This is a genomic window from Methylobacterium sp. ME121, assembly GCF_000974725.1.
Taxonomy (GTDB): Bacteria; Pseudomonadota; Alphaproteobacteria; order Rhizobiales; family Beijerinckiaceae; genus Methylobacterium; species Methylobacterium radiotolerans.
Genome location: NZ_BBUX01000003.1, coordinates 1 through 54780, shown reverse-complemented (window position 1 = coordinate 54780; position 54780 = coordinate 1). Strand labels below are relative to the sequence as shown.

The following is a 54780-nucleotide window of genomic DNA, read 5'->3' as shown; positions in this document are numbered from 1 at the left end:
AAGCACAAGAAGGTTCTGAAGGCCGCCAAGGGCTACTACGGCCGGCGCAAGAATACGATCCGCATCGCCAAGCAGGCGGTCGAGAAGGGCATGCAGTATGCCTACCGCGACCGCAAGAACAAGAAGCGCACGTTCCGCGCCCTCTGGATCCAGCGCCTCAACGCGGCAGTCCGCGAGCACGGCCTGACCTACTCGCGCTTCATCGACGGCCTGGCCAAGTCCGGCATCGTCGTCGACCGCAAGGCGCTGTCGGAGCTGGCGATCCACGAGCCGGCGAGCTTCGCCGCCGTCGTCGAGAAGGCGAAGGCCGCGCTGCCGCAGAACACCGCCAAGGCCGCCTGATCCAGGCCTGAGGCGAGACGGACGGAAGGCGCGGTTCCCCTGAGGAGCCGCGCCTTCGTCGTTTACGAGGTCCCGCGCGCCGCGCTTGCGCCCGGGCGCACAACGCGCGAGAGCACGGCCCGATGGCCGACTCCGCCAACCCTGCTCGAAGACAGCGATGACCGATCTCGACACCCTCGAACGCGATCTCCTGGCCCAGGTGGGCGCGGCGTCCGACGAGGCGGCCCTCGACGCGGTCCGCGTCGCCGCGCTCGGCAAGAAGGGCAGCGTCTCGGACCTGCTGAAGACCCTCGGGTCGATGACGCCGGAGGAGCGGAAGGAGCGCGGGCCCCTGATCAACGGCCTGCGCGACCGTGTCCAGGGCGCCGTCACCGCGCGCAAGACCGAGCTGGCCGAGGCCGCCCTGGAGGCCCGCCTCGCCTCCGAGCGGGTCGACGTCACCCTGCCGGTCCGCGAGGCCCCCGAGGTGCGCGGCCGGATCCACCCGATCTCCCAGGTGATAGACGAGATCACCGCGATCTTCGCCGACATGGGCTTCGCGGTCGCCGAGGGTCCGGACATCGAGACGGACGAGCTGAACTTCACGGCGCTCAACTTTCCGCCCGGCCACCCGGCCCGCGAGATGCACGACACCTTCTTCCTGGCGCCGGACCGCGACGGGAAGCGCAAGGTGCTGCGCACCCACACCTCGCCCGTGCAGGTGCGGACCATGCGGGCGCAGACGCCGCCGATCCGCGTGATCATCCCGGGCCGGACCTACCGGCACGATTCCGACCAGACCCACACGCCGATGTTCCATCAGGTCGAGGGGCTGGTGATCGACACGAGCGCCAACATCGCCAACCTGAAATGGGTGCTGGAGGAGTTCTGCAAGGCGTTCTTCGAGGTGGACGGCGTGAAGATGCGCTTCCGCCCGTCCTTCTTCCCCTTCACCGAGCCCTCCGCGGAGGTCGACATCCAGTGCTCGCGCAAGGGCGGCGAGATCCGCTTCGGCGAGGGCGACGACTGGCTGGAGATCCTCGGCTGCGGGATGGTCCACCCGAACGTGCTGCGCAATTGCGGGCTCGACCCGGACGCCGTGCAGGGCTTCGCCTTCGGCGTCGGGATCGACCGAATCGCCATGCTCAAATACGGCATGCCGGACCTGCGGCCGTTCTTCGAGGCCGACGTCCGCTGGCTCGACCATTACGGCTTCCGCCCGCTCGACGTGCCGAGCCTCGTGGGCGGCCTCACGGCCTGAGCCGCCCCGGCCGAGCCGCGGCCCTCCGGCCCCGGTGACGGCCCCGCGATCCTGTTCCTCCGACGGTCGAGCCGATACCGGGCTCTCGAAGGTCCATCATGAAATTCACCCTCGCCTGGCTCAAGGACCACCTCGACACCGAGGCTTCCCTCGACACCGTCGCCGAGACGCTCACGCGGATCGGCCTGGAGGTGGAGGGCATCGAGGACAAGGCCGCCGCGCTCAAGCCCTACGTCATCGCCCGGATCCTGACGGCCGAGCAGCACCCGAACGCCGACCGGCTCCGGGTCTGCACCGTCGATACCGGCGCGGGCGCGCCTGTGCAGGTGGTCTGCGGCGCCCCGAACGCCCGGGCCGACCTCGTCTCGGTCTTCGCGCCGCCGGGCACCTACGTCCCGGGCAAGAACATCACCCTGTCGGTGGGCACGATCCGCGGCGTCGAGAGCCGCGGGATGCTGTGCTCGGGCGCCGAGCTCGGCCTCGGCGACGACCACGACGGCATCATGGAGCTCCCGACCGACGCGCCGGTCGGACAGGCCTACGCGCTCTATGCCGGGCTCGACGATCCGGTCATCGAGATCAACCTGACGCCGAACCGGCCGGACTGCGCCTCGGTCCACGGCATCGCCCGCGACCTCGCCGCCGCCGGCATCGGCACGCTCAAGCGCGAGACCCTGCCGGGCGTGCGCGGCGAGGGCCCCTGCCCGGTCGAGGTCGCGCTGGCCCTCGATCCGGCCGACCGCCACCTCGCCCCGCTGTTCGCCCTGCGGCTGGTGCGCGGCGTCAGGAACGGCCCGTCGCCGGCCTGGATGCAGGCGCGCCTGCGCGCTATCGGCCTGCGGCCGATCAACAGCCTCGTCGACATCACCAACTACGTCACGTTCGACCGCGGCCGGCCGCTCCACGTCTTCGACGCCGCCAAGGTCGCCGGCGCGCTGACCGTCCGGCGGGCGCGGGAGGGCGAGAGCCTGCGCGCCCTGGACGGCCGGACCCACGCCCTCACCGACGACACAGTGGTGATCGCCGACGCGAACGGCGTCGAATCCATCGCCGGCATCATGGGCGGCGAGGCGTCGGGCTGCGACGCCGGCACCACGGACGTGCTGATCGAGTCGGCCCTGTGGGACCCGACCAACATCGCCCAGTCGGGCCGCCGCCTCGGCATCATCACCGACGCGCGCTACCGGTTCGAGCGGGGCGTCGACCCGGCCTTCACGCTCCCCGGCCTCGACCTCGCGACGCGGCTCGTGGTCGATCTCTGCGGCGGCACGCCGACCGAGGCGCGGGTCGCCGGGGCGCCGCCCGAATCCGAGCACGTCATCGACTTCCCCTGGACCGAGGTCCGCCGCCTCGCCGGCATCGACGTCCCGCGCGCCGAGATGCAGCAGATCCTCGAGACGCTGGGCTTCCACGTCTCCGGCACCGGGGACAGGGTGACGGTGCGGCCGCCGTCCTGGCGGCCCGACGTCGAGGGCAAGGCCGACCTCGTCGAGGAGGTCGTCCGCATCGCCGGGCTCGATCGGATCGAGGCCGAGCCCCTGCCGCCGCTCGCCGGGATCGGCCGTCCGCTGCTCACCGTGATGCAGAAGCGGACCCGCCTGGCCAAGCGCGCCCTGGCGAGCCGCGGCCTCATGGAGGCGGTGACGTGGTCGTTCGTCCCGCACGACGACGCCGTCCTGTTCGGCGGCGGTGGCGCCGACCTGATCCTGGCCAACCCGATCGCCTCGGAGCTGTCCGACATGCGGCCGAGCCTGGTGCCGGGCCTCCTGCGCGCGGCCCAGCGCAACGCCGACCGCGGCTACCCGGACGCCGCCCTGTTCGAGGTCGGCCAGTGCTTCGCCTCGGACGAGCCGGAGGGCCAGACCATCCGCGCGGCGGCGGTCCGCCGCGGCGGGGCGACCCTGGCCGGCGCCGGGCGGCACTGGGACGGCAAGGCCGCGACCGTCGACGCCTTCGACGCCAAGGCGGACGCCCTCGCCCTGCTCGGCAGCCTCGGCGTGCCGACGGGCGGCCTCCAGATCACCGCGGGCGGCCCGTCCTGGCTGCATCCCGGCCGCTCGGGCACGCTGCGCTTCGGCCCGAAGACCGAGATCGGCTGGTTCGGGGAGGTGCATCCGCGGACGCTGCAGGCCCTCGACCTGAAGGGAACGCTCGTGGCGTTCGAGATCGTCCTCGACGCCCTGCCCCTGCCCAAGCTCAAGCCGACCAAGGCCAAGGCCGCCCTGGCGCTGTCGGAATTCCAGCCGCTGTCGCGGGACTTCGCCTTCGTGGTCGGCCGCGACGTCCCGGCGGGCGACATCGTCAAGGCCGCCCAGAACGCCGGGCGCAAGCTCGTGACCGGCGTCGACGTGTTCGACCTCTACGAGGGGCCGGGCGTGCCGGACGGCGCCAAGTCGGTGGCAATCGCGGTGCGCCTCCAGCCCGTCGAGCGGACCCTGACCGACGCGGAGATCGAGGCGGTGAGCGCCAAGATCGTCGCCGAGGTCTCCCGCAAGACGGGCGCGACCCTCCGGGCCTGAGGCGCCGCCATGGACCGGATCGCGATGCTCATCGACGACCTCGCGGCGGCCGAGTACCGGCCGAAGGCGGCGCTGCGGGAGGCCCTCAACCACCCGGCCGCCGTCGCGGAGGCGACCCTGCCGCTGCTGGAGGCGGCCGCCGACGGGCGCGAGCTGACGCCGGAGGAGACGAACCTCCTGTTCTGGGGCCTGCATGTCATGGCCCATGCCCGGGACACGCGCGCCCTGGCGCCGCTCCTCAGGCTGCTCCGGCACGACGAGGAGACCCTCGACGCCGTGCTGGGCGATGCCGTCACGGCGACCCTCGCCCGTGTCGTGGCGAGCCTGTTCGACGGCGATCCGCAGCCGCTGTTCCGGCTGATCCTGGACAGCACGGTCGACGATTACGCGCGCATGGCGCTGATGTGCGCCTGCACCTTCCTGACCCTGGAGGGGCGGATCGACCGGACGGCGATGCACGACCTGCTGGTCCGGTTCGACGACGCGCAGGCCGCCGTGGAGGACGGTCCCGCCTGGGTCGGCTGGGAAGAGACGATCGCGCATCTCGGCTTCCGGGACCTCGCGCCGCGCGCGGCCGCGGCCCGCGCCGACGGACGGCTCACCGACGAGGTCAGCGACGCCGCGTGGTTCAAGGAGGCCCTGCGCAAGGCGGAGACCAAGCCGGACGACCGCGACCGGCTCGGCCCCTACCAGTACGGCTACCTCGACGATCCGGTCGAAGCGCTCGACTGGGCCGAGGAGGGTGCGGGCGAGCCGCAGCGCAACCCGTTCAAGGATGTCGGCCGCAACGACCCCTGCCCGTGCGGCTCGGGGAAGAAGTTCAAGAAGTGCTGCCTCGGCAAGGCGGAGGCGGAGGGACCGTGGATGCCGCCGGAGCCGCTAGGCGGCTGAGGCGCCGCTGCCGCTGAGCGGGTTCTCGGGATCCCAGCCGTAGGTCAGGGTCTCGAACCGCATCGCGCGGGCGTCGACCATGAGGAGGCGCCCGACCAGCGGCTCGCCGAAGCCCGCCACGGCGCGGATCACCTCCATGGCCATCAGCGAGCCCATGACGCCGGCGAGCGCGCCGAGCACGCCGGCCTCCGCGCAGGCCGGCACGCTGCCGGGCGGAGGCGGGTTCGGGAAGAGGCAGCGGTAGGTCGGGTTCGGAGTTCCGTCGGCCCCGGTCTCGTGCGCGCGGATCGTGGTCAGCGTGCCGTCGAAGCGGCCCAGCGCCGCCGTCACCAGCGGGCGCCGCGCCCGGAAGCAGGCGTCCGACACCGCGTAGCGCGTGGCGAAGTTGTCGGATCCGTCGGCCACGAGGTCGTAGCCGGCGATGAGGTCGACGGCGTTGCCCGCGTCGATCCGGAACGGGTGCCGGACGACCGTCACGTGCGGGTTGAGGCGCGCCACCGCGTCGGCCGCGCTCTCGACCTTCGGCCGGCCGAGATCCGGCGTCCCGTGGATCACCTGCCGCTGCAGATTCGACAGGGAGACCGTGTCGTCGTCGACGAGGCCGATCGTGCCGATCCCCGCGGCGGCGAGGTACTGGATCAGCGGCGCGCCGAGCCCGCCCGCCCCGACGACGAGGATCCGGGCGGCCTTGATCCGGGCCTGACCGGGACCGCCGACCTCGGCCAGGACGAGGTGGCGGGCGTAGCGTTCGATCTCGTCGGGGGCGAGGGCCATAACCTGCCCATAATCCGCGTCGGCGCCGATCGGAAGCGCTGAAAAGACAACGCCGCCCCTGTGAGGAGGCGGCGCAAGTCTCGCGTCCCTGGATCCGGGCCGCTCAGCGCGGCGCGAGGATCATGATCATCTGCCGGCCTTCGAGCATCGGCTCGCTCTCGACCTTGGCGATCTCGGCGGTCTCGCTCTTCACGCGCTCCAGGAGGCGCAGACCGATATCCTGGTGAGCCATCTCACGACCGCGGAAGCGCAGGGTCACCTTGACCTTGTCGCCCTCCTCGAAGAAGCGGTGAACCGACTTCATCTTGGTGTCGTAGTCGTGCTTGTCGATGCCGGGACGGAGCTTGATCTCCTTCACCTCGACGGTCTTCTGCCGCTTGCGGGCCTCGTTCTGCTTCTTCTGCTCGTTGAAGCGGAAGCGCCCGTAATCGAGCAGCTTGCAGACGGGCGGCACGGAATTCGGCGCGATCTCCACGAGATCGAGACCGACTTCCTCGGCCAGGTTCAGGGCGTCGAAGAAGGGGACGACGCCGCGGTTCTGCCCGGTATCGTCGATCAGCTGCACTTCCCGCACACCGCGAATGTCGCGGTTCGCGCGCGGCCCGTCCTTCTGCGGGGCCGGCATGGCTCTCATCGGTCTACGAATGGCTTAGGTCTCCTGCTGCAACGGCGAAACGGCGGATCCCCAGGAGGATCTCCTGACCGCCTGCCGTCCCGGTTTCATCCGGACATACAACGTTGGTGGAACAGCGCCCAGAGTCAACCGCCCAGCCGCGCGGCGGCGCAAATATTCGGCCGCCGCGTCGCGATTCGAGGCCGGGACCGGTGCCGCCGTCAGGCTGACCGACCGAGCAGCCCGGCATAGACCGCCAGCGTGTCGCCCACCATCCGCTCGAGGGAGAAGTGCGCCTCGACATGCGCGCGGCTCCGCCGCCCGAGGGCGTCGCGGGCGCTCGCGCCGAGGGAGAGCGCCTCGGTGAGGGCGGCGGCGAGCGCGGCCGCGTCGCCGGGCGGCACGCGCCATCCGGTGCGCTGGCCCGCGGGGGTCTCGGGCGGTGCCAGCACCGTTTCCGGCACGGCGCCGAGGTCCGAGACGACCACCGGGGCGCCGAGCGCCTGCGCCTCCACGGCCGAGCGCCCGAAGGCCTCGGGCTCCACGGACGGCACCGCCACCACCGAGGCCGCGCGGAAGGCCGCCGGCATGTCGGTGCAGTGCCCGACCCGGCGGACGATGCCCCCGAGGCCGCGCGCGGCGATCAGCGCGTCGAGCTCGCGCTCGTAGGCGGCGCGGCCCTGCGGATCCCCCGCCAGCACCACGGCCAGGTCGGGAACGCCGCGGTCGCGCATCTGCGCGGCGGCCTCGATCAGCACGCGATGGCCCTTCCAGGCCGTGAGGCGGGCGGCCAGCAGGATCACGCGCTCGTGGGGCGCGACGCCCCAGCTCCGGCGCAGCGCCTCCACCCGGGCGGCGCCGACCGCCACCGGGTTGAACACCGCGAGGTCCGTGCCCCGGTGGATGACCCGCACGCGGTCGCCGGCCTGCTCGGCATGCAGCCGGTGGATCAGGTCCGCGGTGTAGTGCGAGTTCGCGATGACCACGTCGCCGCGGGCCATCACCGAGTTGTAGAGCACCTTCACGCCGGTCCGGCCGGAATAGCTGCCGTGATAGGTGGTCACGAATGGCAGCCCGAGCCGGCGCGCCGCCCCGAGCGCGACCCAGGCGGGCGCGCGGGAGCGAGCGTGGATGATCTGCACCTCCTCACGGCGGCAGAGCGCCATCAGCCGCAGGACGTTCACCGCCATCGAGGCCGGATTCTTCGATGCGGCCGGGAATCGCAGCCAGTGCCCACCCTTGGCCTGCAACTCGCCGACGAGACGTCCGCCCTCCGTCGCCACCAGGGCGCGAGCGCCCACGGCGGCGAGGCCGCCCGCGACATCGACCGCGGTGCGCTCCGCGCCCCCCGCGTCGAGTTCGGGGATGATCTGCAGGATGCGTGCCCCCGCCAGCGCTCCGACTTCCGCCGGGAAGCCCGACAGGGCGTGGGTTCCGTCGCCCGTTCGCGGGCCCTCGGCGAGGACGCGAAGGCCCCCGACCGGTATCTGCCAAATGCTCGCTGCCATTGATCCAGCATCGCCGCCGGGCTTTACGGTCCGGTAAACGAGAGTTGAAGCCGAACCGTTCAGGACCGGACTTCTTCCACGTTCAGACAGGGATATCGGAGAGATCGATGACGGATACCGCCCCCGAGTTCCTCACCGTCGGCACGGGCGACGCGGCCCGCCGCATCGCCGTGCGGGTGCGCGCGGGCGGCGGGCCGCCCGTGGTCTGGCTCGGCGGGTTTCGCTCCGACATGACCGCCACTAAGGCGACGGCCCTGGATGCCTGGGCGGCGCGGACGGGCCGGACGCTCATCCGGTTCGACTACGCCGCGCACGGCGCCTCGGGTGGGACCTTCACGGACTGCACCATCTCGTCCTGGCTCGAGGACGCGCAGGCCGTCCTCGCGGCCTACGTGACGGAGGCACCGGTCCTCGTCGGCTCGTCGATGGGCGGCTGGATCGCCTGCCTGGCGGCCCGCGACCGTGTTGCCCGCGGGCAGGCGACGGCGGGGCTGGTGCTGATCGCGCCGGCCCTGGACTTCACGGAGGAGCTGATCTGGAACCGTCTCAGCGCGGCGGCCCGCGCGATGCTGATCCGGGACGGCGTCCTCAGGAAGCCCAGCGACTACGCGCCGGAGCCGGACCCGATCACGCGGGACCTCATCGACGACGGCCGCCGTCACTGCATGCTGGGCGGCCCGGTGGACCCAGCCTGCCCGGTGCATATCCTCCAGGGCATGCGGGACACCGACGTCCCCTACACCCACGCCTTGAAGACAGTCGACCGCCTGCCGGCCGAGGGGACGGTGCTGACGCTGATCGCCGACGGCGACCACCGCCTGTCGCGGCCGCGGGATATCGCGCGGCTCGTGGCGGCGGTGGCCGAGATCGCCTGACCGGGCCCCGGGTCGGGCCGGTCAGTGCAGGCTGACGGGCTGCAGGTCGTGTGCCGCGGCGTTGGCCAGGACGACATCCCGCGAATCGGCGAGCATGATCGGGGCGCCGCTCGCCGAGAGCAGGGCGAACAGGTCGAGGCCGGGCGTCAGCTCGGGAGCCTGCGGGAAGAAGCGGCGGACCTCGTCGGACCGGATCGGCCGGACGTAGGCGATGTGCCCCTCGCCCAGCGCCGCGAGATCGGCGGGCTGGAACTCCGCCGGGTCGAGATCGGCGGGGGTCAGGGGAGACGGGTTCAGAACGGTCATCAAGCCCTCCTGGGGTGGCAGAGCGTCCACCGCCGATCCTGAAGGCACCGGCGGCTCGACCCTGATGTGGGGATCCGCGCCGGCCAATCAATCGGTCGGCCTCAGCCGCGGGCCCCGATATCGATCTTGCGCACGATGCGGTCCGGCTCCGGCCGGACCAGGTCGATCGACAGGAGGCCGTTGGCGAGGTCGGCGCCGAGGACCTCCATGCCGTCCGCGAGCAGGAAGGCCCGCTGGAACTGGCGCGCCGCGATGCCGCGGTGGAGGAAGTGCCGCTCGCGCTCGTCCACCTGCCGGCCGCGCACAACGAGCTGGCTCTCCTCCAGCATCACGTCCAGCTGATCGCGGGTGAAGCCGGCCACCGCCAGGGTGATCCGGAGGCGCTCGGGCTCGCTCTCGGTGCGGGGCAGACGCTCGATGTTGTAGGGCGGGTAGCCGTCGTTGGCGGCCTTGGAGACCCGGTCGAGGGCCTGCTCGATCTCGTCGAAGCCGAGCAGGAACGGGTGCCCGAAGGGCGAGGATCGGGTCATCGCGGCCATCATCCAGAAAGCGAAGCCTCCGACCCCGGGATCTGCCGCAATCCCGGGATGCCTGAGCACCTCGTCGACAGGAGCCCGCTCGAGGCAGCGCTCCGCCGGACGCGACGACGCCGGCAACACGGAGATATGGCCAAGGCCTTCCGGGCCATCAAGGGAGGAGGCCGGTTTCGCCGGACGCTCGTGCGGCGCGCATATCCGGGATGTTTCGGCAAAAATTTGCGGGATCGATAGGCAAAGGTCCGAACAGCCACGCTTTCTCCTAACAGTTTGGAACTGCTCTGATTTTCTCTTCGGGCCTTGATCCGGACAGCGGGCCTGGATACTGCCGCGACAGGCGACGATCCGGCTTCCGAGATTGATCGCCGCGATCTTTTTACGCGACGCGAGGCACCGGAGCCGTGAGCACGCCCATGACCCCGTCGGACCATGCGGCGATGCGGCGCGTCGCCGACGTGTGCGGCGACGAGGCCGATATCCTGGCCCTGTCGGTGGCCCGTTTCGTGGCGGCCGGCTACATGACCAGCGACGTCGCCTGCTGGAATGCGGCCTTCGACGGTGCCGAGCAGCTGCTCGGCCCGACGGAGGGCTGCCGCTTCGTCGCCTGCGTGGTCGCGATCATCCGGGCGCTGCGCGCGGAGCGCGACGGCGACTGGTCATTCATGCCGGCGAGCTGCTGCCGCGTGACCGGCCACGAATGCGCGCTGGTGAAGCTGATCAACCGGGGCCGCCAGCGACTCTGGGCGGATCTCGAGGCGGCCGCGGCCGAGATCACCGGCCAGGACGCGGCGCCGCGCCTCGTGGCGGCGGTCCGCGCCGCGGTCGGGCCGCTGGACGCGGCGGCCGAGCGCCTCGCCCCGGCCACCTGCCCCGCCGGAACGGTGCTGCACTGATCCCGCTCCCCGCCAACCCGGTCTGCGCGGCGAAAGCCGGCGGCCGGCGCAAACTCGAAGAGGATTTGGTCACGGTGCTTGCCCTGCGCGCTCCCCTGTACCGCCGTCGGATCGGGCGCATCGCCCTCGACACGGCGGCCTGCTTCGCGCTCTCGGCGCTCTTCGTCGTGTCGGCCCTGGCGCAGGACGCGTCCGAGAAGGCGCCGATCAAGCTGCAGCTCAACAAGGTCGAGACCGCGGGCGAGGCCTGCCGGATCACCATGGTGATCGACAACAAGGGGTCCGGCCTCAAGTCCTACAAGGTGGATCTCTTCGCGTTCGACCCCGAGGGCGTCGCGCAGAAGCGGGTGGCCGTCGAGCTCGGTCCGCTGCCGCCGAAGAAGACCACCGTGAAGATCTTCGATTTCCCCGGCATCGCCTGCAACAAGGTCGGTCGCGTCCTCCTGAACGACGTTCTGACCTGCGACGGCGGCGACGCCGGCCGCGAGGCCTGCCTCGAGCGGACCGAGACCGACAGCAAGGCCGGCCTCCCGTTCGACCGCTGATGCAGGTGGTGTGACGGTCGACGAGACCAAACCGCCCGGCGGCGAGGGCCGCCGGGCGGCCTGCGGCTTTCGCCGCACCCCGAGACGATGGCGGCGCAAGGCCGCGTGAGACCAGGACGCCAGGAGCCCGCGATGGACCCGACACAAGCCCCGATCGAGGCGGCCCACGACTTCTCGTTCCTCGGCCTGTTCCTGCAGGCCGACCCGATCGTGAAGGGCGTGATGATCCTGCTGGTGATCGCCTCGATCGCCTGCTGGACGGTGGTGTTCGAGAAGGTGATCCGGCTCGCCGCCGCGCGGCGCCAGGCCAAGGCCTTCGCGAACTTGGTCCGCTCCGGCGGCAGCCTCGACGGCGAGCATCGCGGCATCGCCGGCCACGTGGTGAAGGCGGCGATCGACGCGTGGCGCGATCAGGATTCCTCCGAGACCCGGGCCGAGCGCCGCGACCGCATCGAGCGGGCGATGAAGGGCGCCCTCACCATCGAGGTGAAGCGCCTGCGCACCGGCCTGTCGCTGCTGGCGACCTCGGGCTCCACGGCCCCGTTCGTCGGGCTGTTCGGCACCGTCTGGGGCATCATGAACTCGTTCTCGTCCATCGCCCGCAGCCAGGACACCTCGCTCGCCGTGGTGGCGCCGGGCATCGCGGAAGCCCTGTTCGCGACCGCGATCGGTCTCGTCGTCGCGATCCCGGCGGTGATGGCCTACAACAAGCTCGCGAGCGACGTGAGCGGCATCCAGAGCACCTTCTCGTCCTACATCTCGGTCCTGGGCAACCGCCTCGCGCGCGACCGCGCCGGCGCCCACCGCGCGGCCGCCGAGTAGAGCGACCGGCGCCCGCCCCCAGAGAGCCGAACGTAAAGGTACCGGAGACGCCCCATGGCGATGGGATCCATTCGCGCGAACGACGACGACGACCTCGACGACGTGCCGATGTCCGACATCAACGTCACCCCGATGGTCGACGTGATGCTCGTGCTGCTGATCATCTTCATGGTCGCCGCGCCGCTGATGACCACCGGCGTTCCGGTCCAGCTGCCGAAGACCGCGGCCCCCAAGGTCGCGCAGTCGAAGAAGCCCGCCGAGGTGACGGTCGACAAGGACGGCAACCCGTCCATCGCCAAGGAGGTGTTCACGATGGAGAGCATCGTGCCGCGCCTGCGCGAGATGGCGGCCGCCGACAAGGACCAGGTGATCCTCGTGCGCGGCGACCGCGACGTGCCCTACGGCAAGGTCATGGAGGTCATGGGCCTCGTCGGGCAGGCCGGCTTCACCAAGGTGTCGCTGATCGCGCAGTCGCCCGGCGGCGCCGCTCCGGCCTCGCCCGCCGCCGCCCCCGCAGGGACCGCGCGCTGACCCGATGAGCACCTACACGTCGACGGATATGCCGGCCGGTCTCGGCGAGCGCCGCCCGTCCGGGCTGCTCGCCGCCTTCCTGGTTGCCCTGGGCCTGCACGCCTGCGTGCTCGCCGCGGTGATGTTCCTGCGGCTCTCCCCGCCCGCACCGCCCGGCGAGCAGCAGATCACCGTCGACCTCGCGCCGCTCATGACCGACGCGGCCACCGAGGCGCCCGCGGAGCAGCAGATGAGCCAGGAGGCCCCTCCGGAGACGAAGCCGGTGGACGCGCCGCCGGACGAGGCCGTCCAGCCGCCGCCGCCGACCGAGATGACCGAGGTGAAGCCGGAGGACACCCAGGCGGTCGAGATGCCGCAGGAGGCTCAGCCCGTCGAGGCGCAGAGCCAGGTCATCACCTCCGCGTCCGAGGCCGCCGAGCCGCTGGCACCGCCGCCCACGGAGGTCGCGAAGTCCGTGGAGCCGCCGAAGCCGACGCCCGATCCGGCCAAGCTGAAGGCGGAACGGGAAGCCAAGCTGCGCAAGATCCGGGAGGAGAAGCTCCGCGAGCAGAAGCGCGAGGAGGCCCGGCAGGAGCGCCTGGAGGAGATCCGCGAGGCGAAGGCCAAGGCCGCGCGCGAGGCCAAGGCCCGCGAGGCCAAGGCCCGGGCGGGCGCCGAGCGGAGTTCGGCGTCGGCCTCGCGCGAGAACGCGGCCGGCCGGGCCGCCGCGGGCAACGATCCGAGCGCCATGCGGCAGTGGCAGGGCGCGATCAGCGCGACGATCCACAGCCGGATGAACGTGAACGCGGCCGTCGGCACCGGCGGCGGGACCGCGGTGGTGCGGTTCACCGTGATGCGCTCGGGTCAGGTGACGGGAGCGGGCGTGGCCCGCTCCAGCGGGATCGGCCAGATCGACAGCGCCGCCCTCGCGGCGGTGCGCGGCTCCATGCCGGCCGCACCCGCGGGCGTGACGCAGTCGAGCCTCTCGATCTCCATTCCGCTCAACTTCCGCGTGCGTTGATCGGGCGACGATCGGGCCCGATTCCACTCGGCTGAACATGGGCGCGGTCCGGATCGTCCAGCGGACGCGTACGAATAGTGTGCGCCGTCCGTCCCGGCCGGCGATCCGGATTCGCCATCGGCCGCGCGGGCATGCTAAAGCCTTCGTGAACCTGCCCTCCCCGCGCGCCTGACGGCGATGCGGGAGGGCGCCGATCCGGCCTTGCCCTCCGCCCCTCGAACAGGCCGGACCCGCTCAGACCCCGTCCCGCGCAGGCTGCGCCGGGTCGGATCCGTCGAGCCGGGGTGAAAGGGACAGGATGAGCGACGACACTGAGTACGACCTCGACGAGGTGAATGCCACCCGCGACGCGGAGGCGGAAGCCAAGACCCGCGCCGAGAACCGCGCCGAGCGCGCGGAACGGGCGGAGCGCATGGCTCGCGAGGGCGCCCAGGCGATGGCGGAGCACCACGCGGCCATCAAGGCGATGGACGAGCGGACCGTGCGGCTGCGCTCGCTCCGGCTCGCCAAGGAGGCCGCGGACGCGCAGGCCAAGGCGGCCGAGAAGGAAGCCAAGGCGGCCGCCAAGGGCAGCGCGAAGAAGGCCGCGCCGAAGAAGACGACCGCGAAGGGCTAGAGGTCGATGGCCGAAGACCGCAATCGCCGCCGCTTCAGCGACCCGCGCGCGGCAGCCGAGGCGGCGTTCCGGGCCGCCACCAGTCCGAAGCCCGCCGCCCCGCCGCCGCAGGCGGCGCCACGGCCGGCTGCGATCCCGGGCTCGCGGGAAGTGGTGAGCCTGCGCCTCGACAGCGCCGTGCTCGCCCATTTCCAGAAGGACGGGCCGGGCTGGCAGGACCGCATCAACGAGGCGCTCAAGGCCCTCGTCCCGGCGGCCGAGGCCTGAAAGCCGTCGGGCCAGGAAGCCCTCGATCCCGGAACAGGCGCTCAGACCGGCTTCGGCCGCTCGCGAAGGATCCGGTTCACCGCCCGGTCGAGGGCTGACAGGAATGCCGACCGATCGGCGCGCGAGAAGGGCTTCGGCCCGCCCGTGATGGTGCCGGCCTCGCGCAACGATTGCATCAAGTCGCGGGTGGCGAGGGCGAGGCCGATCCCGGCCTCGCTGAACGGCTTGCCGGTGAACGCCAGGACCGTGGCCCCGGCCTTCACGCAGCGCGCGGCCAGCGGGACGTCGGCGGTGAGCACGATGCTCCCGGGCCCGGCCCGCGCGGCGATCCAGTCGTCGGCGGCATCGAGTTCCGGGCCGACGACCACCCGCTCGATCCAGGGCTCGCGCGGAAGGTTCAGCACGCTGTTGGCGACGACGTGGACGGTCAGGCCGTAGCGTTCGGCGACCCGGTAGGTCTCGTCCTTGACCGGGCAGGCGTCGGCGTCGAGGTAGATCGGCGGGCGCGGCGCGACACTCATGGGCGGGGTACAAGCTTCGAGGTGAAGCCTGCCAGGATGAGGAGCACGCCCAGGGCGAACTGCCCGTGCTCGATATCGCCGCCCACCGACAGCACGATGGCGCGGCCGAAGACGACGAGTCCGATCAGCGGCAGCCCGAAGCGCAGCGCCATCTTCACGGCGATCAGGGCGTTCGCCCGCGCGGTGCTCGACCCGGACATCAGCGGGCGACCGCGGCGCGCCGGGGCGACAGGTCCGCCACCGGCGCGGTCTCGGCGGGCCCGCGCTCCAGCGTCGCGACGGACAGCGGCGCACCGCGGCCGCGGAGCGCGTGGGCGCCGAGGGACCGCGCCCGCACCCCGGCCGGCAGGCGCGGCAGGCGGTTGAGGAGATCCTGCGAGATCAGGATGCCGACGCCGAGGGGGCGGCACAGGGCCTCGATCCGCGACGTCACGTTCACGGCGTCGCCGAAATACGCGATCTTGTGGCGGTCGACCCCGACTTCGGCCGTGACCACCGAGCCGCCGTGCAGGGCCGCCCGCAGCCGCGGCACCGTGCCGAACCGGGCTTGCCAGGCCGCGGCGTCCGCCTCGATCCGATCGAGCACCTCGAACACGCAGGTCACGCAGCGCGCGTCCTTCAGGCCGCGGGCCATCGGCCACGTCACCATGGCGAGATCGCCGACGTAGTCGTCCACCGAGCCGCCGTTGCGCCGCACCGGCTCGGCGAGCGTCGCGAACACCGCGCTGAGATATTCCTGCGCGCGGAGGTCGCCGTGAGTCTCCGCGAAGGCCGTGGAGCCGACGACGTCGAGGAACAGGAAGACCCGCTCCTCCGCCACCGGCTTGTGGTAGCGGCCGATCATGAAGTTCACGAACACCTCGCCGCCGATCAGGTCGCGCATCCGGATGACGAAGACCAGCAGGCCCGACACCGCCAGGGCGTAGGCCAGGACCCGCGCCGTCATGCGGGTCGCGGTCGTGAGGTCGTCCGGTGTCAGGGCGAACGCCCAGACGACCAGGCCGCCCAGCGCGTTGCCCGCCATGATCATCAGCACGTAGGCGAGTTCCGCGGCCAGCACGTAGAGCCAGGCCGGCAGCCGGCGGATCCGCGCCTGCAGCCCGGCCAGGATCAGCCCGCGGTCGAAGGCCAGCACCGTGGCGCCCATGCAGAGGCCGTAGGTAAATCCGGCGAGCGGCGAGGCTCCGGCCGCGAAGATGATGTTGTAGAGCAACCCCGCGCCGGCCGCCGCCAGCAGGATCAGACCCCAGAATATCCGGTGGGCCGGCAGCATCGACGCATCTCCAGCAGGGCCAGCCGACGGACCGTGCGCGGGTCCGGGTGTCGCGTGGCCCTGCGCGGCGGCGCTGCGCGGGGCAGCGCAGGCTCGGCAAGCCCACGCCGCCGGACTCCGGGTATGGGCCCAAAGTTTAGCGCCGCGGGAGGCCGCATGCCATTGCTCAACGCCCCAAGATGGCGCGAGTAAGGCGTGCCGGGTTGTTGCGCGGCCGAGCCGTGATACGCCGGCGGCCCGGGACACGACCGGACCGCCGCCTGCAACCCCTGTGACAGCGAAAAGGGAGCGCTGCCATGTACGCCAGGAGCTTCGGCGCGACGCGCGTCTCTGTGCCGGTCATCGGCCAGGGCACGTGGCACATCGACAGTTCGGACCGGACGGACGCGGTCCGGGCGCTGCGGGCCGGGATCGACGCCGGCATGACCCATATCGACACCGCGGAGATGTACGGCGACGCGGAGGCGATCGTCGCCGCCGCCGTCGCGGATTGCCGCGAGGAGGTGTTCCTCGTCTCGAAGGTGGTGCCGGGCAACGCGACGCGCCGGGGCGTCGCCCGGGCCTGCGAGGCCTCGCTCCGCCGCCTGCGGACGGATCGGCTGGACTGCTACCTGCTGCACTGGCCGGGCCAGCACCCGCTGGCGGAGACGATCGCGGGCTTCGAGGACCTGCGCCGGGCGGGCAAGATCCTGTCCTGGGGCGTCAGCAACTTCGACGTCGAGGATCTCGACCGCGCCCTCGCCATCGCGGGGCCGGACCGGATCGCGTGCAATCAGGTCCTCTACCACCTGAACGAGCGGGCCATCGAGCACGCCGTGCTGCCCTGGTGCGAGAAGCACGGCGTCGCGATGGTGGGCTACTCGCCCTTCGGCAGCGGCGACTTCCCCGATCCGGCCAGCGCAGGCGGCCGCGTGCTGGCGGGCATCGCGCAGAACCACGGCACGACGCCCTACGCGGTGGCCCTCGCCTACCTGACCCGGCTGCCGGGCACGTTCACGATCCCCAAGACCGGTCGCCCGGACCGGGCCGTCGCGAATGCCGGCGCGGCGGACCTGCACCTCGGCGCGGCCGAGATCGCCCTGATCGACGCGCATTTCCCGCGCGGACCGCGCCCCCGGATGCTGCCGATGCTCTGAGAGCGGGCCGGCTCAGGCCCGCAGCGCCAGGGTCACGGGATCGGCCGGCGCGGCGGCCCGGACGCGGTTGCGGCCGGCCTTCTTGGCCGCGTAGAGGGCCGCGTCCGCCGCCGGGAACAGGCCCTCGGGCGGATCGCCGCCGCCGGGATCTGCGCTGGCGACGCCGATGCTCACCGTGGCGCTGCCCCCGACCTCCGGGGCGTGGGGGATGCGGAGGTTCACCACGGCGCGGCGGATGCGCTCCGCCGCGACGCTGGCGGCCGTCGCGTCGAGGCCCGGCAGCAGGGCGACGAACTCCTCGCCGCCGATCCGGAAGCTGAGCCCGGCGGTATCGAGGGTCCGCTGCAGGCAGTCCGCCACCGCCCTCAGCACCTCGTCGCCGCGCTGGTGGCCGAAGCGGTCGTTGAACTGCTTGAAGTGGTCGGCATCGACGATCATCAGCGCCAGGGGTGTCCGGAGCTGGACGGCACGCTTCCACTCCACGGCGAAGTGCTCGTCGTAGCTGCGCCGGTTCGGCAGGCCGGTCAGGCCGTCGGTCCGCGCGAGCACGGCGAGCGCGGCGTTCGCCTCGCGGGTGGAGGCCTCGGCGGCCACATGGCGCCCCACCTCCCGGTGCAGCAGGACCGTCAGGCCGAAGGACAGGCCGCAGAGGCACAGGATCAGGACGCCGACGATCGCGGCCTTGTAGATCCAGACGCCGCGGATGCTGTCGACATCCGTCGCCACGGTCACGATCAGCGGCAGGTCGCCGAGGTCGGCGAAGCTGTAGACCCGCTCGACGCCGTCCAGGAACGAGCGCCCCTGGAACTCGCCGCGCGGCGTGGCCCGGTACATCTTGTAGCCCGTGCTCGCGCTGATGCTCAGGCCGAGCGCCTGCGGGAGGGCCGGCGCCCGGATCAGGAGCGTTCCGTCCCGGTGGAAGACGTTCAGGGCGATGCCGTCGTCGAAGTGCAGACGCTCGAACAAGGCCTGGAAATGCGCGAGCTTGATCGATCCCGAGACGATCCCGGCGAACGAACCGTCCGGCGTCCGGATCCGGCGGGTCATGCGGATGATCGGCTCCCCAGTCAGCCGCGACACGGTCGGGCCGGACAGGATCAGGCCGCCATCGGGGTTCGACCGGTGGAACTCGAATTCCGGCAGCGCGCGCAGGTTGGGCCGGGCGTGAACGGACGGATCACTGGTCAGACGGACATCGCCGGCCGCGTCCGTGACGGCGATCGGACCGAGCCCGGACCCCGCCACCGCCGTGTCGAACAGCGCCAAGCGCCGGATCTCCGGCTCCAGGGCCCCGATGTCGGTGCGGCTCGCGAGGCGCGCGGAGTTCTGCAGGGAGAGATCGTAGACCCGCAGGCTGTGGCCGACGCCCTCCTCGATGACCGCCAGCAGGTTCGACGCGTTGCGGCGCGCGTTGTGCCAGGCGACGTCGCGCAGATCGAGGCAGAGATAGACGCCGAGCAGGGCCAGGCAGACCAGCAGGCACGTGCCGCCCACCGCGATCAGGCGCGAGGCGCGATCGTCGAGATGGGCTCGGATCGCTGTGGCGGTCGCGCGCAGGAGCATGGACTCGTTCGGGCTGCCGCCGGCCGCGCCATTGCGGTTCACGGACTTACTGTTGACCCGATCTTACGTCCGCGAAGATTGAAAAAGCGGTTATTAGCAGCATTAAGAAGCGCCAAATCGCTGCCTATACAAATAGAGGCCCGTACCCCTGTCAGTGCCGGCGCGGCGCGCGCGCCGCGGTTCGGAACTCCGCCGTCGTCGGGTCGATACAGGACGGCGCGCGTCGCGGGCGGCCACCCGCCCGCGACGCGCGCCCTTGCGCGATCCTGGCCAGGCGCGGCGCGTCAGTCCCCGATGCCGAACAGCTTCTCGATGAAGTTGCGGTCATCCTTCTGGGCGCGCCGTGCCGGCGCGGCCTGGCGCGGCGCCGGCGCCTCCGGCTCGCCGAGGATCTGACCGAGGAGCCCGCCCGGGCCGGCCGGGGCGGCGCTCGCCACCGAGGCGGTCGTCTCCGGCTGCCGGCGCCAGCGATTCAGGCCCGGGAGCGGGACCGGCGTCTGCCCCTTCAGCGCCTGGGTCATGTAGGTCTTCCAGATCTCCGCCGGCAGGTTGCCGCCGGTGACCTTCTTGGTGAGCTCGCCGTCGTCGTTGCCGAGCCAGACCCCGGTCACGAGGCTGCCCGAGAAGCCCAAGAACCACGCGTCGCGGTAATCCTGCGTGGTGCCGCTCTTCCCCGCGAGGTCCCAGCCGGGGATGTCGGCCTTCTTGCCGGTGCCGCTCACGAAGGTCTCGTGCATCATGGCGTTCATCATGCCGTCGGCGTTGGCGTCGATGACCCGGCCCAGACCGTTGTCGGAGCGCTTGTAGAGCACCTTCCCGTCCTGGCTCTTCACGGCGGTGACGACGTACGGGATCACGCCGATGCCGCCGTTGGCGAAGGCCCCGTAGGCGCCGACCATCTCCAGGAGCGTGACCTCGGACGTACCGAGGGCGATGGACCCGTTGGCCTGGAGCGGCGAGGTGATGCCGAGGCGCTGGGCGGTCTGGACCACGGTCTTCGGACCGACCTCCTGGCCGAGGCGCACCGCGACCGTGTTGAGCGACTGGGCGAGCGCCGTCCGCAGCGTGACGGGGCCCTCATAGCGGTGGGAGTAGTTCTCCGGCGCCCAGTTGCCGATCCGGATCGGCGCGTCCTCCCGGACCGTGTCGGGCGTGGCGCCGTGCTCCACGGCCGCGAGGTAGACGAACGGCTTGAACGAGGAGCCGGGCTGACGCTTGGCGGTCGTGGCCCGGTTGAACTGGCTCTGCGCGTAGTCGCGGCCGCCGATCAGGGCGCGGATGGCGCCGTCGGGCCGCATCGAGACCAGGGCGCCCTGGCTGACGTTGTAGCGCGTCCCCTTCGCGTTGAGCTCGTCGGTCAGCGCCTTCTCGGCCGCCGCCTGGAGGCTGGGATCGACGGTGGTCTGGACCGTGATGTCGGTGTCGAACTTGCCGACGTAATCGTCGAGCACGTCCATCACGAGGTCGGCGACGTAGTTGGCCGACCCGCCGCCGCGGGCGTTGGCGGGCTTCGCCGGCTGGGCGAGCGCAACCTTGACGTCCTGCGCCGACGCGAAGCCCAGCTCCTGCATGGCGGCGAGGACCTGGGCGGCGCGGGCCTGGGCGGCCGGCAGGTTGCGGTTCGGGGCGAGGCGCGAGGGCGCCTGCACGAGCCCGCCGAGCATCGCGGCCTGCGCGAGGCTCACCTCCTTGGCGGGCTTGCCGAAATAGCGCTGCGCCGCCGCCTCGACGCCGTAGGCGCCGGCGCCGAAATAGACGCGGTTCAGGTAGAGTTCGAGGATCTCGTCCTTGGTGTACTTGTGCTCGAGCCAGAGCGCGAGGATCGCCTCCTGGATCTTGCGCGAGGCCGAGCGCTCCGGGGTCAGGAACAGGTTCTTGGCGAGCTGCTGGGTCAGGGTCGAGCCGCCCTGCGCCACGCCGCGACGGGTCAGGTTCTGGCCGATGGCCCGGACGATGCCGACGGGATCCACGCCGAAATGCTGGTAGAAGCGCCGATCCTCGATCGCCACGAAGGCGCGCGGCAGGTAGGGCGGCAGCTCCTTGATCGACACCACACGGCCGCCGGTCTCGCCGCGATTGGCGAGCAGCGAGCCGTCGCTCGCCAGGATGGCGATGTTGGGCGGCCGCTTCGGCACCGCGAGCTGGTCGATCGGCGGCAGTTGCGACGCGTGGTAGGCGATGAGGCCGGCGAGCCCGATCACCCCCCAGAGGCCGAGGACGACGGTGCCGTAGACGATGCGGCCGAGCCAGGAACGCCGACGTCGTCCGCGACCCGAGGCCTTCGCCCGCCCCGTGGTCCGCGCCGGCGCCTTGTTCGGCTGCCGCGCTCCGCCGCCCGATCGCTTCGCCACGCCGTCTCCTGCTCCCGGCCGGTCTTCCCGAGTCAGGCGCAGGTCGAGTTCGCCGCGATCCCGCGCGCGCCCCTCGGGCACGTCGAAGTTCGGCTCAATCCTGCCCCGACCCTTGGCCATGCATCCCGTCTTCGAATGTTCCGCCACGACGCGCGTCTGTCCGGCGCACCGCAGGACGGTCTCCGCACGCCAAATGCGGCGGTTTCGCGCCCCGTCCGGAAACGACACGGAGGCCGGCGCCGCCGGCCGTCCTTGTCGAAACCGTTTGTGACCGCTTCGCGGTACGGTGCGGAAAAAGGCTGGCCATTCCGTTAAGGACCGCGCCGGACCGGCCGGATCGAAGCCGGACGCCGCGCCGCGGCGCGGGGCGCAGCTAGTGCGCGGCGCCCTGAAGCTCGCCCGTGCTCGCCAGGATCGTCTCCTGCAGCGCGGTCGCCGCCGCGTGCTGGCGCCCCGGGCCCAATACGACGAACTCGACCGCGCCGAGCGGAGGCAGGCCGACCGCCTCGGGGATCGCCGCGAGACCTGGCGGCATGACCTTGGCCGAGTGCGGCGCGATGCCCAGGCCGGCCTCGACGGCGGCCCGCAAGCCCATCAGGCTGCCGCTCGTGCATACCACCCGCCAGGACCGGCCCACCGTCTCGAGGGCGTCGAGCGCCAGCGTGCGGGTCATCGAGGGCGGCGGGTAGAGCACCAGGGGCAAGGGCTTGGCCGGATCCGGGACGAAGCCGGGCCGGCCCGCCCAGATCAGGTCCTCGGTCCAGGCCAAGGTTCCGCGCGGATCGCCGCGCCGGCGCTTGCAGAAGATCACGTCGAGCTCGCCCGCGTCGTAGCCCTGGTAGAGGGTGCGGCTCAGCCCGACCGTGATCTGGAGATCGACCGCGTCGTGCCGACCGGCGAAGCGGGCCAGCACCTGCGCCAGGGTCGACAGGGTGTAGTCCTCGGAGACGCCGAGACGGATGCGGCCGCGCAGGCCGCCCGGCGAGAAGAAGGCGCGCAGCCGGTCCTGCGCGTCCACCACCTCGCGGGCGAAGCCGATCATGGCCTGGCCGTCCGGCGTCGGAGCGACCCGGTGCGTGTCCCGCGTCAGGAGCGGCCGACCGAGAGCCTGCTCCAGCCGCGCGATGTGCCCGCTCACGGTGGATTGCCGGAGGCCGAGCGCCTGGGCCGCGGCCGTGAAGCTGCTGCTCTCGACGACCGCCAGGAACGAGCGCAGCAGCTCGATGTTCAGGTTGCCTATCATGGTTCACGATAACCGATATCGGTAACGCCGCGGGCCCGCGCGGCGTTAGGATTCGAGATGGACCCGCCCCCGGGCCGCGCCGCGGAGCCTCGTTCGATGTCCGCACCCGTGATCGTGACCACACTCTTCGTCGGCGGCCTCGTGGCGATTCCGACACTCGGACGGTGGGCCGTACAGGTCACGGAGGTGCTCGCCTCCCTGCTGGCGACCGCCACCGTGCTGGTCGTGATCCTCTACCTCTGCGACCGCTGGCCGGACTACTTCGCCAACCCGCGGATGCCGGTCGGCACGATGGCGGCACCCTTCGCCGACTGACACGATGACCCGTCCCGCGCGGTCGCAGAATCCGGGGAGCGGCCCCTCCGCGGGCGCCGCCCTGGCGTTCGTCGCAGGCTTCGTCGACGCGGCCGCCTTCATCGCCCTGACCGGCCTGTTCACCGCCCACGTCACCGGTAACTTCGTCCTGATCGGCGCCGAGCTCGTCGCGAGCTCGAGCGGCGTGGTGGCCAAGCTCCTGGCGCTGCCCGTCTTCGTCGGGGCGGTGGCGGGAGCCCGGGTTCTGGCCCTGGTGCTGGAGCGGCGGGGAGTCGATCCCCTGCCCTGGCTTCTCGCCGTCGAGGTGGCCCTGCTCGCGGGGTTCGGCCTGTGCGGCACCGTCTGGTCACCCCTCGGCGCGGCGGACGGCGCCGCCTCCATCACCGTCGGCATGCTCGCGGTCGCGGCCATGGGCCTGCAGAACGCCGTCGGACGCCTGTCACTCGGCCATCTCGCGCCCACGACGGTCATGACCGTCAGCGTCAGCCAGGCCGTCATCGACGCGACGGACCTCGCCCTGGGCAGCGGCGAACAGCGCGAGCAGACCCGGAAGCGGTTCCTGCGCGTGCTCCCGGCGATCGCGGCCTTCGCCGCGGGCGCGCTCTGCGGAGCCTACGGGATCGCGCATCTCGCCTTCGGCAGCATCGTCCTGCCACTCGGCGTTCTCGTAGTCCTGATCGTCGCGTCCGCGGCGCCCGCCGACGCGGGCGCCGTCCCGTGAGGAGCCGCCCCGCGCGGCGGTTAGGCGGCGACCGGCGTCACGGCTCGGCCGAGGGCTCGGCGGCCGGCTTGCCGAGCACCCGGCGGGCCTCGGCGAGCAACACGGGGTGGCGGGCAGCCTGCGGACCGGCATCCGGCGTCTCGCGGCCGAGCCGCGCGATGCGCGCCCGGAACAGGCGCCGGCGCAGGCCGAACCGTCGGACGCTCATCAGCAGCGCCTGAAGCACGAGGCGGACGGCCTCCGTCCGCTCGCGCTCCTCCACGATCGCCGCCGCGAGAGCGGCCTCGCGGCTGAGCGCGGCCTGGAGCTCGTCCCGGACGGCGGCGCGGGCCGCCTCGTCCCTGCGCGCCGCGTCGAGCTGGATCCGGCATTCCTGCAACGCGCTGAGCAGCAGAAGCTCCTGCGCGGACGCATCCCTCATCAAGGCCTCCCGGGGCGCCCTCTCCCGTCCGAGACGGGGCGTTCCGCCCGATCACCGACGCGCCGGCCGCGGACCGGCCCGCGCGCGTCCTCGTGCGACGCCATAGCGAGCGCGGCCGCTGGCCGGAAGCCGCCGACCGGATTATTCGGCACGCGGACCGCGAACCACGGGGGGAATCGGGGACGTGCAGATTCGGATCGCTCTGGCCTTCGGGGCCATCACCCTGGGAGGCGGCGCGCTCGCGCCCGCCCCGGCCCAAGCCTATCAGCTCGACACGGTGAACCTGGTCGGTTGTGCGCAGGAGGGCGGCGTCTGCCGGATGCCCTACCCCACCAATGTCTATTACGGCGTGCCCGGCCGGACGAACGGCCGGCCCTTCCCGCAGGGCGGCGTCGTGCCCTGCAACACCCAGACCTTCGGCGATCCGGCACCGGGCCAGGCGAAGAGCTGCTGGTACGCCCCGCGCATCAACGCGGGCGGCGGTGGCGGCTACGGCGGCGGCGGTAGTGGCTACGGCGGCGGCGGAGGCTACGGCGGCGGGGGCTACGGCGGCGGCTACCGCAACGACGGGTACGATGACCGACGCGACGCCTACCGCGACCGCCGCGACTACGACCGCCCGCCGGTGCGCCGCCCCTACGACGACGATTACGGTCCGGGCCCGCGCCGCTACCGGGGTGATCCGGACGAGTATTGATCTCGGTCGAGCAGGGCAGACGCGGGAACGTATTTGCCCTGTTAACCGCCATCCGGCATCGTCCGGCTCCGCGGAGCTCTCTCCGCGGAGCCGCGGGACCGGACGGAGGAGCTGATGACGGAGAATCGCCGCGGCGCTTTCCGGAAGAACGCTTTCACCTTCGGCGCGGTGCTGCTCGACGGCGGCGAGGTGAGCTGCCTGGTCTGGGACGCCACGGACGTGGGCGCGCAGATCGAGGTCGAGGACGATCAGGCCGTGCCGGACCGCTTCCCACTGCGGGTCAGCGCCGGCGCCGAACCGCGCCCGGCCACCGTGGCGTGGCGACGCAGCCGGCGGATCGGCATCGCCTTCGACGGCTGAGCCCCTCTCAGGTCGCCTGCAGGGCCGGGCGCGGGCGGCGCCCGGACGCCACCAGCCGGAACCGGCGCGGCCGCACGAACAGCAGGTCGAGCGCCGTCCCGCGGACCAGCCGCTCCAGCGCCAGCGGCAGAACGACCGCCATCGTCATGACCGCGAGGCTCGCGAGGCCGATATCGGCGATCGCGCCGGTGCGCACGAGGACCTCCCGGGTCGCGGCCATGGGCAGCGAGAAGGCGAGGTAGATCACGATCGAGCGCTGGCCGCAGGTCCGGACAGCCTCCGCGACCGGGCCGCCGGCGCGGCCGATCAGGGAGGCCGCCACCACGATCGCGAGGGCACCGGCGGCGCCGAGGGCGAGGCTCACCAGCGGCAGGCTGGCGAGGGTCGGATGGTCCGGCAGGCCCGACGGGGTCAGCGCGAGCCAGCCCTCGAGGAATGCCCAGGCGGCGAGTCCGCACAGGGCGAGCGGGACGCGGCGGCGCGCCGCGTCGGCGAGCGCGAAGATCCGGCCGGCGAACAGGTAACCCGCGATGAAGAAGACGTAACGGGCGCAGAATTCCTCGATCAGGGTCGACTCGCTGCGGATGTCGGCGATCTGCAGCAGGGCGGCGCCGGCGAGGAGCACGCCGCCGGGCACGCGACGCAGGGCCTTGGTGACCACCGAGAACACCGCCAGCAGGTAGATGAACCAGAGGCTGGAATAGGGCTCGATCAGCGCGTGGGCGAGGTGCGCCGCGAAGGCCGCGGGCCCGGCATCCCCGACGATCTTGCCGTATCTGGCACCCGACTGGATCACCAGCCAGAGCAGGTAGAAATAGGCGAAGTGGACGACCCGGCGGTCGGAGAACAGCCGCCAGTCGCGGTCGATCACCCGTCCGACGAACAGGCCGGAGAGCAGGAAGAAGTCCGGGATCCGGAACGGCTTCGCGAAGGCGACGACCGGGTGGAGGAAGCCCTCGCCGCCCATGGCCTCGCCGGTGCCGACGACCGAATGCATCATGACGACCAGGAGGATGCAGATCCCCTTGGCGATATCGACCCAGGCGAGCCGATCTCCCGTATCACCGACCCCGACCATCGACCCACCCCTCGCGATCGGGGCGATCCTGGACCGGTTCGGGTTGACGGCAAGGAACGGGGCGGCGGCCACCTGCGGATGTGACGAACGCGCGGTAAACGCCGGCCGGTCAGTTGCTGCGCCGCGCCGACCGCCGCGCACGGGTCATGCGCGTCGCCGCGTGGAAATCGTCGGGCTTGCCGCGGACCCAGACGAGGAAGCGCGCGATCTCCGGATCGGCGCGCAGCGCCTCGACGTCCGCGAGGCGCTTGGCGATCTCCGCCTCGCTGTAGCGGGCGTGGATCGCCGAGTGGCAGATCTGGTGCAGCCGGACCGTTCCGCGATGGGTCCCGCCCTTGAGCTTCGGCGTGAGGTGATGGAGGCTGGAGCGGGCGCGGCGCGGGATCGGGCGCTCGCAGAGGGGACAGACCGGGTCCGGCGGGCCCGGAACGCCCGGCGCGTCCGGATCCTCGGCGCTCCAGCGCTGCGAGCGCCGTCCGACCACGCGAGCCTCCCTCTCCTACCCCTGCTGGTCCGCCGGCTGCGGGCAGGCCGGACCGACGCGCGACCCGAACAGCGCCTCGGCCTCGCGATCCCGGATCCCGAGGATGGAGACGTGGTCCCCCGGGATCACGTCGATTTGGGCCCGGGGGCCGGCCGCCTCGGCGAGGTTCCGCGCCAGCTTGGCCGGCACGACCGTGTCGTCGCGGCCCTGCACGATCAACACGGGCGCCGTCCCACCGCGGATGCGCAGGTCCGAGCGGTACGTGTCGCGCAGGAGCCAGATCGGGGCTAGCGGGACATGCAGCCGCACGGTGTGGGTCATCGAGTCGAAGGGCGCCTCCAGGTACAGCCCGATCGCCGGCACCCGCTCGGCGACGGCCACGGCCACGGCGGCCCCGAGGGAATGGCCGTGGAGCAGGATCGGCGCGCCGGGCGCCCGCGCCCGCGCGGCCTCGACGGCCGCCAGCCCGTCGCGGATCAGCCCGTCCTCGCTCGGACTCCCGGTCGAGCCGGGATAGCCGCGATAGGCCACGGAGAGCACACCCCAGCCGCCCGCCCGCCAGGGCCCCGCGGCGAATCGCGCCGCGTGCGGCTCGGGGCGCGACCCGTTGCCGTGGAAGCTGACGACGACGCCGCAGCCCGGCCGCGGCGGCCGCCACAGACCGTGCAGGCTCTCGCCGTCGGGGGTCGCGACCGTAATCGTCGCGAGGCCGGGCGGGATCGTCCACGGGTTCTGCGGACCGAAGGCGCCCGGGTAGAGGAACCGCCGCTGCCCGAGCGCGAGCGCGGCGCAGGCCAGGCCGCAGAGCAGGAGCGCTGCGAGCAGGAGGCCGGCGAGGAGGCGCATGCGGTCTGGGAGAGCGAGGGCGTTCGGACGAACGGTTTCCGGGATGTGTTTTCTAGGGCGACGGGTCAGCATTGACAAAGCCGTCCGCGAGCCCGAATCTGGAACCGTTCCGAGGGGGGCCCTGCAGAGGGCTGAGATTGGGCACGCTGCCCTGACCCTTGAACCTGATCCGGCTCATACCGGCGGAGGGACGGGAACCTGCGGTCGCCTTTCGCGCGACCTCATCTCATCTCGGCCATCGCGTGGACCGGACCGCTCCAGCACGAGGAGAGGCCCACGATGAACGCACCCGTTCTCCCGAAGGACGTGAAAGGCAGCCCCGAGACCGTGACCACGGGTCCGGTGACCGGATCGCGCAAGGCCTACGCGAGCCCGGCCGGGCGGCCGGACATCCGCGTACCCTACCGCGAGATCGTCCTCTCCGATCCGAAGGAGGAACCGGTGCGGGTCTACGACCCGTCGGGCCCCTACACGGAGACCGATGCCCGCATCGACCTCAACGCCGGCCTCCCCGGCGTGCGCGAGCCCTGGATCGCGGCGCGCGGCTACGCGTCCGTCGCCCCGCGCGCGGTGAAGCCCGAGGATAACGGTTTCGCGGGCGACAAGCTCGTGGCCCCCTGCCCGGCCGAGCGGACCGTCCGCAAGGCGGCCCCGGGCCAGATAGTGACCCAGTACGAGTTCGCCCGCGCGGGAATCATCACCGAGGAGATGATCTACGTCGCCCATCGCGAGAACGTCTGCCGCGAGGCGATGCTCGCGGGCGCCGAGGCCGCGCTCGCCGACGGCCAGAGCTTCGGGGCCTCGGTCCCTCCCTTCATCACCCCGGAATTCGTGCGCGACGAGATCGCCCGCGGCCGGGCGATCATCCCGGCCAACATCAACCACACCGAGCTGGAGCCGATGGCGATCGGCCGGAACTTCCTGGTCAAGATCAACGCCAATATCGGCAACTCGGCCGTGACCTCCTCGGCGGCCGACGAGGTCGAGAAGCTCGTCTGGTCGATCCGCTGGGGCGCCGACACGGTCATGGACCTGTCCACCGGCCGCAACATCCACAATATCCGCTCGTGGATCATCCGCAACAGCCCGGTTCCGATCGGCACGGTGCCGATCTACCAGGCGCTGGAGAAGGTCGGCGGCGACCCGCTGAAGCTCGACTGGGAGGTCTTCAAGGACACGCTGATCGAGCAGGCCGAGCAGGGCATCGACTACTTCACCATCCATGCCGGCGTGCGGCTCGCCCACGTGCCGCTGACCGCCCGGCGCGTCACCGGCATCGTCTCGCGCGGCGGCTCGATCATGGCCCGCTGGTGCCTCGCCGGGCACCGGGAATCGTTCCTCTACGAGCGGTTCGACGAGATCTGCGACATCATGCGGGCCTACGACGTCTCGTTCTCGCTGGGCGACGGCCTGCGCCCGGGCTCGATCGCCGACGCCAACGACGCCGCCCAGTTCGGCGAGCTGGAGACGCTGGGCGAGCTGACCAAGGTCGCCTGGGACAAGGGCTGTCAGGTGATGATCGAGGGCCCCGGCCACGTGCCGATGCACAAGATCAAGGTCAACATGGAGAAGCAGCTGAAGGAGTGCGGCGAGGCGCCGTTCTACACCCTCGGCCCGCTGACCACCGACATCGCCCCCGGCTACGACCACATCACCTCGGGCATCGGCGCCGCGATGATCGGCTGGTTCGGCACCGCGATGCTCTGCTACGTCACGCCGAAGGAGCATCTCGGCCTGCCCGACCGGGACGACGTGAAGACCGGCGTGATCACCTACAAGATCGCCGCCCACGCCGCCGACCTCGCCAAGGGGCATCCCGCCGCGCAGCTCCGGGACGACGCGCTCAGCCGCGCCCGGTTCGACTTCCGCTGGGAGGACCAGTTCAACCTGGGCCTCGACCCGGATACGGCGCGGCGCTTCCACGACGAGACCCTGCCGAAGGATGCCCACAAGGTCGCGCATTTCTGCTCGATGTGCGGGCCGAAATTCTGCTCGATGAAGATCACGCAGGACCTGCGCGCCGAGGTGCTGGCGATGGAGGAGGCCGGCGAGGTCGTGGGCGCGGCGCCCGCGATGTCGAAGGCCGAGGCCGAAGCCGGCATGCGGGCGAAGTCGCAGGAGTTCCTGGCCGAGGGCGGCAAGCTCTACGTCGACGCCGCCGAGTGAGGTGACGGCACGCCCGGTCCGCTCAGGACCCGGGCGTGCCGCCGTACGGGACCTCGATACCGAGCATGTCGCCCGGGCGGGTGCATCCAGCCTCAGGCGGCTCCCCTCGGGCGGCCCGGAGGCGGTCGACGCGGCCTCGCAAAGCATCCGCGTATCCCGATCCTGGACGATGCACTGGACCGAGCGCTGCGACTGCCCGCGCGGCGCGACGACGATGAAGCGGTCGCGGGAGACCTCGATCGGCCCGCGTCCGTGGATCGAGCCGCGCCGCGACCGCGCAGCGGTGCGCGCGGATGAACTGCGCGGGCGTTCCCGGATCGCCCGGCGCGCCGAGCGCCGCCGTCCCCGCCAGGACGAGCATCGCCGGCATCCTGGACAGGGCGTGCTCGACGTCGCGCTGTTCGGATCGCGGCCCCGTCCCCGGAAGACGAGCGGGACAGCGGCCGAGTCGGCGTCAGTGAAAAAGCAGCGCGGATTTGTGTCGCGGCAGTAACGCGATGTTCATCGCGTCTCCGATCGCGCGCCAGCATCCGGTGGACCGGCAGGCGCCATTAAGGAACGATTAGGCAGGACCGCGCCTCAATCCTTCGATCACAGGATCGCAGGAGACCGGCGATGGAGATCCGAACGCTGACATCCACGACGCCGGGGCCGCAGGGCCTCGACGCGCTCGGAGCGACGGCCGCCGCCGCCGTGACCCAGCAGGCGCCCGAGCCCAAGACCCCCGCCAAGCCGCTCGAGCCCGCGGTGAAGCTCGACATCGGCACGAACGGCGGCAAGGCACGCTACATCCAGGACCCGGACACGAGCTCGATCGTGTTCCAGGTGGTCGATCCGTCGTCCGGCAACGTGATCGACCAGCTCCCGAGCGAGACCGCCCTGCGCAATCGTGCCTACGATTCCGCCCGCAGCGCGGAGGGTTCGCAGAGCAGCAGCCTCTCCCGCGTCGCCTGAGGGCCGTCGCTCAGGCGCGCAGCCGGCGGACCGAGTCTTCGACCGGCGGCGCGGCCAGGCCGAACTGCGCCAGCGACAGAATCTCTACCGGCGCGTCCCGCCGCGCGACGAGGACGCTGTTCTCGGCGACCGTCGTCCAGGCGCCGTGATCCCGGTCGAGCGGCTCCGAGGCGACCACCACGCCGTCCTCCGAGGCGCGGTAATAGAGCGAGTTCGCCTTGTCGTTCGCGGCGTACCGGAACGCGTAGAGATCGCGGCCGTCCGCCAGCGCCGCCGTGAACCGGAACGGATGCGCTCCGGCGAGGTCCGTGAGCCGCGCGAGAGCGCGCGCCGTCGCGTCGACCGGATCGCGGCGCGACCCCGGGCCCATCAGGCCGCAGCCCAGCAATCCCAGGAAGATCGCCTCGGAATCGGTGGTGCCGGCGCGCGACGGGTAGAGCTCGTCGGGGATCAGCGCCTCGACCGGCCGCCGCAGGCGGCTCCAGTCGCCGATATAGCCGTTGTGCATGAACAGCCACGGGCCGCAGGCGAAGGGATGACAGTTCGGCCGGGTGATCGGCGTCCCGGTCGCGGCGCGCACGTGCGCGAAGAACAGATGCGAACGCAGGTGCCGGCACAGGTAGCGGAGGTTGTCGTCCGACCAGGCGGGCTGGACCTCGCGGTACCGGCCCGGCTCCGGGTGATCGCCGTACCAGCCGAGGCCGAACCCGTCGCCGTTGGTCGCCGCGGTCGATTCGAGCGCCGCGATGCTCTGCGAGACGAGGCTGTGGGACGGCTCGGTGACGTAGTGCTCCAGCGGGATGGTGCGTCCCGCATAGGCGATCCAGCGGCACATCGACGGGCTTCTCCGGGTGTCTGTCGGCCGGCTGATCCGGGACGATCGTGGACAAAGCGCGGCACCTTGAGCGCGCGGTCGATCACGATCCGTCGCGAAAGCCGTGCCGCGGCCCGTCTCAGACGCCGTGGGTCTGGAGCCAGCTCTCCAGAAGGGCCACCTGCCAGAGCTTCGAGTTGCCCTTGGGCGTCAGCGTGCCGTCGGGATCGGCGAGCAGGTGATCGACGTAGGCGCGGTCGAAGATGCCGCGCGCGCGCGCCTCGGGCCGGTCGAGGATCTCGCGGACGTAGTCGAGGAACGGACCGCGGATGTGCTTCAGGGCGGGCACGGGGAAATACCCCTTCTTGCGGTCGATCACCTCGGCCGGGACGACCGCCCGCGCGGCTTCCTTGAGGATGTACTTGCCGCCGTCCCGGACCTTGAGCTCCGCCGGGATGCGGGCCGCCAGCTCGACGAGGTCGTGGTCGAGGAACGGCACCCGCGCCTCGAGGCCGCAGGCCATCGTCATGTTGTCGACCCGCTTGACCGGGTCGTCGACCATCATGACCTCCTGGTCGAGCTGCAGGGTCTTGTCGATGGCGCTGGCGCTCCGCGACTTCGCGAAGAAGGCGGCGATGTAGTCGGTGCTGTGATCGCCCCCCAGCATGTCGGGCGTCAGAGCCTCGCGCATCTCGGCGTGGTCGCGGTCGAAATACGCTTTCGCGTAATCGGCGACCGGGTCGGTCGAGCCCATCAGCTTGGGGTACCAGTGATAGCCGCCGAACACCTCGTCGGCGCCCTGCCCGCTCTGGATCACCGTCACGTGCTTGGCGACCTCCTGCGAGAGCAGGAGGAAGGCCACCGCGTCGTGGCTCATCTGCGGTTCCGACATCGCCGCGATCGCCGCGGGCAGCGCTTCCAGCGTCCGGGAGCCGTCGACCGCCAGCTTCGTGTGGTCCGTGGCGAAGGTCTCGGCGACGATATCCGAGTACTTGAACTCGTCGCCCTCGACGCCGTTCACCGCGTCGAAGCCTACCGAGAAGGTCTTCAGGCCCTGCTGCCCGCTCCGCGCGAGCAGGGCCACGAGCAGCGAGCTGTCCAGGCCACCCGAGAGCAGGACGCCCGTCGGGACGTCGGCGACCTGCCGGCGCTCGACGGCGGTGCCCAGGGCATCGAGAACGGCCTCGCGCCAGTCCGCCTCGGTCTGGCCGCGATCGGCCTCGCGGGGTCCGATCGCGAGTGTCCAGTAGGTCGACGCGTGCTGCGTCCCGTCCTGCTCGATCGTCAGGATCGTCGCCGGTGCCAGCTTACGCACACCCTTGAGAATGGTGAGCGGGGCCGGCACGCCCGCGTGCCAGCTCATGTAATGGTGGAGGGCGACCGGATCGATCGCGGTATCGACGTCGCCGGCCGCGAGCAGGGCCGGGAGCGACGAGGCGAAGCGGAACCGGGTTTTCGTCTCGCTGTAGTAGAGCGGCTTCACGCCCAGCCGGTCGCGCGCCAGCACGACCCGCCCGGATTCCCGCTCCAGGATGGCGAGCGCGAACATGCCGGCGAAGCGCTCGACGCAGGCACGGCCCCAGGCATGATAGGCCTTGAGCACCACCTCTGTGTCGCTGGCCGAGAAGAAGCTGTAGCCCGCCGCCTCGAGTTCGGCGCGCAGCGCGCGGAAATTGTAGATGCAGCCGTTGAACACGATCGCGAGCCCGAGCGCCGGATCGACCATGGGTTGCTGGCCGGCCTCGGACAGGTCGATGATCTTGAGCCTGCGATGGCCGAAGACGACCCGGCCGGAACCGAGAAGCCCCGCGGCGTCCGGCCCGCGCGGTTGCAGGCATCCCATCATCGCGTCGACGGCGGCGGGGTCCGCCGGCCTGTCGAAACAGATCTCGCCGCAGATTCCACACATGATGTCAGCAGGGTCTCGGTCGGGCGCGACGCACGCTCCGTCGAGCGAAACGGCCCGCGCGCCGCGGCGTTCCGCCGATCCGGCCACGGCGCTGCGCCAGGTCCCGGTCCGACCGTCCGCGGATCGGGGCCGGGGACGACGGACCCGTTTGACGCCGTCGCCGTCGAACTGCTAGACCATGGCCGTACATGGGCGCACGGCGCCGTTCGGAGTTCGCGCTCCGCGACAGACCGTTTCCGTGCAGACCATGTCGGCGGGCGTAGTTCAGTGGTAGAACGTCAGCTTCCCAAGCTGAATGTCGTCGGTTCGATCCCGATCGCCCGCTCCACCTAACTCATTGTAGCTTTTGAGATTTCTCGTGCCCTGACCGGCCGAGGTGTTCCCCATGTTCCTCATGGTGTTCCCCGCCGTTCCCCATAGCGGTGAGAAGCCCCTTCGGCTCGGCCGAGGCCTGCCTGCGGGATCGAGCTTGGCGGTAGGAGTGCCGATCTGCTGCGGGCGGACTCATCGGGCCGCAGGCGAGACTGAACCAGAAAATTTGCTCAGACGAACAGGCCGGCACGAGCAGGGCTTCAGCTGCCGCTCTCGAGGCGCTTTGGCGAGCGTTCGGCTCTGCGCCATCAGCGGACTTCGACGCACCGCCCGGACCCGGACATTCACTCGAAGCTAGGCGAGCGTCCGATCTCGGCCCGTGTCGGCCTTGCGGCAAGTCATCCCATACGTCCCGAAGCGGTCATTTTGGGGGAGCGCTCGCTGGACGCTCTGCGCCGTGGTCGCGCAGCATCGGCGTGAAAATCGCGGACTCTCGAGGTTCACTCCGCTACAGCGTCTTCGGGCCTGGCCAGAGATACCGCATGACCGTATCGAGTGACGATGACCTCGTGGGGCTCAAGACGATCGGACGCATCGTCGCCGACACGCTCGAGGTGATGGGCCGAGCCATCGAGCCCGGGATCACTGAACGAGAACTGGATCAAATCGGCCGGGACTACCTGAGCGCAGCCGGTGCTCGTCCGGCTCCCGAACTGGTCTACGGCTTCCCGGGCGCGACCTGCATCAGCGTCAACGACAAGATCGCGCATGGCATACCCGGCGATCGTCGTGTCCGGGCGGGCGACCTCGTCAACATCGACGTCTCCGCTGAGAAGGACGGCTACTTCGCGGATACGGGCGCGTCGTTCGCTGTGCCTCCGGTGGCGCGTGCGGTTGAAAGGCTCTGCCGAGACGGGCGTCGGGCGATGTGGACCGGGTTGCGTCAGGTTGGCACCGGCATGCCGTTCGCTGGCATCGGTCGAGCGGTCGGCACCTTCGCTCGGCAGAACGGCTACACGCTCGTGCGCAACCTCGCCAGCCATGGGGTCGGTCTGTCGCTGCATGAGGAACCGACTGAGATCGCGACTTGGCCCGACGCCTCCGAGCGGCGGGTCATGACGGACGGGCTCGTCTTCACCGTCGAGCCATTCTTGTCTCTCGGCGCGAACTTCGCCGAGGATGGTGACGACGGATGGACCCTGTATAGCCAGCCGAGAGCACCAACCGTGCAATACGAGCACACGGTTGTCGCAACCCGCAACGGTCCATTGGTTCTGACGGTCCCGTCGCCCTAGCATCGGCAGCAGCCCAAGCCTGCCGATCGGGCATGTCCGCACAATTATGGCTTGGCGGGCCGCGAGTTCGTTAGCAGCGTCGGCTTTCGAGTTCGCGCTCCTCGTAAGCGGACGGTCGCAAAACCACCCATCCCAGCCGTTCAGCGGCACCTACCGATGAGACCGGTATTGGCGAAAGCCGCTATTCCGATTTGGAGGAGGTTCGCGGGAAAGCGGACGCTCTTACCACTTCAATCACGTTGCAGAGACAATCTTGCCACCGATCCTGGAAGCAGACGCTCTGGCTGCAGCGGTGGTGAGCACTCAGCTGTTCCCAGGCCGCCATAATCTCTGACTCTGCCTCGTCGACGAACAGGCCCGCCTGTGCCCGGACGCACCGGTTAAAATATAACATAGGGATTCGCATCGTCTGCTCGGTACGCAGATTCGCAATTTAGCTCCGACGCGCGGTTTATCGCGGCGATAACGTCGTCAGTACCCGGTTTTCCGGCGCATCGCCTACTTCTTCTACGCCTGGAGCCGCGCGCCGAGATCTATGGCATCGGTGAGGTGGCTTTCGGCTGCCGAGAGCGCGTCCTGGCCTGTCGCGGTAATCGTCCACTCCGCTCGGTCGCATGCATCAATGCGCCCGGTCGGCACAACGAACCCACGCCGCGCCAAGCTGAGCAGGCTCGGGTCGGCCATGTAGAAGCGGGTCTCGCTCACTGAGAGCCGGAGCTTGTAACGGTCCCGCGCGCTCAGCGTAGTTCGGCGAGCAGCCATCTCGCGTTTCATTTCGCTTCCGACACCGGATCCCGGACTCTCCCGGACCCGCGGCTTCTTTCAGGGATCAACCCCCGGTGCGGCAGTCATGTTCATGATCAGTGGTTCAGCGCAGCCACGATGAAGATGATCGTGGAAAGAAGGGCCCCTTCCCCTCGTCCCCGCGAATTCATATAGCCAATCGAGCAGGTTGGCAGAGGTACTCCGGCTGACGCCGAACTGCTTTGCAGCACGACGAGGCAGCCTACAGTCTGAGACCGATACGACGGTGTGAACCTTCATGGTCGTGTGCGACCGGATCTACTCGCCCGGCCTGACAACGCGCCTGAATTCCTGGATGGAGGCAGGGCTACGACTGCCGCTAGACCCATGGAGATCATCCTTGGTCTGACCGGCGGCCCGGCTTGATCAAGACCTCACTTGCCCATGCCCCGAGATGATTGTAGGAGACCTTAACGGGCCGGTCATTGTCAGACTCGTGATGGGCGTGCTTGAGGGTCGCGGCCCTCAACCCGCGGGCACCGACAAAAGGGACGTCCCGCGCCAGAGGGATGCCCGTTCCGGCCCATTTGCGCCTGCGATGAACCCGAACGCGCGGCCCTTGTTCTCGATTCAAGTGTTTTTGCCTGAGTCTGGAGAGCCTTGAATGCGCGGTGCCCCGCTCAAAATCGCGACGCTGGCTGTCCTTCTCGTCACCGGCGCCTCGCTACCCCTAGCGGCGGCCTCGTCGGCGGTGCAGTCGGATGCACCCGCGACACCGTTCATCGAGGGACCCGAGCCGGGAACTATACGTGCCTCCGAGATGATCGGGGTTCCGGTCATCGGAATGGATCATGTCGAGATCGGCAAGATCGAGGACGTTTTGGTCGACGGAAGCGGGCAGGTCCGCGCCGTGATCATCGGCGTCGGCGGTTTCCTGGGCGTGGGCGAGAAATATGTGGCGCTTCCTTTCGACCAGCTCGGCTGGAACTTCAGCGATGTGCCGCTGATGGACGGACCGAGTTCGGTCGTGACGCCCAAGACGGCGCCCAGCGCTGAGGCAGCCGCGCAGGTGGGGCCGGATACCATGCCGGGTGCACGGACAACCCGCGACACGCTCGGCGCAGTTCAAAATCAGCATAGCGGTCGCGTGACTGGCGCGACCGGCTCAGTGGAGGCACAGCGGCCCAGCAGCACGACGGCCACGGTCCTCGTTGGCGACAAGCCGTGGCGCGCCGAGGTCCGCCTCACCCGGGCGCAGCTGCAAGCGGCTCCGGCCTTCCGCTCCGGAAAATCTCGCCCTTAGCCGTCCATGTTTGACCAAAGGAATTCTATGAGAAGCGCCATCCTCACCGGGTTATTATGGACTTCGGGCCTTCAGGGGTCCGTGGCTCAGCAGACCAACCCAGCCCCGCCAATTTCGGAAACGGGCCCTTCGCAATCCAGCTCGGGAGCAGCCACGGCCGCGGCGATAGACTTCAACTGGGTTTGGCTGAGCCTGCTCGTGGCCGTCGTGGTCCTGGGTCTCTGGTACATCGCGCGTCGACGCCAATCCGGCCCTCCAACCCGCTGATGTCGAGTTAGCGTGTTACGGACGCGGCACTCGGGAAGAACAGCGGCTCGCCGTCGTCCTGGAACAATGCCCAAACCTGTGTTGATGATCAATATTAGACGCGTGCGCCGCCCCGACTATGGCTCACCATCTTGTATCCGACGCCCAAAAGCCGAACCGATCGCAGCTAGAACCGCCGCGGCTGGCGGTGGGGACTGTGCTATAGCGGGGCGATCCATTTGAAGCGGAGCCCCGATGACCAGCTTTGCGCGGATCCTAGGCGTGATCGCCCTCCTGCTGCTCTGCGGCGTCCCGGCCCGCGCGCAGATGCGCGGCCACGGTGGTCCGGTCCGGGCGCTCGCCGTGACCGCCGACGGGCGCCTCGCCATCTCGGGCGGCTTCGACCAATCCGCCATCGTGTGGGCCATCGAGACCGGTGCCGCGCTCGGCGTGCTGCGCTTCCACGACGGTGCGGTGAACGCGGTCGCCGCACTGCCGGACGGCCGTTTCGCCACGGCCTCCGAGGACGGGCGGATCGCCCTGTGGCGCCTGGGGCGCGCGGAGCCGGAACGGGTGCTGGAGGGCCATACAGGCCCGATCGTCGCGCTCGCGGTCTCGCCGGACGGCCTGTCGCTCGCCTCCGCCTCCTGGGACGGCACGGCGCGGCTCTGGCCGCTCGCCGGAGGGGACAGCCGGCTGCTCGATCCGCACCGCGGCCCGTTGAATGCGGTGGCCTTCCTGCCGGGCGGCGCGCCGGTCACGGCCGGCGCCGACGGGGCGGTACGGCTCTGGCCGGCGGAGGGCGCATCTCAGGTCATCGCCACCGCACCCACGGGCCTCAACGCCGTCGCGGTCGCTTCGGACGGCGAGATCGCGGCCGCCGGGGCCGATGCGATCCTCCGCTTCGTTCGAGCCGACGGTACGGTCCGGGCCGCCGCCGAAATCGGCCCGAACCCGGTGATCGCCCTGGCCCTGTCTCCGGACGGGGCCAGGGTGGCTGCTGCGACGGCGGGCGGGACCATCGTGGTGGTCGACCGGGCGACCGGCCAGGTCCAGCTGCGGCTCGTGGGGCCCGGCCTCCCAGTCTGGTCGCTCGCCTGGCGTCCGGACGGGGCCGAGCTCCTCACGGGTGGCGGCGACCGCCTCGTCCGGCGCTGGGACGCGAAGAGCGGCGAACCGATCGGCGCGCTGATCATGCGGCGCCCGGCAGATCCCCTCGCGGTCCGGCAAGGCGGCCGGGGCGCCGAGGTGTTCGGGGCCTGCGTCGCCTGCCACACCCTGACATCCGACGCGGGCGAGCGGGCCGGGCCGACGCTCGCCGGCCTGTTCGGCCGCCGAATCGCCAGCGTCCCCGGCTACCGGTACTCGGACGCGCTGAAGCGGCTGGACATCGTCTGGACGCCCGAGACCGTCTCGCGGCTCTTCGAGGTTGGCCCCGCCCGCTACACGCCCGGGACGAAGATGCCCGAGCAGACGATCGGCAGCGACGCAGACCGCGCGGCGCTGATCGAATTCCTCGAACGCGCCACCGCGCCCCGCTGAGGCGCCTGTCAGCCGCCCGCGCGCTCGCGCAGGTAATCCTCGGTCGTCCGGGGTTTGTCGCGTTCCGGTGCAGCGTGCGGATCGAAGCCCTGGTTCACCGCGACTTCGACGCGGCAATCCTCGCACATCGTCAGCGCGCGCAGGCGCGCCTCGCCGCCCGCCCCGCTGAACATCCAGTGCCGCTCGCGCAGCCGCTCGACGATGCGCTCGATCGTCGAGCGCGTGCCGAAGGGCTTGGCGCATTGCGTGCAGCAGAAGGGCTCTTCCTCCTTGACGACCCGGCGGGGCGCCGCCCAGGCCGCGAAATCCACCTGCGGGCGCAGGGTGATGACGTCCTCCGGGCAGGTCGCGGCGCAGAGGCCGCACTGCACGCAGAGGCTCTCCTCGAAGCCGAGAAGCGGCTGCTCGGCACTGTCGGAGAGGGCGTGGGTCGGGCAGGCGCTGACGCAGGCGAGGCACAGGGTGCAGTCCGCGACCCGGAAATCGAGGCCGCCGAAGGGGGCGCCGGCCGCGAGCGGAACCCGGTCGACGGGTGCCGGGGCGGCACTGTGCAGGCCGCGGAAGGCATGGCGCAGCACCTCACGCTTGTTCCCCAGAAACAGCAGACCGGCCGGCACCGCGGCTGGCCGCCCCAGCCTGGCCTGCCGGAGGGCGGCGCCCAGCAGATCCGGGTCATCGGTCTCGATGGTCTCGACCACGCGCCCGCCGTCCTCCGCACCGTAGCCCAGCGCCTGCGCCAGCGTCTCCCCGAGGGTCAGGGTCCGGTACAGGGGTTCGAGGTCGTGCTTGGCACGAGCCCGGACCAGGACCCGGATTCCGGCCGCGCCGTAGGCGAACAGGGCCGCGATCACCTCCGGTCCGATCTGCGTGACCTCGTTGACCTGCACCGGCAGCACGTGGGCGGGGAGGCCGTCGCCGTAGCGGCCGAGCGCGTCGATCAGCGGCTCGCCGTGGTCGCCATCGTGGAGCAGGACGAGGGCGTTCTGCCCGCCCGCCGTCCGGTAGGCGCGCATCAGGCTGCGCAGCCGGCGCATCAGCGCGTCGGAGGTCGGCAGCGCGTAGGCGGCGGCCCCGGTCGGGCAGATTGCGGCACAGGAGCCGCATCCCGCGCAGACGTATGGGTCGATGTGCACGGTGTCGCCCGCGGGCGCGATCGCGCCGGTCGGGCAGACATCGAGGCAACGCGTGCAGCCCGTGATGCGGGAGCGGCTGTGCGCGCACAAGTCGCCGTGGAAGTCGATGAAGCGCGGCTTGTCGAACGTGCCGACCAGATGGGACGCCTCCGCCAGCACGCGCTCGACGGCGGCCGGGTCGCCGGGATCCGCGCGCAGATAACCGCTGCGCACCGCATGTGCCGGAAACAGCGGCGCGCCGGCCGAGAGGTCGATGACGAGGTCGCAGGTCGACACGGCCCCGTTGCGCGGCGCGCCGAAGACGAGATGCGTGCGCGAGGACGGGGCCGGGAGGGCATAATCGTCGATGCCGAGCTCGAACGCACCGAGGTACCCCTTGGCGGTTCGGATCGTGCCCTGCAGGACCGGGAAGGCGTTGCGGTGCAGCGGCGAGATCTCGCCGGGGCGCGTCAGCAGGACGGTGATGTCCAGATGCTCGGCGAGCCGCCGGCCGGCCTCGACCGCCACCTCGTCCTGCCCATAGATCAGGGCGACGCCGCGGCTCTCCAGGGAGACGGTAGCGGCGTCGGGGAGCGGCTCGGCCGCCGCGGCGAGCAGAGCGGCCATCTTCGGTCCGGCCGCCGCGGCGTCGGACGACCAGCCGGCGGTCTCCCGGATCTTGGCGTAGACCACCCGGTCCTCCGCCCCTGCCTCCTCGGCGACCTCGTCGAACAGTGGCGCCTGGAGCGTGCAGGACACGGTGACGGGCCGCCCGGTCGCCAGGGCCTCCCGGAAGCGATCGAGCTCGCGGCCGCAGAGCTGGTCGGCGGTGCGAAGCTCGCCGCCGCAGGCCTGGCCCATGACGGCGGTATCGAGGGACATCGTCCGCTCGCAGGAGCAGGCGAATACGAGGCGGTCGGACAAGATCGGACCCGGGTACAAGTGCGAATGGGAGGCCCCTTCGCGCGGCGGGGCCCGTCCCTTATACTCGAACCATTCGAAACAACGATCCGGCATGCGGGCGCAGGTCGCAATCCTGTCCCTCACTCTCATCGGCCCCTCGCCAAAGCCGCTCCATGACTGTCCCCGTCGATGCCGGCCCGTCGAGGCTGGTCCTGCCCCCCGGCTTCAGCGCGCGCGCAGCGGAGCCGCCATCCGACGCGCATGCGGAAGCCTGCCGGCTCGCCGCGTCGGGCGAGGCGGACGCGGCGACGCTCGTCCTGGGCCGGCGCGACGACCTGATCGACCTCGCCGTGGTGCTCGCCCCAACCGAGCCGCTCGCCACCGCGCGCCGCGCGCATTTCGCCGGGATGGTCGCCCTGTGCAATGCCGTGGGCGTCTTCGGACCGCCGGAGATCCCGGTGACGTTCGACTGGCCCGGGACGCTGCTGTTCAACGGCGCGCGCCTGGGTGGCGGGCGCCTCGGCTGGCCTGAAGCGTGCCGCGAGGATGAGGAGCCGGACTGGCTGGTCTTCTCGGGGATGCTGCTCGCCTCGAAACTCGCGGCGGGCGACCCCGGGCACACGCCGGATTCCACTGCCCTGGAGGAGGAAGGTTTCGGCGCGAACCTGCGCGTGCCCCTGGTCGAGAGCTTCGCGCGCCACCTGACCAAGACCTTCGAGATCTGGCGCGAGGACGGCTTCGACCGTGTCGCGGCGCTCTACCTCGCCCATCTGCCGCGGGAAGCCGGTGTGCGGGCCGCGATCGAGCCGGGCGGCGACGGACGGCTGACCTGGCCCGATGGGCGGGTCGAGCACCTCCCGCTGCGCGCAAACCTGGAAGCTCCGGTCTGGCGCGATCCGAAGACCGGCGGAGTCCTTCTGTGACGCTCAAGCTCCCCCGAACGCTGCGGCTCGATCCCTCCGACACCTTCGTCTTCGCGCAGGCCGCCGAACCCGGAGAATGGGCCGTCACCGGGACCTTCCTGTTCCTCGACGGGGATCCGTCGCGGCTGACCGGCAAGGCCCTGACGGCCTTCCGCTCGGGGTTCGTCGGCGTAAGCTCGCTCGGCTTCTCCACCCTGGTGGTGGTGAGCGCGGCGAGCGAGGAGGAGCGCGCGGGGGCCGAGGAGCTGCTCGCCCGCCACATCCACGAGCGCTTCGGCGCGCCCGACCGGGAGGCCGCCCGTGCGGCCGCCCGCGAGGAACTCGACGTCGCCGCGTCCCTCTGCGATCTGCCGGTCGGCAGCGTCGTCGCGCTGCACCGCGTCGCGACGGACGGGGCAATCCGAGAGGATTTCCGGACGCTGCACCACCGGCCCGGCCTCGACCGGTCCCACGGGCGCGCGTTCCTCTTCGTCGAGGACGACGAGCCGGAGGAACAGGCCGACCTCGTCGGCCTTCTGCGTGATACGACGGCGGGAGACTGACCGGATGACCGAGTTCTGGGTCTCAAGCGGCCACCACCTCACGCAGCGTACGGCCGGCGGCGGCCTCGCGGTCACGGACGAACTGATCCTCGCGTATCTGGCGCGGCCCGAACTCGTGCCGCCGGACGACGCCTGCGCGTCCGAGATCGCCCTCCATGCCGCCCTCCTGGACGCGCCCCGGCGGCGCGTGGAGCCCGCCGAGATCGCCGCCATCGCCGACTCCGACGCTCGGGAGAACTGGACGGTGATCCTCGCCTTCCGCGATCGACTGCTCGCGGCCCGCTCCGTGGAGGCCGGATATCTGTCGCTCGTGCGCGGCGACCTCCAGGGCGTGCCGTCCCTGTTCCTGAACCAGCTCGTCCACCTGATCCTGCGCAACGCCCTCGACGGCTGTGACGATCCCTTCGTCCTGCGCGCGGCCGAGCTGTTCTTCCGCCCCCAGCGCGTGAGCTTTCACGAAGGCGCCGTGCTCCTGGCCGATGCCGAGGTGATCGCCGCCCGCGAAGGCAGTGCGCCGCTCTCGCCCCTGCTGACGATGCTGGGCAAGGAGGCGGCGAACGAGCTGGACGTGCTGACGGCCGAGAATGCCTGGACGTACTGGAGCCGGTCGGACGCCTTCACGATGGCGCTCAATCTCGGCTCCGATCCCCGCAGCCGCACGGGATTGGCCCGGGTGATCGAGACCTTCGTGGGCCACCTGCTGAACGTCGCGGTGCGCGTGACGCCCCTCGACCGGCTGGAGGACCCCGACTGGCGCTGGTTCGTCGGTCTCGACCAGGAGGCGACCCGCATCGGCAACGCTCTCTGGCGCGGCGACGCGCTCGATGCCGGAACGCGCGAGCGGGTGCTCGCCGTGTTCAGCCTGACCTTCGACGACCCCGCGCAGGTCCTGCCGACAGTGGGGGATCGCCCGGTCTACCTCCTGCTCGCGGCGGCGCCGGATCGCAGCGTGCAGCTCAAGCCGCACAATCTCGTCGTCGGATTGCCCCTCGCCGAAGGCCGGGAGGCCGCCTGACATGTCCACGACGCCCGAGCATCGTTTCGAGGTCGGCATCATCGTCGCGCGGCGGCGCCTGACCGGGCCCTGGGCGAGCCATGCCTGGCTCCCGGTCGGGGCCCTGCCGGCGGCGGCGGCCGCCTCGCCCTGGACGAAGCTCTCCGAGACCGAGGACGAGGCGACCTTCTATGCCGGCTCGTACGAAGTCGCGCTGCATCCGGGCGAGACCGGGCACTACCGCGACAATCTCGTCTCCGGGCGCCCTTCCCTCTGGGTCGCCCTGCGCAACAACGGCGACGAGACCTACGCGGTCGCGAGCGTCACGGCCGACCCCTATGAGGGGGAATCCATGGCCGAAGGGGTCGGCGAGATCGTCGAGCCGGTGCCGATGCCGCCTGAGGTGCAGGCGAAGCTGCTGGCCTTCTTCGAGGCCTTCCACGTCGAGCGCAAATTCGAGAAGCGCAAGCGCGACCGCGCCGATCCCGAGGCGCTGGCCCACCGGGCGCAGGGGACTCGGGAGCGGCGCGAATGAGCGAGAATTTCCTCTCGCGGTGGACCCGGCGCAAGCGCGCCGTGCGCGCGGCCGCCCTGGCGGAACGGGCCGCGCCGGCCGTCTCCGCCAGGGCGCCTCTCCCGGAGCCGGACGCGGAAGGCGCCGAGGCGGATCTCATCGCGCCGCAGACCGGCCCCGAGGCGCGGCCGCCGGAACCGGAGCCGGCGGACGATCCCGTGCTGGATCTCCCCTCCCTCGAAGCCCTGACCGCGGAGACCGACCTCGCCCCGTTCCTGCGGGCCGGCGTCCCCTCGGTCCTGCGCAACGCGGCCCTGCGCCGGATGTGGTCGCTCGACCCCGCCATCCGGGACTTCGTCAGCGAGGCGCGGGAATACGCTTACGACTGGAACAGCCCGGGCGGCGTCCCCGGCCTCGGCCCGCTCCTGCCGAGCGACGACGTCCAGGCGATGCTCGGCCGTCTCCTGGGCGGGGCCGCCAAAGCGACGCCGGCATCGGCTGAGACCCCCGACAGCCCGCCCGACGGTTCGCCGGAGCCCGGTCAGACGCCGGAATGTCCTCTCGTGGCCGATTCCGCTCCGCCCGGACCTGATCCGGCGGACCACGCGCCGGCCCTCCCGGCCCCCACGGCTACGGTCCAGCTAGCCGCTCCGGCCTTTTCTGATCCGACGCCCGCGCGCGACTCCGTGCCCGCAGCCGACGGAAAGGAGACGCGTCCGGAACCGCGCCTGCGGCGTCACGGCGGCGCGATGCCCAGTACGAGCTAGGAGATTTGGATTGCGGGAGATAAGAGCCTTTCTTATTGTCGTTCCAGAGAGCGAGATCGGTCCGATCTCGGGCGAGTAGAACACTCCAGTGGCGTCGGCGTTCGGACCTATGGAATCGGAGACGCTCGGCGGCGGCCGCGTGGACGACGTCGATGGGCTCCGCGCGCGGCACTACGACCTCCTGGCCGTCCTGCTCGGACGCCCGCCCGGCCAGGACCTGCTCGATACGCTCGCCGGCCTCCCGGGCGGCGACGGGATCCTCGGCCAGCACGTCGCGGATCTGAGCCGCGCGGCGGCAGAGGCGACGGGCGCGGGGGTCGAGCGCGAGTTCTTCGCGCTGTTCATCGGCGTAGGCCGGGGCGAGCTTCTCCCCTACGCCTCCTACTATCTCACCGGCTTCCTCAACGAGCGCCCGCTCGCGCTGGTCCGAGAGGATCTCGCGGCCCTCGGCCTCTCGCGGGACGAGGCCATGAGCGAGCCGGAGGACCATTTGGCCTTCCTGCTGGACGTGATGGCGGGGCTCGCCGGCGGGCGGTTCGCGGCCGAGCCGGCGGCACAGGCGCGCTTCTTCGGCCGGCATCTCGCCCCCTGGGTCGAGCGCTTCTTCGGGGATCTCGAGCGGGCGAAGAACGCGCGCTTCTACCGGGCGGTGGGGGGCCTCGGCCGCACCTTCATGGAGGTGGAGGCGGAAGCCTTCGCGATGGATGCGTGACGGGGATGCAGGTCGTGGCGGTCGGAGCGTGACCGAAACGCCTGACGTGGGTTTCTCATCAAGCGGGTGTCGCTCAGGGAGTTGGATGATGCGGCAGGATCCAAAGACGCTCGGTCGTCGCCAGTTCTTCCGGGCGCTCGGCGGCAGCACCGTGGCGGCCGCCGCGGCGGTCGGGTCGCCGATGGCTGCGACGGAGGCCCAGGCCTTTGACCCGGGCCAGGACGAGACGCGCAGCCGGTACCGCCTGAGCGACCACGTGAAGGCGTTCTACCGGACCAACGGCTACGAGACGCTCCTGAAGAATCCCGATCCCGCTCCGGGAACGAAGTGAGGCTGCCATGCTGACGAAGCGGAAGAGCGGCGAGGCCAGCCGCAGCAAGCATCAGGCGGTCGCGGCCGGTCTCGCGGCCGGCGTGCTCGATCGACGTGCGTTCCTGCGCAAGTCCGGGCTCACCGCCGGCGCGCTCGCCGCCGCGGGCTCGATTCAGCTCGGCGCCGTCCGCAGGGCCGAGGCGGCCGGCTCGTCGGCGGTCGGGCCGGGGACGGTCATCAAGAAGAACATCTGCACGCACTGCTCGGTCGGCTGCACGGTGACCGCCGAGGTCGTGAACGGCGTGTGGGTCGGCCAGGAGCCGTCCTGGGCGAGTCCCATCAACCGCGGAACCCATTGCGCCAAGGGGGCCGCCATCCGCGAACTGGTCTCGTCGGACCGCCGCCTGAAATATCCGATGAAGCTCGTCGGCGGCCAGTGGCAGCGGATCTCCTGGGATCAGGCGATCGACGAGATCGGCGACAAGCTGCTGCAGATCCGCGAGAAGTGGGGCTCCGATTCCGTCTACTGGCTCGGCTCGGCCAAGTACACGAACGAGGCCGCGTACCTGTTGCGGAAATTCGGGGCGTTCTGGGGCACCAACAACGTCGACCACCAGGCGCGCATCTGCCACTCGACCACCGTGGCGGGCGTGGCGAATACCTGGGGCTACGGCGCCCAGACCAACTCGTACAACGACATCCGCAACGCCAAGACCATGATCATCATGGGCGGCAATCCCGCCGAGGCGCACCCGATCTCGATGCAGCACGTGCTGTCCGGGAAGGAGATCAACCGCGCCAACCTGATCGTCATCGACCCCCGTTTCACCCGCACGGCGGCGCACGCCACCGACTACGTGCGCATCCGCTCGGGGACCGACATCCCGGTCGCGTGGGGCATGCTCTGGCACATCTTCCAGAACGGCTGGGAGGACAAGGACTTCATCCGCCAGCGCGTCTACGCGATGGACGACGTCCGCAAGGAGGTCGCCAAATGGACGCCCGAGGAAGTGGAGCGCGTGTCCGGCGTGCCGGGCGAGCAGCTCCGCCGCATCGCGGAGAAGTTCGCCAAGGAGAAGCCCGCCACCATGATCTGGTGCATGGGCAACACGCAGCACACGGTCGGCACCGCCAATGTGCGCGCGCTGTGCATCCTGTGCTTGGCCACGGGCAATGTCGGCAAGCCGGGCACGGGCGCCAACATCTTCCGCGGGCACACGAACGTGCAGGGCGCGACCGACCTCGGCCTCGATGTGACGACCCTGCCGCTCTACTACGGGCTGGTCGAGGGTGGCTGGCGGCACTGGGCCCGCGTCTGGGAGGTGGACTACGCGTGGCTGCAGTCGCGCTTCGATGAGGTTCCCGCGGTCGCCGGCCGCAAGGCGCGGTCCCGCAAGGAGAACATGGAGACCCCGGGCATCACCTCGACCCGCTGGTTCGACTCCGTGAACCTCCCGCCCGAACAGATCGATCAGCGCAGCCCCACGCGGGCGATGATGATCTCGGGCCATGGCGGCAACACCGTCACGCGGCTGCCGGAGGCCCTCGAGGGCCTGAACAAGCTCGACCTGATGGTCGTCGCGGACCCGCATCCGACCACCTTCGCGGCGCTCGATGCCCGGCAGGACAACACCTACCTGCTCCCGATCTGCACCTCGCTGGAGATGGACGGCTGCCGCACGGCGTCCAACCGGTCGCTGCAATGGGGCGAGCAGATCGTGAAGCCCGCCTTCGAGTCCAAGAACGACTACGAGTTCCTCTACCTGCTCTCGAAGAAGCTCGGCTTCGCCGACCCGATGTTCAAGAACATCAAGGTCGAGAACAACGTCCCCTTGGCCGAGGACATCCTGAGGGAGATCAACCGCGGCGGCTGGTCGACGGGCTATTGCGGGCAGTCGCCCGAGCGCCTGAAGGCGCATATGCGCAACCAGCAGAAGTTCGATCTCGTCACCCTGCGGGCGCCGAAGGACGATCCGGAGGTCGGCGGGGATTATTACGGCCTGCCCTGGCCCTGCTGGGGCAAGCCCGAGATCCGCCATCCCGGCTCGGCCATCCTCTACAACACGGCTCTGCACGTGAAGGAGGGCGGCGGCACGTTCCGCGCGCGCTTCGGCACCGAACGCAACGGCGAGACCCTGCTGGCCGAGGATTCCTACTCCAACGGCTCGGACCTGACCGACGGCTATCCGGAATTCACCCTCGGCGTGTTCAAGAAGCTCGGGTGGGACAAGGATCTCACGGCGGACGAGCTGGCGACCATCCTGAAGATCGGCGGCGACAAGCCCGACACGGTGAGCTGGGCGACCGACCTCTCGGGTGGCATCCAGCGCGTCTGTCTCGAGCGAGGCGTCTCGCCGTTCGGCAACGGCAAGGCGCGCGCGAATGCCTGGAACCTGCCCGACCCGGTGCCGGTCCATCGCGAGCCGATCTACTCACCGCGCCCCGATCTGGTCGCCAAGTACCCGACCCGGCCCGACGAGCGGCAGTTCCGCATGCCCAATATCGGGTTCTCGGTGCAGAAATCCGCGGTCGAGCGCAACGTCGCCCGGGACTTCCCGATCATCCTCACCTCGGGCCGCCTCGTCGAGTATGAGGGCGGCGGCGAGGAGACCCGCTCCAACCCGTGGCTCGCCGAGCTGCAGCAGGACATGTTCGTCGAGATCAACACCGGTGACGCGGCCGAGCGCGGCATCAAGGATGGTCAGTGGGTCTGGGTCACGGGCGCGGAGAACAACTCCAAGACGAAGGTGAAGGCCCTCGTGACCGACCGCGTCGGGAAAGGCGTCGCGTTCATGCCGTTCCATTTCTCCGGCTGGTACCAGGGCAAGGACATGCGCGACTACTACCCGAAGGGCACCGACCCGGTCGTGCTCGGCGAGAGCGTCAACACCGTCACGACCTACGGCTTCGATCCCGTCACCGGCATGCAGGAGACGAAAGCCACCCTGTGTCAGATCCGAGCGGCCTGAGAGGAGCGACCTGATCATGGCGCGCATGAAGTTTCTCTGCGACGCGGATCGTTGCATCGAGTGCAACGCCTGCGTCACCGCCTGCAAGAACGAGCACGAAGTGCCGTGGGGCATCAACCGGCGGCGGGTGGTGACGCTCAACGACGGCAAGCCCGGCGAGCGCTCGGTCTCGATGGCCTGCATGCACTGCACCGACGCGCCCTGCGCGGCCGTCTGCCCGGTCAACTGCTTCTACACCACCGCCGACGCGGTGGTGCTGCACTCCAAGGACATCTGCATCGGCTGCGGCTACTGCTTCTATGCCTGCCCGTTCGGCGCACCGCAGTACCCGCGCGTCGGGAACTTCGGGTCCCGAGGCAAGATGGACAAGTGCACCTACTGCTCGGGTGGCCCCGAGCCCGATCTCTCGACCGCCGAGTACGAGAAGTACGGTTCGAACCGGCTCGCGGAGGGCAAGCTGCCGCTCTGCGCCGAGATGTGCTCGACCAAGGCTCTGCTCGCGGGCGACGGCGAGATGATCGCCGAGATCTACAAGCAGCGGGTGATCAAGCGCGGGTACGGCTCGGGGGCCTGGGGCTGGAAGACGGCCTATCGCGAGACGATCGCGATCTGATGTGGGGCTGCTCCTCGGCTGAGGGGCGCGCCGGTACAGGGACCGCGGCAGCGTCCGCGGACCGCTCGACCGATCTGAAAGGAACGCCGATGCGGCGGGCATGGACGCTTCTCAGCACTCTCGTCCTGGCAACGGCGCTCTGGGCTGCACCGGGTGTCTACGGGGCCGCGCAGGCGCAGAACCCGATCCAGGCCGATGGCCGGAACCCGACGGGGGCGAATCCCACGGCGGATTCGATCAATGAGGAGCTTCTGTTCCGGCAGTCCCCCAAGATCAGCGGGCGCATCAGCATCCCGGACGGCAAGGCCGCCAACCTGATCCAGCCGCAGGGCCGCACGTACCAGATGTTCCGCGAGGGATGGCTGCCCTGGATCGGGGCCCTCGTGATCCTCGGCATGCTCGGCGCCCTGGCGCTGTTCTTCCTCTGGCGCGGCCGCATCATCACGGATCACAGCCAGGAATCCGGCAAGAAGATCCTCCGGTTCAACGCGTTCGAGCGGTTCACGCACTGGATGACGGCCGTGTGCTTCATCATCCTGTCCCTGTCCGGCCTGAACTACATCTTCGGCAAACGGCTGCTGATGCCCCTGATCGGGCCGGATGCCTTCGGTGCGCTGGCCCAGTACGCGAAGTACAGCCACGTCTATCTCGCCTGGCCCTTCATGCTGGGTGTCGCCTTCATGATCGTCGTCTGGATCCGGGACAACATCCCGAACCGGATCGACTGGGAGTGGCTCAAGGCGGGGGGCGGCTTCATCGGCAGCAAGCACCCGCATGCGGGCCGCTTCAACGCGGGCCAGAAGGGCGTGTTCTGGATGGTGGCCGGCTTCGGCGCCGCCATGGGCGCCACCGGCCTGATGATGCTCTTCCCGTTCGCGCTCGTCGACGTCAACGGGATGCAGATCATGCAGGTGATCCATTCCCTGATCGGCATCGTCTTCATCGCCGGTATCCTGGCCCACATCTACATCGGCACGCTCGGGATGAAGGGCGCCTACGACGCGATGGGCAGCGGTCAGGTCGATCTGGCCTGGGCGCGCGCGCACCACGACCTCTGGGTCGAGCAGGAGCAGGCCCGCACCGCCAGCGGCCCGCAGCTCGGGTCCCGCCCGGCACCGGCCGAGTGACGGGCCGGGTTGGCCTCCCAGCGTCACACCGGATGCTCCGGACTCCTATCAGGGACCACTGACATGAAAGCTTTCATCGCCGCCGTCCTTGCCGCCGTTCTCCTGGGCGTCGCGGCCATGCTGGCGCTCACGAGCAATCAGAAGTTCGCCTACCAAGCGTTCGCCACCTCCGGTGCGCGGGTCTCCGAGCCGGGCACCAACTTGGTCGGCCCGCGTTGGAACGGCGACCCCGCTCCCGATGAGTTTGCCGGCGAGCCACATGGAAAAGCCGAGGGTGCCGCCTCGCAGCCGAAGCGTTCCTGAGGCCCAGCCTTCGAGCACCACTGCGACGTGACCAGGCTTTCAGGAGGAGCGCATCCGATGAAGCGACGACTGAGCACCTTCGCCCAGGCAATCGGCCTGGCAGGGGCCCTGCTCGGAGCGGACAACGCCCTCGCGCAGGAGAGCGGCACAGCCGTTCCCACCGGGCGTCCAGCCAATCTCTGCCAGGAGCTTCTGGCCTTCGTGAAGCAGCCGAATCCAGCGAAGGAGGCCGCCGCGACGCCGCCGCAACAGGCGACCGCCGTCTCGAATCCTTCGGGAGCGAGCCAGGGCACGCCATCGGCCGCCGGCGGCGACGTCCAGCAGAAATCCGGCTTGAGCGGGCCGACCCCGGGAGGCTCGCCAAATCAGGCGGGCACCGATGCCCAGCGCGGGCAGGGGAACCAGGCGGCGAAGGATGCGCCGAGTGCCGCCAAACCGGCCTCATCACCTCAACCGGACGCGGCCACCATCGCGACGGTCGAGGCCGCTGCCGCAGCCGACGACCAGCTCGGATGCCGTTCGGCCGCGCGGACGATGCGGACGCACGGTGTGGCCCTCCCGCCACCACTCCTTGCATTAGCTGCGCTCGATCCGAAATTTTATGCCCAGTAGTATGCGGTCTTTGCCAAGCGATAGTGAGTTAAAGTAACTGCTGACAGAGCTAGACGCTGTTCTAGACCTGTGGCGTGTCGAGCGAACTGTCTGGGCGTGACGCGGACGAAGGCGACGAGGTGCAGGTCTGCCAGGGGTCTGGCACAGCGCTCATAGTCTTTGACGAGGCGGCGGAAGCACCTGGCCTCGACAAAGGAGCGCTCGACCACCCACCGGCGGGGAAGCAGCACGAAGTCGCGCTTGGCCTCCGGCAGCTTGCCCCCTCCAAGGCAATGCCTTGCGAGCGTGCTGCCGCGGCCCGCTTCTCGCCCTTGTAGCCCTGATTGTGGATGCACCTCGAAGGACAATGGCGAGAGGTTGGCGGTCTTCAATTCGTACGTTTCACGGCCGCCGAAGGGCGTGGTCTCCGAACGTCGCGTGCGACGCGATACCACCAAGTCCAGCCGCGGAGCACGCCCTGACGCTCAGCAGCTTTTCTCAAGCCCCGTTTCACGGATCGGTCCAGACAGCCGCCCGGACGAGCAGCCCGCGTCCGCTTGCGGGGTGCTGCCGGATTTGGCTGGACGGCGGCAATGGGCGCGAAGCCGAACGTCCGGTTTTTCGTACACTGATGGTTCGGCGTGACGTGCTCCAGCCGTAAGCGGCCCGCCCGCTTCGGAGAGGGTCCAGCGGAAAAGCGGACCGGCAGCTACCGACCCAATTTTGACGCTCAACGCGGATCGCGACGTCCTTCAAAGCCGACATTCAGCTGTATGCCGCCCGGACCAATTTCTGGAAGCTTGACTTCCAAAACGCATGATGATCGAAGTACCGATCGATATTAGAGAAATGCTCAGTATAGTATGCAATTAAAATCGGCTAACGATTACGGCAAATATGAAGTCATCGCTTCATATTTGAACATATTGCCGCGTCACAATGTTGGGTGAATATTTTGATTGGCGCGTCTCAATGGACGCCTGTTTTGACCGCGATAGTGACAGGAAAATACGCACTAGGGCTTTGCAGTACTTCGGGGTCTTCGAAGGTTAAGGTCTGCGCACCATAACGCACGGCACCAGCATCTCCGTATAGACTTTTCTTGAAGTAGCTCGTTTTAAGACCGTCGCGCAGAAGGCTATTTAACGTGTGGCTCCAGTTGAACCTCACTTTCCTGGCAATCGCAGAAATGCCTACGCTTGTGACGTCCCAATGACAGATGCCGAGGTTGTATAGATCCGCATCCTGCCACGCATCACGGAAGAAATATCCTTTCCAAGTATGGTCATCTACGCGTTTCATTTCAATGGAAATTCCAAAGTTCGGCACGTCTTGCTGACCCAGGAACGAAATAATCGGCAGACACTCTCTGTTTACAATCTCATATCCAATGTATCCCTCGATAGAATCCCACGGCTCGGGAGCGTTTGACGTGGCGATGACATCATAGCGCTTGACGGAGAGCGGATTTCTCGCGGGATGTTTAGGGCTTTTATAAGTCATGAAGAATACTATAATTGCCACTAAAAATACGATCGTTGCAATTAGGATTATTCGGCGTTTCATTCAGTGACGTTACGCTACCGACAGCACCCGTGCCCATGAGGCACCGCATGTGTCGAACGACGCCCTGAACAAGGGGCGCGTGAACGACCGGCGTATGATTAGCCGTGTTATCCACGTGTTCAAGTCTGGCCGTTAGCGGAACGACGCTTCGGAAGGTCGATTTGAGAAGCGGACTGCCTTCTATCGACCCAACCCGGCTACCCGGATCGCGCTCCGCGCTTCCCCAAAGCAGCCGTTCGGCAACTTCGGCGTGGAGTTGGGGAGCCTCACCACTCCTGATGATTAGTGGAACTATCGCGATCTTGCTTGCGCCAGGGTGCTTCTTGATCCTGCCGATTGTCATCCATGTTGACGATCACGGTCCCTCGGCGACCTCTGCCCATCCAGAGGTTCCCTGAGGGGCCTCGAAAGCCCGCATAACCGTTCGCGCAATATACGGTCCCTGCACGTTCGGTACACGGCGGGGCCAACGGAGCTGGCTCCACTGGAAACAGGACAGAGGCAAGGGCTACGGCTGACCCAGCTGAGGCCATCACAGAGCCTAAGGCAACGGCGGATAGAATGCGCATGCCCAGATGTTATGCATCCTGTGGTTGCATATCAACTCGTCTACGCAACCTAACTCCGAGGCTGCACGGGACATCGAATGGCTTGGTAAACATCGGGCAGAAGTTCAGCCAATCGACAGACGAGCATCCGCAAGCCTTGATAACTCAACTGGTTCTGGTTTTCCGGAGCGCAGCTCGGATTGAGTTGCGAGCGGCAGCACGGCTCGGTGCGGCCTGAACGTCGGCTCGACCAAGACAAGCAGATATCGACGGCGTCCATCTCCGATGCCGCAGATGGGTGGAACGCGTGCAGGACGAGTACGTCCGTTCCGATGCCTCTGCTGCTCGGAAACGGAACGGCAGTAAACCACCCATCTGAGACCTTCAGGCGAACGATTCGTGCCGGCAGACGCTGGCTAGAAGCTGCCGCCCCGTTTCGGAGCAGGCTCGCAACAGAGGCAGACGCGCTGCCTTCGACCAGGCTGGACATACAGCCTGGTGTGACACGCTCAGGCAGGAGCAGCAGCGGATACCTACGTCGCGACGCGGCCTTCCACTGACGAACGACAGCCCGCGGCGGCGCCCCTCGGCCGACAACGCCATCATATGGCCCACCGTCGATCTCCGTGAGCTCTCGCTGAAGTAGCGTCAGAGCCGCGAATACAAGCCGATGCGATCTCAGTCCCGCACGCCGCGGGAGGAGCTCAGAACCAAAGTTGAACGCTCCTAACATGCATTAATTCGGGAGCGCGCGGAGGAAGCTAAGCAGCAACGCTCGGCGACCCGTCGCTCCATTTTCGGTCCAATTGCTGTCCATCAGGAATTGCAACGTGCTGGCCCGGTGCGCGGATCGAACGAAAGGGCAACCATCTACATTGAGCCCTATTGCTGTTCTTCGCCGTCGGTGCTTCTTCGCTGCGCCCGCGATCCGAACGGCGGCCTCATCGGGCCTGTGCATCTACCCTGAAGGTGTATCCGAATGACGCCGACCACGTCGCAGTTGGAGCCGAAGCTCCTCTTGAAGAGCCTCCGCGCGTTCCGGAAGGGCGATTTCTCGGCCCGACTGCCGCTCGATCTGACGGGCATCGATGGCGAGATCGCGGAAGCGTTCAACGACATCGTCGAGCTGAACCAAGGACTCGCGCGGGAACTCGACAGGGTCGCGCGCGCGGTCGGCAAGGACGGGCGCATCAATGAGCGCGGCAAGCTGCCGGCGGCCACCGGCGGCTGGAACGACTGCGTGGACTCGGTCAACACGATGATCGGAGATCTCGTGCAACCGACCACCGAAGTCGCGCGGGTCATCGGGGCGGTAGCCAAGGGTGATCTCGGTCAGACCATGCAGCTCGAGATCGACGGCCGCCCGCTGAGGGGCGAGTTCCTGCGCATCGGCAAAGTGGTCAACACGATGGTCGACCAGCTGAATTCCTTCGCGTCCGAAGTGACACGCGTCGCGCGCGAGGTCGGCTCGGAAGGCAAGCTCGGCGGCCAGGCCCAGGTCAAGGGCGTCGGCGGCACCTGGAAGGATCTCACGGATAACGTGAACCTGATGGCGGCCAACCTCACCGGTCAGGTCCGCAACATCGCCGAGGTCACGACAGCCGTGGCCAACGGCGATCCTGTCCAAGAAGATCACCGTCGACGTGAAGGGCGAGATCCTGGAGCTCAAATCGACCATCAACACGATGGTGGATCAGCTGAACTCCTTCGCC

At 69.9% G+C, this 54780-nt stretch carries 56 protein-coding genes, 1 tRNA gene, 2 pseudogenes and 1 riboswitch (1 of these 60 only partly in view); of the genes and pseudogenes, 37 read left to right on the top strand and 22 right to left on the bottom strand.

The annotated features are described in order from the left end of the window. The 4 genes from rplT to ME121_RS03975 all read left to right on the top strand — a co-directional run. Positions 1–342, top strand: partial view of a 50S ribosomal protein L20 gene (rplT, locus tag ME121_RS03990; protein ID WP_012320099.1) — the 3' portion only. The gene continues 36 nt to the left of window position 1, outside the view; only the last 342 of its 378 coding nucleotides appear in the window; its start codon lies off the left edge, out of view; the stop codon is at positions 340–342. 157 nt (positions 343–499) lie between these two features. Beyond that, positions 500–1582, top strand: coding sequence for a phenylalanine--tRNA ligase subunit alpha (pheS, locus tag ME121_RS03985; RefSeq protein WP_012320100.1), 1083 nt, complete (start codon positions 500–502; stop codon positions 1580–1582). A 98-nt stretch (positions 1583–1680) separates the two neighbouring features. After that, on the top strand, positions 1681–4101 hold the full coding sequence (gene pheT / locus ME121_RS03980; protein WP_059408389.1) for a phenylalanine--tRNA ligase subunit beta: 2421 nt from the start codon (positions 1681–1683) through the stop codon (positions 4099–4101). Between the two features lie 9 nt (positions 4102–4110). Continuing rightward, positions 4111–4992, top strand: coding sequence for a DUF1186 domain-containing protein (locus ME121_RS03975; protein WP_059408388.1), 882 nt, complete (start codon positions 4111–4113; stop codon positions 4990–4992). On the opposite strand, the gene ME121_RS03970 is transcribed toward ME121_RS03975, so the two are convergent. The 3 genes from ME121_RS03970 to ME121_RS03960 all read right to left on the bottom strand — a co-directional run bounded on the left by ME121_RS03970 (position 4981) and on the right by ME121_RS03960 (position 7887). After that, positions 4981–5766, bottom strand: coding sequence for a HesA/MoeB/ThiF family protein (locus tag ME121_RS03970; RefSeq protein ID WP_029357741.1), 786 nt, complete (start codon positions 5764–5766; stop codon positions 4981–4983). The two genes, ME121_RS03975 and ME121_RS03970, sit on opposite strands and share 12 nt — an antisense overlap. Positions 5767–5869: 103 nt before the next feature. After that, complete coding sequence (gene infC, locus ME121_RS03965) at positions 5870–6391, bottom strand: translation initiation factor IF-3 (RefSeq protein WP_012320104.1); 522 nt, start codon at positions 6389–6391, stop codon at positions 5870–5872. A gap of 209 nt (positions 6392–6600) precedes the next feature. Continuing rightward, entirely contained in the window at positions 6601–7887 is a 1287-nt protein-coding gene (locus ME121_RS03960) for a glycosyltransferase family 4 protein (protein WP_245337770.1), read from the bottom strand. Between the two features lie 107 nt (positions 7888–7994). On the opposite strand from ME121_RS03960, the gene ME121_RS03955 reads away from it, so the two are divergent. Next, the gene (locus ME121_RS03955; protein WP_059408387.1) at positions 7995–8762 is read left to right on the top strand and encodes an alpha/beta hydrolase; all 768 of its coding nucleotides are present in this window, start codon (positions 7995–7997) and stop codon (positions 8760–8762) included. A 21-nt stretch (positions 8763–8783) separates the two neighbouring features. Here ME121_RS03955 and ME121_RS03950 read toward each other — a convergent pair whose 3' ends face one another. Further along, positions 8784–9068, bottom strand: a complete 285-nt coding sequence (locus tag ME121_RS03950) for a BQ00720 family protein (RefSeq protein WP_024829492.1) — start codon at positions 9066–9068, stop codon at positions 8784–8786. A 101-nt stretch (positions 9069–9169) separates the two neighbouring features. Next, positions 9170–9598, bottom strand: coding sequence for an Hsp20 family protein (locus ME121_RS03945; protein WP_012320108.1), 429 nt, complete (start codon positions 9596–9598; stop codon positions 9170–9172). A gap of 419 nt (positions 9599–10017) precedes the next feature. Here ME121_RS03945 and ME121_RS03940 point away from each other — a divergent pair, with 419 nt between their 5' ends. From ME121_RS03940 to ME121_RS03910, 7 genes are all read left to right on the top strand, one after another. Further along, positions 10018–10497: a hypothetical protein gene (locus tag ME121_RS03940; protein ID WP_012320109.1), complete on the top strand. Its 480-nt coding sequence runs from the start codon at positions 10018–10020 to the stop codon at positions 10495–10497. Between the two features lie 74 nt (positions 10498–10571). Next, positions 10572–11042 carry a hypothetical protein gene (locus ME121_RS03935; RefSeq protein ID WP_029357739.1) on the top strand — a complete coding sequence of 157 codons (471 nt, stop codon included), beginning with the start codon at positions 10572–10574 and terminating at the stop codon, positions 11040–11042. Between the two features lie 132 nt (positions 11043–11174). Then, positions 11175–11864: a MotA/TolQ/ExbB proton channel family protein gene (locus tag ME121_RS03930; RefSeq protein ID WP_012320111.1), complete on the top strand. Its 690-nt coding sequence runs from the start codon at positions 11175–11177 to the stop codon at positions 11862–11864. 54 nt (positions 11865–11918) lie between these two features. After that, entirely contained in the window at positions 11919–12395 is a 477-nt protein-coding gene (locus ME121_RS03925; RefSeq protein ID WP_012320112.1) for an ExbD/TolR family protein, read from the top strand. Between the two features lie 4 nt (positions 12396–12399). After that, entirely contained in the window at positions 12400–13395 is a 996-nt protein-coding gene (locus ME121_RS03920) for an energy transducer TonB family protein (RefSeq protein ID WP_012320113.1), read from the top strand. A 298-nt stretch (positions 13396–13693) separates the two neighbouring features. Then, entirely contained in the window at positions 13694–14011 is a 318-nt protein-coding gene (locus tag ME121_RS03915; protein WP_012320114.1) for a hypothetical protein, read from the top strand. Positions 14012–14017: 6 nt separating this feature from the next. After that, positions 14018–14278: a BrnA antitoxin family protein gene (locus ME121_RS03910; RefSeq protein WP_012320115.1), complete on the top strand. Its 261-nt coding sequence runs from the start codon at positions 14018–14020 to the stop codon at positions 14276–14278. A 41-nt stretch (positions 14279–14319) separates the two neighbouring features. On the opposite strand, the gene ME121_RS03905 is transcribed toward ME121_RS03910, so the two are convergent. Genes ME121_RS03905 through ME121_RS03895 form a run of 3 tightly spaced genes read right to left on the bottom strand, consistent with a single transcriptional unit; the run spans position 14320 to position 16072 of the window. Next, a complete protein-coding gene (locus tag ME121_RS03905; RefSeq protein WP_012320116.1) occupies positions 14320–14799 on the bottom strand; it encodes a YaiI/YqxD family protein in 480 nt (159 codons plus the stop codon). After that, positions 14796–14999 (bottom strand): hypothetical protein, encoded by a 204-nt coding sequence (locus ME121_RS03900; RefSeq protein WP_012320117.1) that lies wholly within the window; start codon positions 14997–14999, stop codon positions 14796–14798. The genes ME121_RS03905 and ME121_RS03900 overlap by 4 nt, the downstream gene beginning before the upstream one ends. Further along, positions 14999–16072 carry an adenylate/guanylate cyclase domain-containing protein gene (locus tag ME121_RS03895; RefSeq protein WP_012320118.1) on the bottom strand — a complete coding sequence of 358 codons (1074 nt, stop codon included), beginning with the start codon at positions 16070–16072 and terminating at the stop codon, positions 14999–15001. Before ME121_RS03895 ends, ME121_RS03900 begins: the two co-directional genes overlap by 1 nt. Positions 16073–16368: 296 nt before the next feature. Between ME121_RS03895 and ME121_RS03890 the strand changes: the two genes are divergently transcribed. After that, positions 16369–17208, top strand: coding sequence for an aldo/keto reductase (locus ME121_RS03890; RefSeq protein ID WP_012320119.1), 840 nt, complete (start codon positions 16369–16371; stop codon positions 17206–17208). Between the two features lie 12 nt (positions 17209–17220). Here the strand turns inward: ME121_RS03890 and ME121_RS03885 are convergent, their stop codons facing one another. The 3 genes from ME121_RS03885 to ME121_RS03875 all read right to left on the bottom strand — a co-directional run bounded on the left by ME121_RS03885 (position 17221) and on the right by ME121_RS03875 (position 22365). Then, complete coding sequence (locus ME121_RS03885; RefSeq protein WP_024829486.1) at positions 17221–18813, bottom strand: GGDEF domain-containing protein; 1593 nt, start codon at positions 18811–18813, stop codon at positions 17221–17223. A gap of 242 nt (positions 18814–19055) precedes the next feature. Beyond that, positions 19056–21242 carry a transglycosylase domain-containing protein gene (locus ME121_RS03880; RefSeq protein ID WP_059408386.1) on the bottom strand — a complete coding sequence of 729 codons (2187 nt, stop codon included), beginning with the start codon at positions 21240–21242 and terminating at the stop codon, positions 19056–19058. A 253-nt stretch (positions 21243–21495) separates the two neighbouring features. Beyond that, complete coding sequence (locus ME121_RS03875) at positions 21496–22365, bottom strand: LysR family transcriptional regulator (protein ID WP_029357735.1); 870 nt, start codon at positions 22363–22365, stop codon at positions 21496–21498. Positions 22366–22461: 96 nt separating this feature from the next. Here ME121_RS03875 and ME121_RS03870 point away from each other — a divergent pair, with 96 nt between their 5' ends. Beyond that, positions 22462–22680, top strand: a complete 219-nt coding sequence (locus ME121_RS03870) for a hypothetical protein (RefSeq protein ID WP_012320123.1) — start codon at positions 22462–22464, stop codon at positions 22678–22680. A gap of 4 nt (positions 22681–22684) precedes the next feature. Further along, positions 22685–23401: a YoaK family protein gene (locus tag ME121_RS03865; protein ID WP_012320124.1), complete on the top strand. Its 717-nt coding sequence runs from the start codon at positions 22685–22687 to the stop codon at positions 23399–23401. Positions 23402–23438: 37 nt separating this feature from the next. Here the strand turns inward: ME121_RS03865 and ME121_RS03860 are convergent, their stop codons facing one another. Then, positions 23439–23822, bottom strand: a complete 384-nt coding sequence (locus ME121_RS03860; RefSeq protein ID WP_012320125.1) for a hypothetical protein — start codon at positions 23820–23822, stop codon at positions 23439–23441. 184 nt (positions 23823–24006) lie between these two features. Between ME121_RS03860 and ME121_RS03855 the strand changes: the two genes are divergently transcribed. Further along, positions 24007–24519: a hypothetical protein gene (locus tag ME121_RS03855; protein ID WP_029357733.1), complete on the top strand. Its 513-nt coding sequence runs from the start codon at positions 24007–24009 to the stop codon at positions 24517–24519. Positions 24520–24633: 114 nt separating this feature from the next. Beyond that, positions 24634–24879 carry a hypothetical protein gene (locus ME121_RS03850; protein WP_012320127.1) on the top strand — a complete coding sequence of 82 codons (246 nt, stop codon included), beginning with the start codon at positions 24634–24636 and terminating at the stop codon, positions 24877–24879. A 7-nt stretch (positions 24880–24886) separates the two neighbouring features. On the opposite strand, the gene ME121_RS03845 is transcribed toward ME121_RS03850, so the two are convergent. The 3 genes from ME121_RS03845 to ME121_RS03835 all read right to left on the bottom strand — a co-directional run bounded on the left by ME121_RS03845 (position 24887) and on the right by ME121_RS03835 (position 27287). Further along, positions 24887–25957 carry an acyltransferase family protein gene (locus ME121_RS03845; protein ID WP_059408385.1) on the bottom strand — a complete coding sequence of 357 codons (1071 nt, stop codon included), beginning with the start codon at positions 25955–25957 and terminating at the stop codon, positions 24887–24889. Positions 25958–26066: 109 nt separating this feature from the next. Further along, positions 26067–26441 carry an HNH endonuclease family protein gene (locus ME121_RS03840; RefSeq protein ID WP_029357731.1) on the bottom strand — a complete coding sequence of 125 codons (375 nt, stop codon included), beginning with the start codon at positions 26439–26441 and terminating at the stop codon, positions 26067–26069. A gap of 15 nt (positions 26442–26456) precedes the next feature. Beyond that, positions 26457–27287 carry an alpha/beta hydrolase gene (locus ME121_RS03835; protein ID WP_029357730.1) on the bottom strand — a complete coding sequence of 277 codons (831 nt, stop codon included), beginning with the start codon at positions 27285–27287 and terminating at the stop codon, positions 26457–26459. Between the two features lie 102 nt (positions 27288–27389). Then, a riboswitch (TPP riboswitch) is annotated at positions 27390–27495 on the top strand. Between the two features lie 71 nt (positions 27496–27566). Between ME121_RS03835 and thiC the strand changes: the two genes are divergently transcribed. From thiC to ME121_RS03820, 3 genes are all read left to right on the top strand, one after another. Further along, positions 27567–29453 carry a phosphomethylpyrimidine synthase ThiC gene (gene thiC, locus ME121_RS03830; RefSeq protein WP_029357729.1) on the top strand — a complete coding sequence of 629 codons (1887 nt, stop codon included), beginning with the start codon at positions 27567–27569 and terminating at the stop codon, positions 29451–29453. 169 nt (positions 29454–29622) lie between these two features. Continuing rightward, a complete protein-coding gene (locus tag ME121_RS03825; RefSeq protein WP_059408384.1) occupies positions 29623–29946 on the top strand; it encodes a hypothetical protein in 324 nt (107 codons plus the stop codon). 122 nt (positions 29947–30068) lie between these two features. After that, the gene (locus ME121_RS03820) at positions 30069–30407 is read left to right on the top strand and encodes a FlaG family protein (protein ID WP_012320132.1); all 339 of its coding nucleotides are present in this window, start codon (positions 30069–30071) and stop codon (positions 30405–30407) included. 10 nt (positions 30408–30417) lie between these two features. On the opposite strand, the gene ME121_RS03815 is transcribed toward ME121_RS03820, so the two are convergent. After that, entirely contained in the window at positions 30418–31242 is an 825-nt protein-coding gene (locus tag ME121_RS03815; RefSeq protein ID WP_059408383.1) for a class II glutamine amidotransferase, read from the bottom strand. Between the two features lie 118 nt (positions 31243–31360). Continuing rightward, positions 31361–33130, bottom strand: coding sequence for an N-acetylglutaminylglutamine amidotransferase (locus ME121_RS03810; RefSeq protein WP_059408382.1), 1770 nt, complete (start codon positions 33128–33130; stop codon positions 31361–31363). A gap of 253 nt (positions 33131–33383) precedes the next feature. On the opposite strand from ME121_RS03810, the gene ME121_RS03805 reads away from it, so the two are divergent. Both ME121_RS03805 and map read left to right on the top strand, forming a co-directional pair. Beyond that, positions 33384–33458, top strand: a tRNA-Gly gene (locus ME121_RS03805). A 526-nt stretch (positions 33459–33984) separates the two neighbouring features. Further along, a complete protein-coding gene (gene map, locus ME121_RS03800) occupies positions 33985–34737 on the top strand; it encodes a type I methionyl aminopeptidase (RefSeq protein WP_029357720.1) in 753 nt (250 codons plus the stop codon). A 507-nt stretch (positions 34738–35244) separates the two neighbouring features. Here the strand turns inward: map and ME121_RS03795 are convergent. Beyond that, the gene (locus ME121_RS03795; RefSeq protein WP_059408381.1) at positions 35245–35511 is read right to left on the bottom strand and encodes a hypothetical protein; all 267 of its coding nucleotides are present in this window, start codon (positions 35509–35511) and stop codon (positions 35245–35247) included. Positions 35512–35875: 364 nt separating this feature from the next. Continuing rightward, a complete protein-coding gene (locus ME121_RS33210; protein WP_083374372.1) occupies positions 35876–36115 on the bottom strand; it encodes a molybdopterin-guanine dinucleotide biosynthesis protein MobB in 240 nt (79 codons plus the stop codon). Positions 36116–36145: 30 nt separating this feature from the next. Between ME121_RS33210 and ME121_RS03790 the strand changes: the two genes are divergently transcribed. Together ME121_RS03790 and ME121_RS03785 are read left to right on the top strand one after the other, a co-directional pair. Next, positions 36146–36784, top strand: coding sequence for a PRC-barrel domain-containing protein (locus ME121_RS03790; protein ID WP_059408380.1), 639 nt, complete (start codon positions 36146–36148; stop codon positions 36782–36784). Between the two features lie 501 nt (positions 36785–37285). Beyond that, a complete protein-coding gene (locus tag ME121_RS03785; protein WP_059408379.1) occupies positions 37286–38572 on the top strand; it encodes a c-type cytochrome in 1287 nt (428 codons plus the stop codon). An 8-nt stretch (positions 38573–38580) separates the two neighbouring features. On the opposite strand, the gene ME121_RS03780 is transcribed toward ME121_RS03785, so the two are convergent. Then, the gene (locus ME121_RS03780; protein ID WP_059408430.1) at positions 38581–40566 is read right to left on the bottom strand and encodes a 4Fe-4S binding protein; all 1986 of its coding nucleotides are present in this window, start codon (positions 40564–40566) and stop codon (positions 38581–38583) included. A gap of 194 nt (positions 40567–40760) precedes the next feature. Here ME121_RS03780 and ME121_RS03775 point away from each other — a divergent pair, with 194 nt between their 5' ends. The 12 genes from ME121_RS03775 to ME121_RS33205 all read left to right on the top strand — a co-directional run bounded on the left by ME121_RS03775 (position 40761) and on the right by ME121_RS33205 (position 50975). Beyond that, positions 40761–41510, top strand: a complete 750-nt coding sequence (locus ME121_RS03775) for a biotin/lipoate--protein ligase family protein (RefSeq protein ID WP_059408378.1) — start codon at positions 40761–40763, stop codon at positions 41508–41510. Beyond that, complete coding sequence (locus tag ME121_RS03770) at positions 41507–42052, top strand: DUF6505 family protein (RefSeq protein ID WP_058607799.1); 546 nt, start codon at positions 41507–41509, stop codon at positions 42050–42052. Before ME121_RS03775 ends, ME121_RS03770 begins: the two co-directional genes overlap by 4 nt. 4 nt (positions 42053–42056) lie before the next feature. Beyond that, positions 42057–43067 (top strand): DUF6352 family protein, encoded by a 1011-nt coding sequence (locus ME121_RS03765; protein ID WP_058607800.1) that lies wholly within the window; start codon positions 42057–42059, stop codon positions 43065–43067. Position 43068: 1 nt separating this feature from the next. Beyond that, positions 43069–43581: a DUF3305 domain-containing protein gene (locus ME121_RS03760; protein WP_053621055.1), complete on the top strand. Its 513-nt coding sequence runs from the start codon at positions 43069–43071 to the stop codon at positions 43579–43581. After that, entirely contained in the window at positions 43578–44327 is a 750-nt protein-coding gene (locus ME121_RS03755; protein ID WP_059408377.1) for a DUF3306 domain-containing protein, read from the top strand. Before ME121_RS03760 ends, ME121_RS03755 begins: the two co-directional genes overlap by 4 nt. Positions 44328–44436: 109 nt before the next feature. After that, the gene (locus tag ME121_RS03750; protein WP_059408376.1) at positions 44437–45039 is read left to right on the top strand and encodes a TorD/DmsD family molecular chaperone; all 603 of its coding nucleotides are present in this window, start codon (positions 44437–44439) and stop codon (positions 45037–45039) included. Between the two features lie 88 nt (positions 45040–45127). Beyond that, complete coding sequence (locus ME121_RS03745; protein WP_059408429.1) at positions 45128–45370, top strand: formate dehydrogenase; 243 nt, start codon at positions 45128–45130, stop codon at positions 45368–45370. A 7-nt stretch (positions 45371–45377) separates the two neighbouring features. After that, complete coding sequence (locus ME121_RS03740; RefSeq protein ID WP_059408375.1) at positions 45378–48320, top strand: formate dehydrogenase subunit alpha; 2943 nt, start codon at positions 45378–45380, stop codon at positions 48318–48320. Between the two features lie 16 nt (positions 48321–48336). Then, a complete protein-coding gene (gene fdh3B, locus ME121_RS03735; RefSeq protein WP_012320149.1) occupies positions 48337–48933 on the top strand; it encodes a formate dehydrogenase FDH3 subunit beta in 597 nt (198 codons plus the stop codon). An 89-nt stretch (positions 48934–49022) separates the two neighbouring features. Beyond that, complete coding sequence (locus ME121_RS03730) at positions 49023–50060, top strand: formate dehydrogenase subunit gamma (RefSeq protein WP_059408374.1); 1038 nt, start codon at positions 49023–49025, stop codon at positions 50058–50060. A 63-nt stretch (positions 50061–50123) separates the two neighbouring features. Next, positions 50124–50363, top strand: a complete 240-nt coding sequence (locus ME121_RS03725; protein WP_012320151.1) for a hypothetical protein — start codon at positions 50124–50126, stop codon at positions 50361–50363. 57 nt (positions 50364–50420) lie between these two features. Next, the gene (locus tag ME121_RS33205; protein ID WP_012320152.1) at positions 50421–50975 is read left to right on the top strand and encodes a hypothetical protein; all 555 of its coding nucleotides are present in this window, start codon (positions 50421–50423) and stop codon (positions 50973–50975) included. Between the two features lie 65 nt (positions 50976–51040). On the opposite strand, the pseudogene ME121_RS33200 reads toward ME121_RS33205, so the two are convergent. Together ME121_RS33200 and ME121_RS33195 are read right to left on the bottom strand one after the other, a co-directional pair. Beyond that, a pseudogene (locus tag ME121_RS33200) lies at positions 51041–51300 on the bottom strand (transposase); the annotation flags it as partial. Between the two features lie 623 nt (positions 51301–51923). Further along, a complete protein-coding gene (locus ME121_RS33195; protein ID WP_089231069.1) occupies positions 51924–52457 on the bottom strand; it encodes a hypothetical protein in 534 nt (177 codons plus the stop codon). Positions 52458–54047: 1590 nt separating this feature from the next. Here ME121_RS33195 and ME121_RS03720 point away from each other — a divergent pair. Then, a pseudogene (locus tag ME121_RS03720) lies at positions 54048–54780 on the top strand (HAMP domain-containing protein); the annotation flags it as partial.

Bases quoted from the DNA above. Each gene is read 5' to 3' on its own strand.
- pheS (WP_012320100.1), top strand. From the start codon at position 500: ATGACCGATCTCGACACCCTCGAACGCGATCTCCTGGCCCAGGTGGGC.
- pheT (WP_059408389.1), top strand. From the start codon at position 1,681: ATGAAATTCACCCTCGCCTGGCTCAAGGACCACCTCGACACCGAGGCT.
- ME121_RS03975 (WP_059408388.1), top strand. From the start codon at position 4,111: ATGGACCGGATCGCGATGCTCATCGACGACCTCGCGGCGGCCGAGTAC.
- ME121_RS03970 (WP_029357741.1), bottom strand. From the start codon at position 5,766: ATGGCCCTCGCCCCCGACGAGATCGAACGCTACGCCCGCCACCTCGTC.
- infC (WP_012320104.1), bottom strand. From the start codon at position 6,391: ATGCCGGCCCCGCAGAAGGACGGGCCGCGCGCGAACCGCGACATTCGC.
- ME121_RS03960 (WP_245337770.1), bottom strand. From the start codon at position 7,887: ATGGCAGCGAGCATTTGGCAGATACCGGTCGGGGGCCTTCGCGTCCTC.
- ME121_RS03955 (WP_059408387.1), top strand. From the start codon at position 7,995: ATGACGGATACCGCCCCCGAGTTCCTCACCGTCGGCACGGGCGACGCG.
- ME121_RS03950 (WP_024829492.1), bottom strand. From the start codon at position 9,068: ATGACCGTTCTGAACCCGTCTCCCCTGACCCCCGCCGATCTCGACCCG.
- ME121_RS03945 (WP_012320108.1), bottom strand. From the start codon at position 9,598: ATGACCCGATCCTCGCCCTTCGGGCACCCGTTCCTGCTCGGCTTCGAC.
- ME121_RS03940 (WP_012320109.1), top strand. From the start codon at position 10,018: ATGACCCCGTCGGACCATGCGGCGATGCGGCGCGTCGCCGACGTGTGC.
- ME121_RS03930 (WP_012320111.1), top strand. From the start codon at position 11,175: ATGGACCCGACACAAGCCCCGATCGAGGCGGCCCACGACTTCTCGTTC.
- ME121_RS03925 (WP_012320112.1), top strand. From the start codon at position 11,919: ATGGCGATGGGATCCATTCGCGCGAACGACGACGACGACCTCGACGAC.
- ME121_RS03920 (WP_012320113.1), top strand. From the start codon at position 12,400: ATGAGCACCTACACGTCGACGGATATGCCGGCCGGTCTCGGCGAGCGC.
- ME121_RS03915 (WP_012320114.1), top strand. From the start codon at position 13,694: ATGAGCGACGACACTGAGTACGACCTCGACGAGGTGAATGCCACCCGC.
- ME121_RS03910 (WP_012320115.1), top strand. From the start codon at position 14,018: ATGGCCGAAGACCGCAATCGCCGCCGCTTCAGCGACCCGCGCGCGGCA.
- ME121_RS03905 (WP_012320116.1), bottom strand. From the start codon at position 14,799: ATGAGTGTCGCGCCGCGCCCGCCGATCTACCTCGACGCCGACGCCTGC.
- ME121_RS03900 (WP_012320117.1), bottom strand. From the start codon at position 14,999: ATGTCCGGGTCGAGCACCGCGCGGGCGAACGCCCTGATCGCCGTGAAG.
- ME121_RS03895 (WP_012320118.1), bottom strand. From the start codon at position 16,072: ATGCTGCCGGCCCACCGGATATTCTGGGGTCTGATCCTGCTGGCGGCG.
- ME121_RS03890 (WP_012320119.1), top strand. From the start codon at position 16,369: ATGTACGCCAGGAGCTTCGGCGCGACGCGCGTCTCTGTGCCGGTCATC.
- ME121_RS03880 (WP_059408386.1), bottom strand. From the start codon at position 21,242: ATGGCCAAGGGTCGGGGCAGGATTGAGCCGAACTTCGACGTGCCCGAG.
- ME121_RS03875 (WP_029357735.1), bottom strand. From the start codon at position 22,365: ATGATAGGCAACCTGAACATCGAGCTGCTGCGCTCGTTCCTGGCGGTC.
- ME121_RS03870 (WP_012320123.1), top strand. From the start codon at position 22,462: ATGTCCGCACCCGTGATCGTGACCACACTCTTCGTCGGCGGCCTCGTG.
- ME121_RS03865 (WP_012320124.1), top strand. From the start codon at position 22,685: ATGACCCGTCCCGCGCGGTCGCAGAATCCGGGGAGCGGCCCCTCCGCG.
- ME121_RS03860 (WP_012320125.1), bottom strand. From the start codon at position 23,822: ATGAGGGATGCGTCCGCGCAGGAGCTTCTGCTGCTCAGCGCGTTGCAG.
- ME121_RS03850 (WP_012320127.1), top strand. From the start codon at position 24,634: ATGACGGAGAATCGCCGCGGCGCTTTCCGGAAGAACGCTTTCACCTTC.
- ME121_RS03845 (WP_059408385.1), bottom strand. From the start codon at position 25,957: ATGGTCGGGGTCGGTGATACGGGAGATCGGCTCGCCTGGGTCGATATC.
- ME121_RS03835 (WP_029357730.1), bottom strand. From the start codon at position 27,287: ATGCGCCTCCTCGCCGGCCTCCTGCTCGCAGCGCTCCTGCTCTGCGGC.
- thiC (WP_029357729.1), top strand. From the start codon at position 27,567: ATGAACGCACCCGTTCTCCCGAAGGACGTGAAAGGCAGCCCCGAGACC.
- ME121_RS03825 (WP_059408384.1), top strand. From the start codon at position 29,623: ATGCACTGGACCGAGCGCTGCGACTGCCCGCGCGGCGCGACGACGATG.
- ME121_RS03820 (WP_012320132.1), top strand. From the start codon at position 30,069: ATGGAGATCCGAACGCTGACATCCACGACGCCGGGGCCGCAGGGCCTC.
- ME121_RS03815 (WP_059408383.1), bottom strand. From the start codon at position 31,242: ATGTGCCGCTGGATCGCCTATGCGGGACGCACCATCCCGCTGGAGCAC.
- ME121_RS03810 (WP_059408382.1), bottom strand. From the start codon at position 33,130: ATGTGTGGAATCTGCGGCGAGATCTGTTTCGACAGGCCGGCGGACCCC.
- map (WP_029357720.1), top strand. From the start codon at position 33,985: ATGACCGTATCGAGTGACGATGACCTCGTGGGGCTCAAGACGATCGGA.
- ME121_RS03795 (WP_059408381.1), bottom strand. From the start codon at position 35,511: ATGAAACGCGAGATGGCTGCTCGCCGAACTACGCTGAGCGCGCGGGAC.
- ME121_RS03790 (WP_059408380.1), top strand. From the start codon at position 36,146: ATGCGCGGTGCCCCGCTCAAAATCGCGACGCTGGCTGTCCTTCTCGTC.
- ME121_RS03785 (WP_059408379.1), top strand. From the start codon at position 37,286: ATGACCAGCTTTGCGCGGATCCTAGGCGTGATCGCCCTCCTGCTGCTC.
- ME121_RS03780 (WP_059408430.1), bottom strand. From the start codon at position 40,566: ATGTCCCTCGATACCGCCGTCATGGGCCAGGCCTGCGGCGGCGAGCTT.
- ME121_RS03775 (WP_059408378.1), top strand. From the start codon at position 40,761: ATGACTGTCCCCGTCGATGCCGGCCCGTCGAGGCTGGTCCTGCCCCCC.
- ME121_RS03765 (WP_058607800.1), top strand. From the start codon at position 42,057: ATGACCGAGTTCTGGGTCTCAAGCGGCCACCACCTCACGCAGCGTACG.
- ME121_RS03760 (WP_053621055.1), top strand. From the start codon at position 43,069: ATGTCCACGACGCCCGAGCATCGTTTCGAGGTCGGCATCATCGTCGCG.
- ME121_RS03755 (WP_059408377.1), top strand. From the start codon at position 43,578: ATGAGCGAGAATTTCCTCTCGCGGTGGACCCGGCGCAAGCGCGCCGTG.
- ME121_RS03750 (WP_059408376.1), top strand. From the start codon at position 44,437: ATGGAATCGGAGACGCTCGGCGGCGGCCGCGTGGACGACGTCGATGGG.
- ME121_RS03745 (WP_059408429.1), top strand. From the start codon at position 45,128: ATGCGGCAGGATCCAAAGACGCTCGGTCGTCGCCAGTTCTTCCGGGCG.
- ME121_RS03740 (WP_059408375.1), top strand. From the start codon at position 45,378: ATGCTGACGAAGCGGAAGAGCGGCGAGGCCAGCCGCAGCAAGCATCAG.
- fdh3B (WP_012320149.1), top strand. From the start codon at position 48,337: ATGGCGCGCATGAAGTTTCTCTGCGACGCGGATCGTTGCATCGAGTGC.
- ME121_RS03730 (WP_059408374.1), top strand. From the start codon at position 49,023: ATGCGGCGGGCATGGACGCTTCTCAGCACTCTCGTCCTGGCAACGGCG.
- ME121_RS03725 (WP_012320151.1), top strand. From the start codon at position 50,124: ATGAAAGCTTTCATCGCCGCCGTCCTTGCCGCCGTTCTCCTGGGCGTC.
- ME121_RS33205 (WP_012320152.1), top strand. From the start codon at position 50,421: ATGAAGCGACGACTGAGCACCTTCGCCCAGGCAATCGGCCTGGCAGGG.
- ME121_RS33195 (WP_089231069.1), bottom strand. From the start codon at position 52,457: ATGACTTATAAAAGCCCTAAACATCCCGCGAGAAATCCGCTCTCCGTC.